Origin of the sequence: Bacteroides sp. Ga6A2 (genome assembly GCF_000702225.1) — a bacterium.
GTDB lineage: Bacteria > Bacteroidota > Bacteroidia > Bacteroidales > Bacteroidaceae > Ga6A1.
Map to the genome: position 1 here is coordinate 57,672 of NZ_JNKX01000012.1, position 57,671 is coordinate 115,342.

The 57,671-nt window shown below is 44.3% G+C and carries 39 protein-coding genes and 2 pseudogenes (2 of these 41 cut by a window edge); 29 read left to right on the forward strand and 12 right to left on the reverse strand.

Annotated elements, in window-relative coordinates:
- From T538_RS0103210 to T538_RS0103235, 6 genes and pseudogenes are all read left to right on the forward strand, one after another.
- On the forward strand, nt 1–371 hold the end of the coding sequence (locus T538_RS0103210; protein ID WP_031532106.1) for a mannose-1-phosphate guanylyltransferase. 697 nt of this gene lie to the left of the window's left edge; the window shows 371 of its 1,068 coding nt (coding positions 698–1,068); its start codon lies beyond the left edge, outside the window; its stop codon occupies nt 369–371.
- Between the two features lie 21 nt (nt 372–392).
- Nucleotides 393–3,239 (forward strand): annotated as a pseudogene (locus tag T538_RS0103215) (bifunctional fucokinase/fucose-1-phosphate guanylyltransferase); the annotation flags it as partial.
- A gap of 7 nt (nt 3,240–3,246) precedes the next feature.
- Nucleotides 3,247–4,509, forward strand: a complete 1,263-nt coding sequence (gene fucP / locus T538_RS0103220; RefSeq protein WP_031532108.1) for an L-fucose:H+ symporter permease — start codon at nt 3,247–3,249, stop codon at nt 4,507–4,509.
- A 95-nt stretch (nt 4,510–4,604) separates the two neighbouring features.
- Nucleotides 4,605–6,335 (forward strand): C10 family peptidase, encoded by a 1,731-nt coding sequence (locus tag T538_RS0103225; RefSeq protein WP_081834840.1) that lies wholly within the window; start codon nt 4,605–4,607, stop codon nt 6,333–6,335.
- 3 nt (nt 6,336–6,338) lie between these two features.
- The gene (locus T538_RS0103230) at nt 6,339–6,704 is read left to right on the forward strand and encodes a DMT family protein (protein ID WP_031532112.1); all 366 of its coding nucleotides are present in this window, start codon (nt 6,339–6,341) and stop codon (nt 6,702–6,704) included.
- A 105-nt stretch (nt 6,705–6,809) separates the two neighbouring features.
- Nucleotides 6,810–7,712, forward strand: coding sequence for a DUF6602 domain-containing protein (locus tag T538_RS0103235; protein ID WP_051655847.1), 903 nt, complete (start codon nt 6,810–6,812; stop codon nt 7,710–7,712).
- Nucleotides 7,713–7,993: 281 nt separating this feature from the next.
- On the opposite strand, the gene T538_RS0103240 is transcribed toward T538_RS0103235, so the two are convergent.
- The 10 genes and pseudogenes from T538_RS0103240 to T538_RS0103285 all read right to left on the reverse strand — a co-directional run bounded on the left by T538_RS0103240 (nt 7,994) and on the right by T538_RS0103285 (nt 21,146).
- The gene (locus tag T538_RS0103240) at nt 7,994–9,220 is read right to left on the reverse strand and encodes a glycosyltransferase (protein WP_197025744.1); all 1,227 of its coding nucleotides are present in this window, start codon (nt 9,218–9,220) and stop codon (nt 7,994–7,996) included.
- A gap of 44 nt (nt 9,221–9,264) precedes the next feature.
- Nucleotides 9,265–10,425: a diaminopimelate decarboxylase gene (gene lysA, locus T538_RS0103245; protein WP_031532115.1), complete on the reverse strand. Its 1,161-nt coding sequence runs from the start codon at nt 10,423–10,425 to the stop codon at nt 9,265–9,267.
- Between the two features lie 25 nt (nt 10,426–10,450).
- Nucleotides 10,451–11,764 carry an aspartate kinase gene (locus tag T538_RS0103250; RefSeq protein ID WP_031532116.1) on the reverse strand — a complete coding sequence of 438 codons (1,314 nt, stop codon included), beginning with the start codon at nt 11,762–11,764 and terminating at the stop codon, nt 10,451–10,453.
- Nucleotides 11,765–12,193: 429 nt separating this feature from the next.
- Nucleotides 12,194–12,865: pseudogene (locus tag T538_RS18765) on the reverse strand (cell division ATP-binding protein FtsE); the annotation flags it as partial.
- Nucleotides 12,866–12,879: 14 nt separating this feature from the next.
- Complete coding sequence (hisIE, locus tag T538_RS0103260) at nt 12,880–13,494, reverse strand: bifunctional phosphoribosyl-AMP cyclohydrolase/phosphoribosyl-ATP diphosphatase HisIE (RefSeq protein WP_031532118.1); 615 nt, start codon at nt 13,492–13,494, stop codon at nt 12,880–12,882.
- A 21-nt stretch (nt 13,495–13,515) separates the two neighbouring features.
- The gene (hisF, locus tag T538_RS0103265; protein ID WP_031532120.1) at nt 13,516–14,271 is read right to left on the reverse strand and encodes an imidazole glycerol phosphate synthase subunit HisF; all 756 of its coding nucleotides are present in this window, start codon (nt 14,269–14,271) and stop codon (nt 13,516–13,518) included.
- Between the two features lie 16 nt (nt 14,272–14,287).
- A complete protein-coding gene (gene hisA, locus T538_RS0103270; protein ID WP_031532121.1) occupies nt 14,288–15,013 on the reverse strand; it encodes a 1-(5-phosphoribosyl)-5-[(5-phosphoribosylamino)methylideneamino]imidazole-4-carboxamide isomerase in 726 nt (241 codons plus the stop codon).
- A complete protein-coding gene (hisH, locus tag T538_RS0103275; RefSeq protein ID WP_031532122.1) occupies nt 15,010–15,621 on the reverse strand; it encodes an imidazole glycerol phosphate synthase subunit HisH in 612 nt (203 codons plus the stop codon). Before hisH ends, hisA begins: the two co-directional genes overlap by 4 nt.
- Nucleotides 15,621–16,478, reverse strand: a complete 858-nt coding sequence (purU, locus tag T538_RS0103280) for a formyltetrahydrofolate deformylase (protein ID WP_031532124.1) — start codon at nt 16,476–16,478, stop codon at nt 15,621–15,623. Before purU ends, hisH begins: the two co-directional genes overlap by 1 nt.
- Nucleotides 16,479–16,682: 204 nt before the next feature.
- A complete protein-coding gene (locus T538_RS0103285) occupies nt 16,683–21,146 on the reverse strand; it encodes a translocation/assembly module TamB domain-containing protein (protein WP_051655849.1) in 4,464 nt (1,487 codons plus the stop codon).
- A gap of 809 nt (nt 21,147–21,955) precedes the next feature.
- Between T538_RS0103285 and T538_RS0103295 the strand changes: the two genes are divergently transcribed.
- The 11 genes from T538_RS0103295 (at nt 21,956) to T538_RS0103345 (ending at nt 33,013) form a co-directional block, all read left to right on the forward strand.
- Nucleotides 21,956–23,308 carry a Na(+)-translocating NADH-quinone reductase subunit A gene (locus T538_RS0103295; protein ID WP_031532127.1) on the forward strand — a complete coding sequence of 451 codons (1,353 nt, stop codon included), beginning with the start codon at nt 21,956–21,958 and terminating at the stop codon, nt 23,306–23,308.
- Nucleotides 23,309–23,334: 26 nt separating this feature from the next.
- The gene (locus T538_RS0103300) at nt 23,335–24,510 is read left to right on the forward strand and encodes an NADH:ubiquinone reductase (Na(+)-transporting) subunit B (protein ID WP_031532129.1); all 1,176 of its coding nucleotides are present in this window, start codon (nt 23,335–23,337) and stop codon (nt 24,508–24,510) included.
- Nucleotides 24,511–24,533: 23 nt separating this feature from the next.
- Entirely contained in the window at nt 24,534–25,238 is a 705-nt protein-coding gene (locus tag T538_RS0103305) for an FMN-binding protein (protein ID WP_031532130.1), read from the forward strand.
- Nucleotides 25,239–25,252: 14 nt separating this feature from the next.
- A complete protein-coding gene (locus tag T538_RS0103310; protein ID WP_031532131.1) occupies nt 25,253–25,879 on the forward strand; it encodes an NADH:ubiquinone reductase (Na(+)-transporting) subunit D in 627 nt (208 codons plus the stop codon).
- 27 nt (nt 25,880–25,906) lie between these two features.
- Nucleotides 25,907–26,551 (forward strand): NADH:ubiquinone reductase (Na(+)-transporting) subunit E, encoded by a 645-nt coding sequence (nqrE, locus tag T538_RS0103315; protein ID WP_031532133.1) that lies wholly within the window; start codon nt 25,907–25,909, stop codon nt 26,549–26,551.
- 20 nt (nt 26,552–26,571) lie between these two features.
- On the forward strand, nt 26,572–27,849 hold the full coding sequence (gene nqrF, locus T538_RS0103320; RefSeq protein WP_031532134.1) for an NADH:ubiquinone reductase (Na(+)-transporting) subunit F: 1,278 nt from the start codon (nt 26,572–26,574) through the stop codon (nt 27,847–27,849).
- 130 nt (nt 27,850–27,979) lie between these two features.
- Complete coding sequence (locus T538_RS0103325; RefSeq protein WP_031532136.1) at nt 27,980–28,861, forward strand: UpxY family transcription antiterminator; 882 nt, start codon at nt 27,980–27,982, stop codon at nt 28,859–28,861.
- Nucleotides 28,858–29,592: an IspD/TarI family cytidylyltransferase gene (locus T538_RS0103330; RefSeq protein WP_031532137.1), complete on the forward strand. Its 735-nt coding sequence runs from the start codon at nt 28,858–28,860 to the stop codon at nt 29,590–29,592. Before T538_RS0103325 ends, T538_RS0103330 begins: the two co-directional genes overlap by 4 nt.
- Nucleotides 29,593–29,605: 13 nt before the next feature.
- Nucleotides 29,606–30,628: an NAD-dependent epimerase/dehydratase family protein gene (locus tag T538_RS0103335; protein WP_034538809.1), complete on the forward strand. Its 1,023-nt coding sequence runs from the start codon at nt 29,606–29,608 to the stop codon at nt 30,626–30,628.
- A gap of 164 nt (nt 30,629–30,792) precedes the next feature.
- Nucleotides 30,793–32,157, forward strand: coding sequence for a UDP binding domain-containing protein (locus T538_RS0103340; protein WP_031532140.1), 1,365 nt, complete (start codon nt 30,793–30,795; stop codon nt 32,155–32,157).
- Nucleotides 32,158–32,296: 139 nt separating this feature from the next.
- Nucleotides 32,297–33,013 (forward strand): WecB/TagA/CpsF family glycosyltransferase, encoded by a 717-nt coding sequence (locus T538_RS0103345; RefSeq protein ID WP_031532141.1) that lies wholly within the window; start codon nt 32,297–32,299, stop codon nt 33,011–33,013.
- A gap of 53 nt (nt 33,014–33,066) precedes the next feature.
- Here the strand turns inward: T538_RS0103345 and T538_RS0103350 are convergent, their stop codons facing one another.
- Nucleotides 33,067–34,029 (reverse strand): glycosyltransferase, encoded by a 963-nt coding sequence (locus T538_RS0103350; protein ID WP_369794969.1) that lies wholly within the window; start codon nt 34,027–34,029, stop codon nt 33,067–33,069.
- A 24-nt stretch (nt 34,030–34,053) separates the two neighbouring features.
- The gene (locus T538_RS0103355; protein WP_031540801.1) at nt 34,054–34,278 is read right to left on the reverse strand and encodes a hypothetical protein; all 225 of its coding nucleotides are present in this window, start codon (nt 34,276–34,278) and stop codon (nt 34,054–34,056) included.
- 864 nt (nt 34,279–35,142) lie between these two features.
- Between T538_RS0103355 and T538_RS0103375 the strand changes: the two genes are divergently transcribed.
- The 12 genes from T538_RS0103375 to T538_RS0103435 form a co-directional block, all read left to right on the forward strand.
- Nucleotides 35,143–45,261, forward strand: coding sequence for a hypothetical protein (locus T538_RS0103375; RefSeq protein ID WP_031540802.1), 10,119 nt, complete (start codon nt 35,143–35,145; stop codon nt 45,259–45,261).
- Nucleotides 45,262–45,265: 4 nt separating this feature from the next.
- The gene (locus T538_RS0103380) at nt 45,266–45,469 is read left to right on the forward strand and encodes a hypothetical protein (protein ID WP_031532149.1); all 204 of its coding nucleotides are present in this window, start codon (nt 45,266–45,268) and stop codon (nt 45,467–45,469) included.
- Nucleotides 45,470–45,667: 198 nt separating this feature from the next.
- Nucleotides 45,668–50,023 (forward strand): hypothetical protein, encoded by a 4,356-nt coding sequence (locus T538_RS0103385; RefSeq protein WP_031540803.1) that lies wholly within the window; start codon nt 45,668–45,670, stop codon nt 50,021–50,023.
- A 7-nt stretch (nt 50,024–50,030) separates the two neighbouring features.
- Nucleotides 50,031–50,240 (forward strand): hypothetical protein, encoded by a 210-nt coding sequence (locus T538_RS0103390; protein ID WP_139185190.1) that lies wholly within the window; start codon nt 50,031–50,033, stop codon nt 50,238–50,240.
- A 197-nt stretch (nt 50,241–50,437) separates the two neighbouring features.
- Nucleotides 50,438–51,202: a lysophospholipid acyltransferase family protein gene (locus T538_RS0103400; RefSeq protein WP_031532153.1), complete on the forward strand. Its 765-nt coding sequence runs from the start codon at nt 50,438–50,440 to the stop codon at nt 51,200–51,202.
- Nucleotides 51,203–51,315: 113 nt separating this feature from the next.
- Complete coding sequence (gene gmd, locus T538_RS0103405) at nt 51,316–52,422, forward strand: GDP-mannose 4,6-dehydratase (RefSeq protein ID WP_051655852.1); 1,107 nt, start codon at nt 51,316–51,318, stop codon at nt 52,420–52,422.
- 4 nt (nt 52,423–52,426) lie between these two features.
- Nucleotides 52,427–53,614: a GDP-L-fucose synthase family protein gene (locus T538_RS0103410; RefSeq protein WP_031532156.1), complete on the forward strand. Its 1,188-nt coding sequence runs from the start codon at nt 52,427–52,429 to the stop codon at nt 53,612–53,614.
- Between the two features lie 11 nt (nt 53,615–53,625).
- Complete coding sequence (gene rfbA / locus T538_RS0103415; RefSeq protein WP_031532157.1) at nt 53,626–54,516, forward strand: glucose-1-phosphate thymidylyltransferase RfbA; 891 nt, start codon at nt 53,626–53,628, stop codon at nt 54,514–54,516.
- Between the two features lie 4 nt (nt 54,517–54,520).
- The gene (gene rfbC / locus T538_RS0103420) at nt 54,521–55,105 is read left to right on the forward strand and encodes a dTDP-4-dehydrorhamnose 3,5-epimerase (protein ID WP_031532159.1); all 585 of its coding nucleotides are present in this window, start codon (nt 54,521–54,523) and stop codon (nt 55,103–55,105) included.
- On the forward strand, nt 55,106–56,239 hold the full coding sequence (locus T538_RS0103425; protein ID WP_031532160.1) for a dTDP-glucose 4,6-dehydratase: 1,134 nt from the start codon (nt 55,106–55,108) through the stop codon (nt 56,237–56,239).
- On the forward strand, nt 56,239–56,922 hold the full coding sequence (gene ispD / locus T538_RS0103430) for a 2-C-methyl-D-erythritol 4-phosphate cytidylyltransferase (RefSeq protein WP_081834843.1): 684 nt from the start codon (nt 56,239–56,241) through the stop codon (nt 56,920–56,922). The genes T538_RS0103425 and ispD overlap by 1 nt, the downstream gene beginning before the upstream one ends.
- 55 nt (nt 56,923–56,977) lie before the next feature.
- Nucleotides 56,978–57,671, forward strand: the start of a protein-coding gene (locus tag T538_RS0103435; protein ID WP_031532163.1) for a sodium:solute symporter family protein. The gene runs 740 nt beyond the window's last position; only the first 694 of its 1,434 coding nucleotides appear in the window; it begins with the start codon at nt 56,978–56,980; the stop codon falls past the right edge of the window.

Below are 57,671 nucleotides of genomic sequence, written 5' to 3' on the forward strand. Positions count from 1 at the left end.
CTTATTATAATACTCCAGAGGAGCAGGCTAAGATTAACGAGCTGTTCCCAACATGCGAGAACATCTCTGTCGACTACGCAATTATGGAGAAGGCTGAGGAAATCTTCGTAATGCCTGCCGACTTTGGCTGGAGCGACTTGGGTACATGGGGCTCTCTTCACGGACAGGTTGAGAAGGATGCCGACAGCAACGTTGCCATTGGAAACAACATCAAACTGTTCGAGTGCAAGAACTGCATCGTTCATACAACAGACGAGAGAAAGGTCGTTGTGCAGGGACTCGACGGATATATCGTTGCCGAGAAAGACGGACAGTTGCTTGTCTGCAAACTTAGCGAAGAGCAGCGTATAAAGAATTTCCAGGAAGATTAACAATACAATAACTATACTGAACAGATGAAAAAATTGCTATCGTTGCCGCCTAACTTGGTGGACTGTTTCCATGAAATTGAAAATGTAAGTAAAGACGAATGGTTCTGCACCTCTGACCCCGTTGGTTCTAAACTCGGCTCAGGAGGCGGTACAACGTGGCTTCTCGATGAATGTTTTAAAGAGTGGGGCGGAGGAGATGATTTTGACTCTTGGCTGGCTAAGGACAAGCGTCTTCTTCTTCATGCCGGCGGACAGAGCCGCAGACTGCCTGCCTATGCTCCAAGCGGAAAGATTCTTACGCCGATTCCGGTGTTCCGCTGGGCTAAGGGGCAGCGTTTGGGGCAGAATCTGCTGTCGCTCCAACTTCCGCTCTACAAAAAGATGATGGACATTGCGCCCGACTGCTATCACACGCTCATAGCGAGCGGCGATGTGTATGTGCGCACGGCAAAGAGCCTGCAGCCAATTCCCGAGGCTGATGTTGTCTGCTACGGAATGTGGGTTGACCCTTCGCTTGCAAAGAATCACGGTGTATTCGTGAGCAAGCGTCAGACTCCCGATGTGCTCGAGTGCATGTTGCAGAAACCGTCTGTCGAGAAACTTGCTGAGATAATGCAGACTCATCTGTTCCTTATGGATATCGGCGTATGGCTGCTGAGCGACAAGGCTGTAAAACTGCTTATGAATCGCTCGCGTACTGCCGACGGACTGAAAAACTACGACTTGTATTCTGAATTCGGATGCGCCCTCGGCTCAAATCCGACTATCGACGATGCCGAACTGAAGGAACTGAAGGTTGCAATTCTTCCGCTCGACGGCGGCGAATTCTATCATTACGGAACAAGTCGCGAGATAATTTCATCTACTCTCAGAATACAGAACTTGGTGAACGACCAGCGCGAGATTATGCATTTGGGCGTGAAGCCAAATCCTGCAATCTTCATCCAAAATTCGGAGATGATGCAGAAACTCGCGCCGGAAAATGAAAATGTATGGATTGAGAATTCCTGCATTTCCGAAGGATGGAAACTCGGTTCAAACCAACTCATAACTGGCGTTCCTGAAAACAACTGGAACTTGACCGTTCCGTCAGGAGTCTGCGTTGATGTCGTTCCGCTGAACGATGACGAGTATGTTCTTCGCCCATATGGCTTCAACGATGCCTTCCGAGGCTCGCTCAACGACGAATCTACGATGTTCATGGGACGTCCGTTCGCCGAGTGGGCTACCGTTCACAACGTGTGCGATATAACCGTTACAGATGAGAAGGACGACCTTCAGGCTGCGCAGATATTCCCTGTATTCAAGGATGTAGAAAGCATGGGCAGGGTTCTGGCTTGGATGATTTCGGACAACGAAGATGCCGAGGCTGAAGCATTTTACAAGGATGCGCAGAAGATGTGCGCCGATGAGATTTCGGCTCAGGCAAACCTCGTACGCCTACAGAAGCAGCGTGAGCAATTCCGCGCAGGCAACTGGAACTCGCTGAGCCGGAATTACGCAAACAGCGTGTTCTATCAGGTAAATCTTGCCGATGCAGCCAAAGAGTTCGTAGACAACGGGTTGGAAATGCCGGCTGCAATTCCGTCCGCAACTCCGCTGATGACTCGTATTCACGACCATATCTTCCGTTCCCAATACCTGCGTCTGAAAGGAGAGGATTACAAGGCGGAGGACGACAAAGCGTTCGAACTTCTGCGCGAGGGACTTACCGAGACGGTGCTTGCAAACAAACAGCAACCAAGGCTTAATGTACAGTCCGACCAGATTGTGTGGAGCCGCTGTCCTGTTCGCATCGATATTGCCGGCGGATGGACTGATACCGCGCCTTACTGCTTGATGGAAGGCGGAAATGTGGTTAATATCGCCATCGACCTTAACGGTCAGCAGCCGCTTCAGGCTTACATAAAGCCATGCCGCGAGTTTAAGATTGTGCTTCGGTCTATTGACCTTGGAGCGATGGAGGAGATTACTACTTATCGCGAACTTCAGGAGTTCTACAAGGTCGGCTCGCCGTTCTCAATTCCTAAGGCGGCACTCGTTTTGGCTGGCTTCTATCCAAACTATTCGTCAGAAAACTTCGAATCTCTTGAGCAGCAGCTTCGCAGTTTCGGCTGCGGAATTGAACTCACAACATTCTCTGCCATTCCGGCAGGCTCAGGCTTGGGAACAAGTTCTATTCTGGCATCTACGGTTCTCGGCGCAATTTCCGATTTCTGCGGATTGGCGTGGGACAAGAACGAAGTGGGGCAGAGAACGCTCGTTCTCGAACAGCTTCTTACAACTGGCGGCGGATGGCAAGACCAGTTTGGAGGCGTTCTGCACGGCGCAAAACTTCTCCAGACAAATGCCGGATTCGACCAATGCCCGTCAGTCAAGTGGTTGCCACAGCAGTTGTACACGAAGCCCGAATATGCGGCGTGCCATCTGCTTTACTACACAGGCATCACTCGCACGGCAAAGCAGATTCTTGCCGAAATCGTTCGCGGAATGTTCCTGAACTCTACCGAACATCTCGAACTTCTTGCCGAGATGAAAGAGCATGCGCTCGACCTCTACGACGCTATCCTGCGCGAGGATTTCGACCGCATGGGACGCCTTATAGCCAAGACTTGGAAGCAGAACCAGCGACTCGACAGCGGAACAAATCCGCCAGAGGTGCAGAAAATCTGCGAGATGGTGAAGGACTACTGCCTTGGCTACAAGCTGCCGGGCGCAGGCGGCGGAGGCTTCTTGTACATGGTGGCAAAGAGTCCAGAGGCAGCACTAAAGATAAGAAATATCCTTACCTCAAATCCGCCTAACGAGCGTGCTCGCTTTGTGGATATGAAACTAAGCGACAGCGGTTTGCAGGTAAGCAGAAGTTAATTTTGATATGCAAGAAAACAAAACATCATTGGTAAGGACACGAGATGGCAAGAATTATCTCGTGCCTTTCTCGCTTATAACATTATTGTTTTTTCTTTGGGGATTTGCAAACAGCACCCACGGAGTTCTGAACAAGTTCTTTCAGGATGCTCTGCAACTGAAGAGTACCGATACGGCATGGATTCAGGCTATGGTCTATGGCGGATATTTCCTTATGGCTATTCCGGCAAGTAAGATTATCAGTAGGTTTGGCTATAAGACAGGCGCACTTACCGGATTGTGTCTCTTTGGCATTGGTGCGTTGCTTTTCTATCCAGCAAGTACAACGCTTAGTTTTACGTTTTTCTTGTTCGCTCTTTTCGTTATGGGCTGCGGAATGACTTGCCTCGAAACGGCGTGCAATCCGTATGCTACGCGACTTGGCGACCCTGAGACTGGCGTTCAGCGACTGAATATGGCGCAGACCTTCAACGGACTCGGCTGTATTGGCGGTCCTGCAATCGGTCTGCTCGTATATAGCGGAGATACAGAAACCGCAGCAACAGAAGACGGAATGTTCAGAGTGGCTCTGCCTTACATCTGCATGGGTTTGACAGCCTTTGCCGTGGCTCTGTTCTTCTCGTTTATCAAGTTGCCTGATATTCGGGACGTTAAGTCGCAGAATGTTGATGAGGCTGACGCTAAAAGCGGACTGATTCACAATAACGGATTTCTGCTCGGTGCGCTGGCATTGTTCATGTATGTCGGCGCTCAGACGGTTCTGAATTCGTATTTTATCGGCTACACAACATCGCTTGAAGGACTTGACATCTCGCCAAAAACGGCATCTCTGTTGCTCGGATTCGGCGCAATGACTCTCTTCCTTCTCGGGCGAATAATCTGCAACTGGGTTATGAAGTTTGTCGAGGCACCTAAGATTCTTGCAGTCTTCAGCATCGGCGGAGTTGTAACGATGTTCCTAATGGCAATTCAGATTCTCGGCTCATCGGCAAATCTGGCAATGTATATGCTGGCGTTCTTCTTCGAGAGTCTGATGTTTCCTGCCGTCTTCGCCCTCTCTATCGAAGGGCTTGGCAAGAAGGACACGCAGACGGCTTCGGCAATCCTGATAATGTGCATCGTCGGTGGTGCTGTCGTGCCAATCGTAATGGCTTGGGTTGAGAATGTTACGAGCATGGCATTCTCGTTCGTCGTACCATCGGTTTGCTTCCTTTTCGTACTCATTTTTGCTTTGTATAAAGTGATTTTCCTAAAAAAAACGAATATTTAGTCAAATAATAAGTCCTTGTGACAAAAAAGTTCGGATTGCATTTTGCATTTCGGACTTTTTCTCTATCTTTGTGTGAGATAAAAGTAATTGTTAAAATGAAGTCATTTAGACATATCGTTTTAGTCGTACTGGTTTTATTTTTGGGGATAACAGATTGCTTCGCGATTAGTACAGATAACAAAGCGGGCAAGAAGTCGGACATTGCCCCAATCCTTGGCGACATTGCATGGCAACAAGAAGAGCCATTCAACATGTTATGTCCTAAAGTGGACGGCGACAGAACTGTGATAGGCTGCGTTTCGGCGGCGCTGTCGCAGATTTTCATGTACTATCAAAAACCCGTGGAGAGAACGGTTCCTATAACCGATGTCTTCGACGGAACTTGTCGCAAGCCTGTCAGATACGAGTGGGGCAAGATGCGTCATTCTTACAATAAGCCTTACAAGACAGAAGGTTATGACGAATCCGACTCGGCTGTGGCAAATCTGTGCTACGACCTTTCGGTTGCTTTGCAGACGGTTTTCGGCACAACGGGCTCTGATATGAAAGCGCCGGTCGACTCTGTGCCTATCTGGCTGAGCCGATATTTCGGATACAATGGTGTTCGAGTGTATCGTCGCAGCGGATATTCGTACGAGAATTTCGTAAATATTATTGATTATGAACTTGAGCACAACCGTCCGGTCGTTCTACTGGGAAAGCGTGTTTTCTTCCAAGATGGAAAGATAGGTCATGCCTTTATCTGCGACGGCAGAAAGGACGGGCTTTATCATTTCAACTGGGGTGACGGCTCGGGCGATGCAGTTTATGCAAGCCTCTACGAACTTGTGCCGCCTTATGATGAGAGTGGAACGCCAATGTGCGGATATACCAACGATTTGTATGTTCTGGCAGGTCTCGACCCAGATGCCGAAATGTCTGATCCTGAACTGTATGCAACATATCGCCAGTCGCCCGACGGTAACGACAGTTATTCGTGCCTTATAACGTCAAAATATCAGCAAAGTGGCGAGTTGGAGCGCGACTATGTCTCTGTTCCGTTCGGCTGTAACGTATTGTTCAACGTGTTTGCGCATCCAAACAGCAATGGTGGCAAGGACTGCGAGTTTGCCGTTGGATATCTGAATGAAGACAATCAGATTGTGTGTGCTTCGAAAAACGTTATCTTGTACGACAGAGAAAGCGTCAACTTCTATTATCTCGATGTTGTCGAAGATTTTAAGATTGGCAAGGTTTACAGAATGATGCCAATCTATCGCCTCGTAGGCTCATCAGACTGGAAGTTAATGGAAGGTTCTGATAACATCTTCTTCGAACTGAAGTTAAAGGATTCAAAAACGCTTGAATATCATGTTTCTACATACGATGTGGATGTCTACATGAAAGGTTTCGATTCTAATGCTGTTTACGAAGTCGATAAGTCCACTCCGGTTTCTATCGAGGTTAAGAACAACGGCGACTTGGAGTACGATTATCGCATCGACATAAAGGCACATAATATTGAGACAGGAAAGAGTGAGGAACTTCTGTCGCTCGATAATGTATGGCTTGGCACCGGTTACGGTTACGAGATTTCATGCGACATTCCTACGCCAAAGATGGAAGGAACGTACGATATTTTTGCCTATACTCAGTCTGAGAAACTAATCAGAAAACTTGCTCGCATTCGTGTAAGCAGCACCAGCGGCATATTATCTCCAATGCTTCCAGAGTGTGAGACAGATGAGAAGAAGGTTATCTACGGCTTCGACGGCAGACTACGTGGCAACAACATTAACGGATTAAAAGGTTTGTATATAATAAACGGTAAAAAGGTTATAAAGTAGCAGATGAAAGGGTTTTACACTGTGTTGCTGCTCATCGGTTCCAACATTTTTATGACATTGGCATGGTATGGGCATTTGAAACTGAGCCAGATGAAAATTTCAACATCTTGGCCGCTTTTCGGGATAATACTTTTTAGTTGGGGACTGGCTTTTTTTGAATATTGCCTTCAGATTCCAAGCAGTCGCATAGGCTTTCGCGACAATGGCGGACCATTCACGTTGATGCAACTTAAGGTTATTCAGGAGGTTCTTTCGCTGATAATCTTCACGGCGATAACATCGTTTCTCTTCCAAGGTTCTGAATTGCATTGGAATCATGTTGCCGCCTTCGTCTGCCTTATTTTAGCAGTTTATTTTGTGTTTATTTAAAGTTTTAGAGTTCAGTCCGCTAAACAGTCGCAAATTTCAAATTTAGATTCGTGTTAGATAAATTCTGGTGTATTTTAGTTGTAATCAATAGTGATTGTATATAATATGGATGGACAAAGAATACGAGACTTCTTTCAACAAGAAGTTTTATCAATGCTTGATACATATGAGAATTTTGAAAAGTTGATTCCTGCCCCTAAAGGTAGCGGAGCTGAACACAAGGGTGAAGATGGCCGATTTGTAGAGAATCTTATACGTAGTTTCCTAATTAAGTACCTTCCTAAAGAACTTGAAGTTTTAACCGGTTTTATTGTACGACCTGCAGTCAAAACAGGGAAAAATGACAGAAGTCGTAAAAAAGATACTGATAAGCATTCTACTCAGTTGGATATTATTGTTTATAATAGTGCCCAGTATCCAGTATACCTTCGTAGTAATGATACTGTTATTGTTCCACCCGAAGGAGTGATAAGTGTTATTTCTGTGAAGAAAACTCTTAATGACAAAGATATAGTTCATGAGCTAAAAGCGCTGAAAGATGTTTCTAAATTGTGTAGGTCAAGTGATATTCGGGCTCCATTTTTTGCTTTAGTGTCAATGGACAATAATATAGAAAAAAAAGACCCTGATACATTTGATTGGATTTTTGACAAAATGAAATCGTTATATGAAAGTGATAGCGCTGACTTAAGTTTTGATGATATGGTAGGATATGTTGGGGCATTCAAACACTGGGGAATATTCAAAGCTAGACCTTTAAAGAAATGTCCTAAAAAAGCTAAGTACGTTATGTTTAAGCATGAAGAAAAAAAGGAATTTCACTTAGGACTACAATTTCTTTTAACTGGTATTCTTAGTGTATTTTATGACAAATCAAGATCTACAATTACTAGACCTGGTTTTACTTCATTTTCAAGTGGGAGAACGCATGACAGAGAACTTGGCGTAATCAAATCTAAGTTCCCTGCATTAATTAACCCAAAACGGTCATTAGAAAAAAATAAGTAGCAAAATGTAAGTTGGTTTAATTATTCAGAGTCAATCATTAGCACTTTTTGCTTATATTTTTATAGGCTCCGGATACTTATCTGAACATTATGTAAGGCAAAATTTCTAATGACCGATTTGGGATTAAGGAATAATGATGTCTGCTAATTGATAATACAAATCACCCATTTGAAGAAAAATGGATTGTAATTAAGAATGTATAGCCTATAATGAGTAATTCTTTAAAAAAGTTGAAAGTCCAGTTTTTATGAATTCTGGACTTTCAACAGATAATCTTTTGTTTAGTTCTTTCTGAAATCCTTCTTTCTTCTGAACATGTGTCTTAGTCTGTGCATCTGGTTGCGCAGAGGTTGGATGTATTCAAGTATCGGGAGAGAGAAGAAATATCGGTTTTCATTAAACAATTTGCACGTCTTCTTCAGCATTATAGATCGGAGCAGCCATGTTGTGAGCATCAGCAGCCACACGAAAGATACTCCGGCAATAAGTTCAATCTGTTGCGGAGCGTTGTCTGCGTAGTCAAACAACTCCTTTAAACCGACTCTCTCGCCATTGGCATTGTGCGTGAACATAAGTAGGCCGGCGGTTTCGGCAACTGCCCATGCCAGAAGCAGATAGTTTATGAGGTAGAAACTTGCCCAGTGAATTCTGAACAGTGTCATATCTTTTAAGTGCTTTGACGTTTCGCGTTCGTACACCTTGTCCTCGTACCAGTCGGCTTTTGAATAAGGCATTTGCTGGCGCACGACGCTGTTAGGGTCGGTCTCAACTCGTGCCGTGTGGGCGCGGTGAATCTGGTTCACAAACATAGCATCCTCGCCGAATTTCAGGTTGAGGCAGTTCTTGAACCCCTCGTGCTTCATAAAAACAGACTTGCGGTAAGCCATGTTGCTGCCAGAGCCTATAAGGGCATTCCCGCTGCCAAATACGGTGCTGAACGAGCAAATCTGTTGCATTAGTCGTTCGAAGACAATTCGGCTGTTGAATGCAGATTTCTTGCGCTCGTAATTGCTGTATCCAAGCACAACGTTCGTGCCATTTGTAAAGTTACGCGCCATCAGCTTTAGCCATTGGTCTGAATCGGGCTTGCAGTTGGCATTGGTAAACACGAGCCATTCGTTCTTACTGGCTCTCACGCCGAGTGTAAGGGCAAGTTTGCGGTGACTTACGTATCGGGCAGATTCGGGTGTAAAAGTGTGGTAAAGGTTTGGATATTTTGCCTCCATATTCTTCAGAACCTCCTCGCTGTCGTCGTTTGACGCATCGTTTATTACAATGACTTCAAAGTCGGGGTAGTCCTGCTCAAGAATGTATGGCAGATTGTTTTTCAGAGCCTCGCCTTGGTTGTGTGCCGCAATAATGACAGACAGAGGTTCCTGACGGTCGGCATAAGTTGTTGTGCCCTTGAGCGTTTTCTTATGCTGATAGTATATCTGACCATAACGGGACAGGAGTCCTGTTGTCAGTGACAACAAGACTCCAGCCGAACCGTTTATAGCCCAATTCATCTCTTCAGTTAATCCGAACAGATTTATCATAAACAAATTCAATATTATATAAAATCTTCTGTAATGTAGCCTTTAGGCAGAGCGCGGCAGTTGTAACCGCTTGCCATAATCTCGCCATAGGCTCCAGCCGAACGCAGTGCTATAAGGTCACCGCGATGCGCTTTGTTAATGTCTATTGCCTTTGCAAACACATCACTGCTTTCACAGATAGGTCCTACAACATCGTATGTTTCGTTTGGCTCGTCGCTCGAGATGTTCTCAATCTTGTGGTATGCCTGATAGAGGGCAGGGCGGATGAGGTCTGTCATGCCGGCATCGACTATGCAGAACTGTTTTACCGAACCTTGCTTTACATACAGAGTCTTTGTTATCAGACTTCCGCACTGACCAACCACTGCTCGACCAAGTTCGAAGTGCAGATGCTGGTTGCTGCGCAGATTGAGATGCTTGTGATAGCACTCGAAATACTCGGCAAATGTTGGTATCGGAGCTTTGTTAGGGTTCTCGTAGTCGATGCCCAAGCCGCCGCCTACATTGATGTGCTCAACTGTTATTCCGTTGTGCTCGAGTCTGGTCTGAAGCTCGTTTATGCGGTTGCACAGAGCCACGAAGTCGGACATATCGAGAATCTGACTTCCGATGTGGAAGTGCAAGCCAATCCACTGAATGTTCTTCATTCCCTTGGCAATCTCGATAACCTTCTCCATGTCTTCCATGGCGATGCCGAACTTGTTCTCGGCAAGACCAGTTGTGATGTTGGCATGTGTATGTGCTCCCACGTTTGGATTTATGCGGAAGGCCACGCGTGCCACCTTGCCTTGCTTCTCAGCCAGTTCGTTGATAATCTCGAGTTCTGGAATGCTTTCTACATTAAAGCAGAATATTCCTTTCTCAAGACCAAGATTTATCTCCCAGTCGCTCTTTCCAACGCCGGCATAAACAATCTTGTCGGCAGGGAAGCCTGCGTTGAGTGCAGCCTTTATCTCGCCGCCGCTAACGCAGTCGGCACCGAAGCCGAACTGGTTGATAATTGACAGAACCTTTCCGTTTGCATTAGCCTTAACGGCGTAGTGCAGGCTGTAGTTCTCGTACTTGCCAATCTCTTTCTTTATTGTGTCGAGCGTCTCGCGTAGAACTTTTGTGTCGTAGTAGTAGAATGGAGTCTGCACGTTGGCAAACTTTTCTACAGGAAAATGACCTTTCATTATGATGTGTTGTGTACTTTAGTTATTATTTGAACAGATGTGCGCTAAGGCTCTGCAATGCACGCTGCTTGTCCTCTTCCTTGATAAGGTAAGAGATGTTGTAGTTAGAGCCTCCGTAAGAAACCATGCGTACAGGGATGTCCTTCATTGCGTTTGTTGCAATAGCCTGAATGCCAACGTTCTCCCACTGAAGGTCGCCGGCAACGCAGATGATACACATGTTCTCGTCTACGGTTACTGTTCCGAACTTCTTAAGGTCGTTCAGGATGTCGGCAAGGTGACTTGTGTTGTCGATTGTAACCGATACCCCAACTTCTGATGTAACTATCATGTCGATGCTTGTCTTGTAGCTCTCGAAGATTTCGAACACCTTGCGGAGGAACCCATAGGCAAGCAACATTCTGCCGCTCTTAATCTTGATGGCTGTTATGTTGTCCTTTGCAGCAACTGCCTTGAACAAGCCCGGAGTAAGCTCGTTGCTGATGGTTGTACCCGGAGCGGTTGGCTCCATTGTGTTAAGCAACTTCACAGGGATGTTTGCAAACTTGGCTGGCTGAACGCATGTAGGGTGAAGAATCTTCGCACCGAAGTAAGCCAGTTCTGCTGCCTCCTCAAACTGAAGATGAGGCACAGGCTTTGTGTTCTCAACAAATCGAGGGTCGTTGTTGTGCATACCGTCGATATCTGTCCAAATCTGAATCTCGTCGGCCATTACAGCTGCGCCGATGAGCGATGCAGTATAGTCAGAACCGCCGCGCTGAAGGTTGTCAACCTCGCCGTAAGCGTTGCGGCAGATGAAACCCTGAGTGATGTAAATCTCCTTACCCTGATTATTCTCGAGTACGGCAGTAATCTTCTCTTTGATGTATGATGAATCTGGCTCTGCGTTCTTGTCTGTACGCATAAAGTCGAGTGCAGACAACAGGGTAGCGTTGTAGCCCTGCTCAAGCAGATAGTTTGTAACCATGTTGGTGCTCATAATCTCGCCCTGAGCAAGGATAATCTTCTCCTCGAACATTGTGAAGATGTCCTTTGTGAATGAGCGCAGATAGTCGAACTCTTCCTTCAGGAAAGCGTTTGTCTTGTCTTTGTACTCCTGAGTGCTGTACAACTCCTCAACATGACCTTTGTATTTAGCCTCGAGTTTGTTGATGATGTCATTGGCGCCCTCTGGGTTCTTCTTGTAGAGATAGTCTGAAATCTCGACCAATGAATTTGTTGTACCAGACATTGCTGATAGAACTACAATTTTCTGCTCACCGTCTGTAATCAGTTTGACAACATCCTTCATGCGCTGGGCTGAGCCAACTGATGTGCCACCAAATTTAAGTACCTTCATTTTATTTAGTTTTATATTTTTCGAATTTGTTTAATAGTCGTCCATGTCGAAACGTATTGTTTCTGATGGCTTTTCTTGTTTGTCTTCAGTCTTTTCTTCGTCGGCCGATGGCGTTTGAGGCTTATCGTCATCTTCCTTCTGAGAGTTTATGACGATTTCTTCGGCAACAGTCTCTTCGCTGCTGTCGGTCTCGGCATTTTCTGCCTCGGTTACGACTTCATTTTCTGTTGATTCGGCTGCGGTCTCGACCTCTGACTTTTCGTTGACATCGTAGGCTGGTTCAATATCTTCCATCTTCATCATTTCCAGTTCCTTGTCAATGTCCTTGGCTGTTCCCGAAGTCTCGTAGACGATAGGCGTTTCTTCTTCTTCCTCAGCTTTAGTCTCGACCTTCTCCTCAACAACAGGCTTCTTGTGAATCAGTTGTGTATATTTGTGCGAAACATCTACAAACTCGCTCTTTTCGCAGCTGTACACTCTGCAATTGTCTACTTCCTGAAGAAAACCGAGGTTGTGCGTGCTCATTATCACGCTTGTGCCCGAGTTCTTTACTATTTCTTGCAGAAGTTTTACGATTGAGAGTCCCGTTGCAGCGTCGAGGTTGCCCGTAGGCTCGTCGGCGATGATTATTTTCGGCTTGTTGAGGATGGCGCGCGCAATGGCTATACGCTGCTGTTCGCCTCCCGAAAGCTCATGCGGACGCATGTTCTGCTTGCCTTCCATGCCTACGCTTTTCAGCACTTCGGAGATTCGTGCGTCGATGTTCTCTTTCTTCCAGTCGGTTGCCTTCAGAACGAACGCCAGATTGTCGTAGACTGTTCTGTCCGTCAGCAGTTTGAAATCCTGAAACACGATGCCGCATTGCCTTCTCAGGTACGGAAGTTTCTTGTGCGACATTTTGCTCATATCATATCCCAAAACCATTGCCTTTCCGTCGGCAATTTCGAGTTCGTTGTAGATGCTTTTCAGGAATGAAGTCTTTCCTGTGCCAACAGAACCGATAATGAACACGAACTCGCCTTCGTCCATCTTGAAGTCGATATTCTTTAGAATCGGGTTGTTTCCGTGGTTTAGCGAAACCTTGTTATATTCTATGAGCATGATGAAGCGTTTTTTTAATGTTTATGCCAGTTTGGATCGTGTCTTACCTGAAGTTCCTTGGCAAGATCCTCGATGCGCAAGCCCTTGGCTGTGAGGAGTACGATGAGGTGGTAAAGGAAGTCGGAGCCTTCGTAAACCAGACGCTCGTTTGTTCCGTTTGTAGCCTCGATAACAGCCTCGAGAGCCTCTTCGCCAACCTTCTGTGCCATACGGTTTATGCCGTCCTTGAACAGGCTTGTTGTGTATGAGCCTTCCGGCATCTCCTCGTGTCTCTTTTCGATGAAGTCCTGAAGGAATGAAAGGAAGAGCAGCGGGTTTGCGTCGTTCTTCTCGTTCCAGCAGGTGTCAGCACCGGTGTGGCATACAGGACCTACAGGATTGACTTTGATAAGCAGAGTGTCGTTGTCGCAGTCTTCGGCAATGCTCACTACGTTGAGGAAGTTTCCGCTTGTCTCACCCTTTGTCCACAGACAATTACGGGTTCTGCTCCAGAAAGTAACCTTTCCGGTCTCAACAGTCTTGTTGTATGCCTCTTCGTTCATGAATCCGAGCATAAGTACCGTCTTTGTCTTGTCGTCTTGGATGATGGCTGGAATAAGGCCATTCATCTTATTGAAATCTAATGCCATTTTTCTTATTTATGTTTTATGTTAAATTCTTACGTTAATTCCTTCGCTGTGAAGATATTGCTTCAGTTCGGGAATGCTAATCTCACCGAAGTGGAAAACACTTGCTGCGAGTGCAGCGTCGCTTTTTCCGTTGATGAATGTGTCGCGGAAATGCTCCTTCTTTCCTGCGCCTCCCGATGCTATGACCGGGATGCTGAGTTCGTCGCTTAGTTGAGCCAGAGCCTCGTCGGCAAATCCGGCTTTCACACCGTCGTGGTTCATGCTGGTGAAGAGAATTTCGCCTGCACCGCGGTCGCACGCTTCTTTAGCCCACTCAAACAAGCCTCTTTCGGTTTCCAGTCGTCCGCCGTTGAGGTAGCATTTCCAGCCATTCTCTGTTAGTTTGGCGTCGATAGCCACAACGCAAACCTGCGAGCCGAAACTGTTGGCTATCTCGTCAATCAGTTCAGGACGGCGGATTGCTGCCGAGTTGATGCTAATCTTGTCGGCTCCGGCGTTGAGCATTCGGTCTACGTCGCACAATTCGTTAATTCCGCCGCCAACGGTAAACGGAATGTTGATGTTGGCTGCCACGCGCTGAACCAAGTCTGTAAAGGTCTTTCTGCCTTCGTGACTTGCTGTTATGTCGAGATACACAAGTTCGTCGGCTCCCTGCTCGCTGTATGCTCTGCCCAGTTCAACCGGGTCGCCTGCGCTGCGAAGATTCACGAAGTTTGTGCCTTTTACTGTTTCGCCGTTCTTTATGTCGAGGCAAGGTATGATTCTTTTTGCTAACATAATTCTGATTTTTGTGTTAAGCGTTGACCCATTTTGTGAGTTCGTTCATGTCAATCTTGCCTTCGTATATGGCTTTACCGAATACGACGCTTGGGATACCCGCCTCGTTCAGTCTCTTGATGTCGTCCAAGCAACTTACTCCGCCGCTTGCGATGAGGTTGAGGGTAGGGCAGAAGCGCATCACCTCGCTGTATAGTTCGATTGACGGACCTGCAAGCATTCCATCCTTCGATATGTCGGTACACAGAACGTTGTTGATGCCTTTCTTGATGTGAGTGTCAAGAAAGCTGAACAAATCCTGCTTGCTTGTCTCCAGCCATCCGTTTACGGCAATCATCTTGTCTTTTACGTCGGCTCCGAGGATTATCTTCTCTGCGCCGTATTTGTCGCACCATCCCCACATACGTTCAGGCTCTTTTACGGCGATGCTGCCGAGTGTAACGAGCGATGCTCCGTTGTCGAAGGCGATGTCAAGGTCTTCGTCGGTCTTTATTCCTCCGCCGAAATCAACGGTGAGCGATGTGTGTGTGGCAACTCTTTCGAGCACCTTATGGTTTACAACGTGCTTTGAGCGTGCTCCGTCAAGGTCAACCATGTGAAGGCGAGTTATTCCGTAGCCTTCGAACTCCTTGGCAACCTCCAGAGGGTCTTCGTTGTACACTTTCTTCTGGTTGTAGTCGCCTTGCGACAGACGGACGCATTTTCCGTCAATTATGTCTATGGCAGGTATAATCTGTATCATAGTCCTTTCTCTATGTCGTTGTTGTTAAGAAAGTTCTTCAAGATTCTCTCGCCCACGCTTCCGCTCTTTTCCGGGTGAAACTGGGTGGCGTAGAAGTTGTCTTTGTGCAGGGCCGCGCTGTATGGCTGAATGTAGTTTGACTCGGCTATCGTCCACTGGCATGTTGGAACATAGTAACTGTGCACGAAATAGACGAATTCGGGCTTGTCGAAGCCGCTGAACAGGGCGGTCTTTGTGTTTCTGATGTCGTTCCAGCCCATGCACGGAACTTTTTCATCGTGTCGGGTAGGGCAGAATCGTTTAACGTCAACATCGAAGATTCCGACGCAGTCAACATCGCCCTCTTCCGAATGCCGGCACATAAGTTGCTGCCCGACGCATATGCCCAGCACAGGCTGCTTCAAACCCTTTATTATCTCGTCGAGACGATGTTCCTTTAGGCTTGTCATCGTTGTTCTGGCGTGTCCTTGTCCGGGAAAAATCACCCTGTCTGCCTTGCTCAGTTCTTCTGCGCTGTTTGTCAGAACCGGGTCGATGCCCAATCGTTTCAGGGCATGTACTACCGAATAGATGTTTCCGGCGTTATAGTCGACAATTGCTACTTTCATTAACTGAATATAACTGTTCTGTTCTTGTATGTTAGTATTTTGTGTTCGATGTGAAGACGAACGGCGCGGCTGAGTACGATTTTCTCGAGGTCCTTGCCTTTGTTTACGAGGCTCTCAGGAGTGTCCTTGTGTGTGATTCGCACGATGTCCTGCTCGATAATCGGACCGGCGTCGAGGTCTTTTGTAACGTAGTGGCTTGTCGCGCCAATCTGCTTAACGCCTCGCTCGTATGCCTGATGATATGGTCGTGCGCCGATGAAGGCTGGCAGGAACGAGTGATGGATGTTGATGATTCGGTTTGGAAACTGCTCAATCATCTTGTCGCTGATAATCTGCATGTATCGGGCAAGAACGATGAAATCGACCTTCTCCTTTGCAAGAATCTCCAACTCTTCCTTCTCCAGTTCCTCGCGGTTGTTCTTGTTGAGCGGAATAACATAGTAAGGAATTCCGAATCTTTCGCCAACGCTCTTGAGGTCGGGATGATTGCTTATGATACATGGAATTTCAACGTCCCATTCGCCGGCGGTGTATCGTGCCAGCATGTCGTACAGACAATGTGATAGTTTAGATACAAAGATTGCCATTCGCGGCTTCTGGTCGCTGAAGTAGATATGATACTTCATGTTGTAGCGCTGTCCGTAAAGCGTGCCGAAATAGTCAGAAATCTTTTCGCGCGGAATGCTGAAACTGTCGAGTTCCCATTCAATACGCATAAAGAATACGTTCTCAACATGGTCTACGTACTGGTCGAGGTAGACAATATTACCTTTGTTAAAAGTGATGAAGTTTGTTACATCAGCCAAAATGCCCTGTTGGTCAGGACAGTACAACAGCAACTTTGCGGTATTGTTCATATCTAAAATCTTCGAAAAAATATATTTGGTTGGCAAAGTTAGTTATTTTTTTTGTTTTTTTATATGAAACGGTAATTATTTCTTATAACTTGCTGTTTTTTTAATCGAAAATGCTGAATATTTGTAATTATATAGGCTTGCTTGCTCACAGTTTAACACCGATTGCGTAAATTTTATGATAATATGCGCAATCGGTGCTGAACTTTATTTTTTTGTTGTCGAATCGTTGTGTACGATAATGCGTCGGCGGCCTGTACGTATTCTGAAGAAATTGCGCCAGTTGTTGAATTCTTTCGTAAAGATGATGCCCACGCCCTGAGTGGTGAGCGTCGCCTTAGTAAAGTAGCGGTCGTTGGTCTGGCTGTAGCCTTTCAGACTGATTTCGCCGTTTGGTGTAAGCAGCCACTGAAGGTCGAAGTCGCCCACAAAGTTTGTATTTGCAAGCGGATTGTCGCGGTAGCCGAAGTTTCCGTTAACTAGAAGTCGGTTGTTTAGCAGTCGTCCGCTCAGTATGCCTTCGACTTCCATGTCAGACCATCCGTTGTTTCCTGTGCTGAGGTTGGTTCCTACGCTCCAGTTATTGTTGTTCAGAACCGAACTGAGCATCTGGTTAAGCTGGCCGCTGATGGTTGATGACAGAAGCGAGTTTACCGCCGATGATGAGCGGTTTGTGTTGGCATCGGCATTTGCATAGTCGTATGTGTAGAATCTGCCCACGCCAAGTAGATAGATAATCTGCATGTTCATCTGCTCGTCGGTGCTGATAAGGCTGCGCACAAGTTGCCGTTCTTCCTCGCTGATGGTTGGCAGTTCGAGGTCGAACTTGATGTCTGGCTTCATCATCTTTCCCGTAAGATTCATCAGACAGTTTACCTTTACGGTGCTCTGTCGATTGTTTCCTGCGCTTGCCTCCAGTTCGCTTAGCGATGCAGAATTTACGGTGTAGACGCATTGGATGTTGAGGTCGGCATTGTAAGGATTTCCACCAAAGACAACTGTTCCGCCCTTGCGAATGTTGAAGTCCTTTCGGATAACCTCCTGCATACTCAGCTTGTAAACTCCGTGGTCGAGCGTGAGCGTTCCGAACATGTTGAATCCTCCCTTGTTGTAGTAGTTTGCTTTCAGCGAGCCCGAGCCGTTGCAGGTTATGTAGTCGCCCGAAACGGGGTCCATTATCAGCTTTATCGTTGCATTCTGGTTGATGTCGAGAAGCATGTTTATTCTCAAGTCCATCGGAATGTCGTCATCGTCGTTGTCAGGAACGACTTTCGTCTGTTTCTGCTCGCCCGATGGCATTGCCGGAATCCATGGAATCTCCTTTGGTGTCTTGTCGACGAACGTGATGAACTGATTGCTCGTGATGTCGTCGGCGCGTCCGGCATTGTAAACGAAGGTTGAGTTTGGTGCAGGCGACATGTTCACCTCTGTCGTGAGCGTGTTGTTTCCGCCGCTGATTGTTGCTGTTCCGTTTCCGAAGATTGTTCCGTAGAACGGCATCTCGCCAAATTTGCGCTCGTCGTAGGCCAGCAGTCCGTTAGCCTGAACCTTGAACATATAGTTCATGTTCTTCAGATTCTCGTGCTTCACATATCCGTTCACAAAACCCATGTGCCCGTAGCGGTCGTAAATCGTTATTCCGTTGAAATCCATGTAGTTGTGGCGCAGGTGAACGGTGTCATTTTTAATCTCGTACTCCGTATTCAGAATCTTGACTTTTGCTTTGACATTGGCGCAAACATCGCCTTCGAGATTCAGTTCCTTGAACGGACCGTGAAGATGTATCTCGCCCACACCGCGTCCTCTGATGTTGCTGAATACTCCGCCCACAAAGCGGTTCAGCATGGCGAGGTCGGTCTGGTCGGCATTTATCCAAAGGTCGAGCGCGTTCTTGGTAGGGTAGATGTAGCCGTTAACGTTGGTGCGGCTCACGCCGAGTTCCTGCATTCTTCCTTCGAGCATGATGCCTTTCTCCTCGTTGTTCCACTTGGCGTAGAGGCTCATGTCGCCCATTTCCGAAGTGTTGAAGATGAATCGCTTAACGAACAGTTGTGCATCGGCTTTCGGCTGTTTCTTCAGGTTGCTGGCATAGACCTTTCCTGTTGCCTTTCCTGAAAAATCTACGGCTGTGAAGTTTACGATGTCGAGGATATACTCGATGTTGATGTCCTTCAAATCGGCAACGAGCGAGTCTGACGGATTGTCCGAAACAATACCGTTGATGCCAAGATGCTGCTCGGCGTGCGATAGCATGAAGTTTTTTACGTCTATGCCTTTGCCCGAAATCACAATGTCCGATTTCTTGATATCCCAAATAGAGTCGGCAATTATGATTTCCGATGGATTTATCTGAACGTCGGTCAGAATCCTGTCATTTTCGTGTCCGAATGATGTAGTAACGTCGAGCAGACCGCTGTAACTAACCTCAAGGTTGTTACACCAGTCCAGCTTTGTATTGATTTTGTCGTTTCCAGCCTCGGCGTTCAGGCCGATGTTCACAATCGATGATTTGCCTATTTTTGCGATATTCAGTTTAAGGTCGATGGCATCTTCGCTGTTCTTGCATCTGATAATCGCCTTGCCAAATTTGTTGCTTCCGTACTCGAACGAAGGTAGAAAACCGCGCATGGAGAAGTATTCCTCCTTCTCGTCGAACTCGCCGTCGATAACGCCTTGCTTGTTCACTTTCAGCGGAATGCCGAGCAGTTTTTCGAGTGGCGAAGCGTTCTTAATCTTCATCGAGAAGACGAACGAATTCTGAATCTTCGGCTGTGCCTTGTACTTGAATATTGTCGGCAAATATTTGTGCATCAGATTGTTGATACTCTGCGGAAGCGACGCGTAGTTGATGTTTCCGTTTAGATGAGCGTCGAAGAAATCGCTCTTTACGTCGATAACATTCTCGCTGTTGTCGCTCTGTCCTGTGCTCACGCTGAAGTTTCTGAGGTCGTAGCTGTCGTTCTCGCTCTTCATGTGGAAGTCGGTGATGCTGGCAGAGCCTTGCATATTGCTGATTTTGCCCTTCGTGTGGGCATCCATCTCGAACGAGAATTCTGTATTCTTGTAATCTTTCGTCAGATTTAGGTCGTACGGGCGGATTTTGTCTACCTGTAGCGAAGCCTTTATTTCTGGGTTCGAAGAAATATTGTGCACGAATCCGTCGGCATAGAGCGTAACGTTCTTGTCGTCGATATTCAGCTTTCCGCTAATCTGCTGATTTTCAATTGTACTGTTTAGCGAAATATTCTCGTAGCGATAATTGTTGTAGTCGAAGAAATCGACGTTTCCCACAACGTCTGCCTTTACATTGTTGTCGGCTTGCAGAAGTCCGTTTACGTTTATTTCGAAGCCTGTCTTGTCAAATTTCTCGTTGCCCAGCAGTTTTCCAAGGGCGAGTTCATCGCTCGAAAGCGATGCCAGAAAATCCTTCTGGTTCTTCATCTCGGCTTCGGCAATCACGCTTCCTGCGCCCGAGTCGATTTTGCCGTCTATTCTGATGTCGTCCTTCTCGTATTGCAGCGTTCCGGCATATTTTACAAAGTCCAGACGACTGATGATTTCGGGCGCTTGCGCTTCTTTTCCTTTAATGTTATAGAATATGGTAGATGCGCCGCTGCTTGTCACGTTCAGATTGTCTACTTTTGCAAAGACCTGCATCGGCTCGCCGTCCGAAAGGTGACTGATTGTGGCGTTTGCGTTCAGCTGAATGTCCTTGCTCTTGTTTCTCAGATTGATTCCGTTGATGCTCACATAGTTTGCCGTTCCTTCGAATGTTCCGTCGAGATACATTCTCTCATCGGCATATTGGAGCGCAGGTACGAATGCCGCAAAATCCTTTGCGGTAACGTACATATCTTTTATTGCTCCGTCGAATTTTAGCGATTGTTTGTCGAGCTTTCCGTCTTTAAATTCGAAAGTCGAGTTGATATTGTCTATTTTCAGATTTGAGCCGTTCGTCTTCAGCATGAAATCCGAAATCTTCGCACCCTTGCTGTTGGCAAGAATGCGCGCTGTGAGTTTCTTCAACTCAAATCCGCTCTGTTCCTTGAACTCCATATCGCGAATGAAGACGTTGAGCGAATCCTTGTTCAGAGCCTTCAGCGAGATGTACGAACTGAAATCCTTCACGTTGATGTGATGTGTGCTGAATCTGCCCTCGGTAATAGGCTGATAAAGTTCGTTGTAACTGATGTTTCCACGTCTGATAATCAAAGAGTTGATACGCAGATTTAACTTGCTGTCCTCTTTCTTCTCTTTCGAAGAAAAGGCATCAATCACAAACTGGAAATTTGTAGGCGACGTGGCAGTCTGCTTGTACAGATTAGCGTTGAAATCGAACAACTGAGCCGTTGCAATCGAAACCTTTCCAATCTTGAACAAGTCCTCAATATGAATCTTTGCCGAAACCTTCTTCACCGAAAGCATCTTCTTGCCGTTCTGATCCCACGCCTCGAGGTCTGTTATTATAATACGGTTAAGCAATCCTATGTCGATGTGCCCGATTGTAACCTTCGAATCGAGTTTGCTTGACAGGGACGAGGCGATGATTTGCGACGACCACGTCTGAATCACCGGTATGTTTAGCAGCACAATTAGCACAATGTATATGCCCACAATAGCCGTGGCGATATATCTTATGGCTTGGCTGATGAATTTCAGAATTTTCTTCATTTTCGATATCGTGGTGCAAAGTTAATCATTAAAAGCGAAAGTGTAAAATTAAATGCGCCGATTTTTTAAGAGCGAGCTGTCCCGGTTATGGAAACTTGAGAGTTGAAAATTGAAAAAACTTTAGCAATTCACAGTTGATAATAGACATTAAAAACTTGAAAGTAGAGAGTTGAAAATTGAAAATAGTGATAAGGTAGATGCAAACATGGGGGTGCTAAAGGAGTGGTAAGGGAGTTGTAAGGGGATGACAAGGGAATAGCAAGCCGATGGCAAGCCGGATGGTACGGGCAAGGTTCGGGGAAGTAAGCCGATAGCAAGGGAGTAGCTACGGGGTAGGAACGGGGTAGCTACGGGGAAGGAACGTTCATGGTTCGGGATGCCTTCGGGATTCGTTCGGGACGAGCACCTTACCCGAGGGTGCTTTTTTATTGTAATGATCAAGACGTGAATCGGGGCATTTTCCCCGTAGTCATACCAATTTGTTGTTGCAGAACGAAGGGGGTACAGACCGCAGGCAATAAATGATGCAAAGTGTCAAAAAAACAACAGACAGTCGGGGCGCTGTGGCGGGTTGTGAATATGTCCTTAACAGACGAAAGGGTGACGGAAAACTCACACATCTGCAAAATAAAAATGTAAACTCCGTTTTGCAAATGTTTACAAATGCCGAGTGATATTAAGCGAAAACTCCATTTTGTACAAAATACAATAAGAAATCACAAACTAAAAAATATGCTTGTTTAACATATTTTGTGTAATTTTGTAGCGTTTTAATGAATAAATATTAAAAACCATTATCAAAATTATATATGGCAAATGTGATCAAATTATCTAAGGGCTTAGACTTGAACCTGAAAGGTAAGGCTTCACAACAGGTTATCAACGTAAAGGCAGCTGGCAAGTTCGCGCTTGTTCCAGACGACTTTCACGGTATGAAACCGAAAGTGGTAGTCAAGGAAGGTGACAAGGTTAAGGCCGGGGATGCCTTGTTTGTTGACAAGAATCATCCTTCAGTGAAGTTTGTCTCTCCAGTTAGCGGTACTGTATCGCTTGTGGAGCGTGGCGAACGTCGAAAGGTGCTGAGCGTGCAGGTAGAGGCCGACGCTGAGCAGGAGTACACAGACTTCGGCAAGAAGAATGTAGCCGAGATGGACGGCGAGGCTGTAAAGGCTTTGCTTCTTGAGTCTGGTTTATTCGCATTCTTCAAAAAACGTCCTTACGACATTGTTGCTAACCCAGACGATGCTCCTAAGGGCATTTTTGTTTCTGCGTTCAGCTCTATGCCTTTGGCAGCCGACTTTACTTATGTTCTTCAGGGACAGGAGGCTGATTTCCAGACTGGTCTGACAGCCCTCTCTAAGATGGCAAAGACTTATCTCGGCATCAGCAAGGCTCAGCAGAGCGTTCAGGCTCTGAATTCAGCAAAAGATGTTGAAGTGAACGTGTTCGACGGTCCAAACCCTGCCGGAAACGTTGGTGTGCAGATTAACCATGTGTCACCTATAAATAAAGGTGAAGTTGTGTGGACTTTGGGTGCTGAGGAGGTTATCTTCATCGGTCGCCTGCTCAACACTGGCAAGGTTGACCTTACTCGTAAGGTTGCATTCTGCGGTTCTGAGACAAAGCAGACTGGCTATGTAAGCCTTAAGGTTGGCGAGCAGTTGTCAAACCTCATCGCTACAAACACAGCCGTTCACAACAGCACACGCATCATTAGCGGTAACGTGTTTACTGGTAAGAAGGTGGTTGCCGACGGATTCCTCGGTGCACGTTCAACAGAAGTAACAATCATTCCTGAAGGTGACGATGTAGCCGAACTTCTCGGCTGGATTATGCCACGCTTTAACGAGTTCTCAGCAAACCGCTCTTATTGCAGCTGGTTGTTCGGTAAGAAGGAATATACTCTCGATGCCCGCGTGAAGGGTGGCGAGCGTCACATGATTATGAGTGGCGAGTACGACAAGGTGTTCCCTATGGATATCTTCCCTGAGCAGCTTGTCAAGGCTATCATCGCTGGCGACATCGACCGTATGGAGGCTCTCGGTATCTACGAAGTTGCTCCAGAGGATTTTGCCGTATGCGAGTTCGTATGCTCATCTAAGCTTGAGGTGCAGCGTATTGTCCGTGAGGGACTGGATATGCTTCGTGCTGAGATGGAGTAAATTATAAATTCTAATAAGTTTAATAAATGAACGCGTTAAGAAATTATCTCGACAAGATAAAGCCTAACTTCGAGGAGGGAGGCAAACTCCACGCATTCCGTTCTGTGTTCGACGGCTTCGAAACATTCCTGTTCGTGCCTAACACTACAGCGAAGAGTGGAGTTCATGTTCATGATGCCATCGACAGCAAGCGTATCATGAGTTTTGTGGTAATCGCGCTTATTCCGGCTCTTTTGTTCGGTATGTATAACGTGGGTTATCAGAATGCATTGGCAGGAGGTGGTGACATGACCGACCATGTTGGCATGTTCCTTTTCGGATTCCTTGCCGTGCTGCCAAAGATCTTGGTTTCATACATCGTAGGTCTTGGCATTGAGTTCGTTGTGGCTCAATGGAAGAACGAGGAGATTCAGGAGGGCTACCTCGTATCTGGTATCATTATACCTCTTATTATACCTGTCACTACTCCGTTGTGGATTTTGGCGTTGGCTGTTGCCTTCTCTGTAATCTTTGCAAAGGAGATTTTCGGTGGTACTGGTATGAATATCTTCAATGTGGCACTTGTTGCTCGTGCATTCTTGTTCTTCTCATATCCGGGTTGCCTTACAGGCGATTCTGTATGGGTTGAGAACAGTTCAATCTTCGGTCTAGGCTACGACCTTGCCGATGGTGCAACATGTGCTACTCCTCTTGGCATTGCTGCTGCAAACGGTGCACAGTCGGCTTCGCTTACAATCGATTCTATCACAGGTCTTATTCCTGGATGTATCGGTGAGACAAGCGTTATCGCCATTGCGCTTGGCGGTCTGCTTCTGTTGTGGACTGGCGTTGCAAGTTGGAAGACTATGTTCTCTGTATTTGTAGGCGGTGCTCTTACAGCAATCCTGTTCAACAACTTCGGTGCTGCCGATAATGCAGTTGCTCAGTTGCCTTGGTATCAGCATATTACACTTGGCGGTTTCTGCTTCGGTGCTGTGTTTATGGCAACAGACCCTGTTACTTCAGCTCGTACAGAGACAGGTAAGTATTTCTACGGATTCTTCATCGGCGTTATTGCTATCGTTGTTCGTGTGCTCAATCCGGGTTATCCAGAGGGCATGATGCTTGCAATCCTGTTCATGAACGTATTCGCTGCACTTATCGACTACTATGTTGTTCAGAGCAACATCAATAAGCGTGCTAACAGAGCAAAACTAAAATAATAACAACTAAATGACTGAAAGATATGAATACAAGTAGTAATACATATACTGTTGTCTATGCTTCGGTAATGGTTGTTATCGTTGCTTTCCTTTTGGCTTTCACATCAACAGTACTGAAGCCAAAATCTGACAAAAACGAAGAGATTGACAAGAAGAAGCAGATTCTTGCTTCGCTTAACATCCGCGACATTCAGAACGAGAATATCGAGGCTAAATATGCCGAGGTTGTATTGTCTGATATGATTATCGACACACTCGGCAACGTAAAGGCTGAGAAGGGCGGTTTCGATGTTAAGAAAAAGGATATCAACCCAGAGAACCTTCCTGTTTATATGTGTAAGGTTGACGGTGTTGACAAGATTGTTGTTCCTGTGGTTGGTAAAGGACTCTGGGGCGGTATCTGGGGCTATGTTGCCGTAGATACAGACAAGATGGGTACTGTTTACGGCGCATACTTCTCTCACGAGAGCGAGACTGCCGGACTTGGTGCCATCATCGCTGAGTACGAGGGCTTCCAGAAGCAGTTTGCCGGCAAGACCATCTACAACGAGAGCGGCGATGCCATTGCTCTTAGCGTGCTTAAGGCAGGCAAGAAGGTCGATGGCGTTGGTGTTAACAACAGATGCGATGCCATTACAGGTGCTACTCTTACTTCAAATGGTGTGAACGACATGCTTCACGACAGTTTGAAGAAGTACATGAAGTTCTTGAAGAATAACGCTAAATAATCGGAGGAAAGAATATGGGTAAATTATTTTCTAAGGAGAATCAGGAAGTATTCTCAAATCCGCTAAACCTGAATAATCCTGTCGTAGTGCAGGTGTTGGGTATCTGTTCGGCTCTTGCCGTAACATCACAGTTGAAGCCAGCCATCGTAATGGGCTTGTCTGTAACTGTCATCACAGCCTTCTCAAACTTGATTATCTCGCTTCTTCGCAAGACTATTCCTAACCGTATCCGAATCATCGTTCAGTTGGTAGTAGTTGCAGCGTTGGTAACAATCGTGAGTATGATTCTGAAGGCTTATGTGTATGACGTTAGTGTTATGTTGTCAGTTTATGTAGGTCTTATCATTACAAACTGTATCCTGATGGGACGTCTTGAGGCTTTTGCTATGCAGAATGGTCCTTGGGAAAGTTTCCTTGATGGAATCGGTAATGGTATCGGCTATGCAATCATCCTTGTCGTAGTTGGTTTCGTTCGCGAACTTCTTGGCGCAGGCTCAATCCTCGGATTCAAGGTTCTGCCACAGGCTGTTTACGATGCTGGCTACATGAACAACGGTATGATGACGATGCCAGCCATGGCTCTTATTCTGCTTGGCTGCGTTATCTGGGCACACCGTGCATATAATGACGAGAAAAAATAATACATACTTTAAAAAGACAGAAACATTATGGAACATTTCTTTAGTTTGTTCGTCCGCTCAATCTTTGTGGACAATATGATTTTCTCTTTCTTCTTGGGTATGTGTTCATACTTGGCAGTATCTAAGACTGTAAAGACAGCAATGGGACTTGGTATTGCGGTAACATTCGTGTTGCTCATCACCGTTCCTGTTGACTATTTGTTGCAAACTCAGGTTCTTGATGAGAACGGTGCATTCAATCAGGCTGTTCTTGGCGGTCAGGACCTTACATTCCTTGCATTTATTTTGTTCATCGCTGTAATTGCAGGTATCGTGCAGCTTGTTGAGATGGTTGTTGAGCGTTTCTCTCCATCACTCTACGCTTCGCTCGGCATCTTCCTTCCGCTGATTGCCGTAAACTGTGCAATCATGGGTGCAAGCCTTTTCATGCAGCAGAGAATACTTATGGACCCAGCAACAGAGACTAAGGCTATCGGCTGCATTGGTGATACTTTTGCCTATGCTTTGGGTTCTGGTATTGGCTGGCTGCTTGCTATCGTGGGCTTGGCTGCAATTCGCGAGAAAATGGCATATACAAACGTTCCAAAGCCACTTCAGGGACTGGGTATCACCTTTATCACTGTAGGTTTGATGGCTATGGCGTTCATGTGCTTGTCAGGTTTGGATCTATAATAATTAAAGGAATATAAACGATGGGTAATTTTATATTTGCAAGCATTGGAGTATTCCTTGTGATTATTCTTCTGCTGGTTGTAATTCTGCTTGTTGCAAAGACTTATCTTTCTCCAAGCGGTAATGTGAACATAACAATAAACGGTAAGGACAAGTTTGAGGTTGGTCAGGGCGCAAGCCTTCTGAGCACTCTTGCCGAGAAGGGCGTTTATCTTCCATCAGCATGTGGTGGTAAGGGTTCTTGCGGTCAGTGTAAGTGTCAGGTTGTTTCTGGTGGCGGCGAGATTCTCGATTCAGAGAAGGGACATTTCTCTCGTAAGCAGATTAAGGAGGGATATCGTCTTGGCTGCCAGTGCAAGGTTAAGGGCGACCTCGAAATCAAGGTTCCAGACTCAGTAATGGGTGTTAAGGAATGGGAGTGCGAGGTTATCAGTAACCGCAACGTTGCTACATTCATCAAGGAGTACAAGGTTAAGCTTCCTGCTGGTGAGCACATGGACTTCGAGCCAGGTTCTTATGCACAGATTAAGATTCCTGCATTCGAAATCGACTATAAGGATTTCGATCGCGATCTTATCGGCGACTTGTACGTTCCTGCATGGGAGAAGTTTGGTTTGTTCAAGCTTCACTGTTCAAACCCTACTCCAACAATCCGTGCTTACTCTATGGCTAACTATCCAGACGAGGGTGATATCATCACACTTACTGTGCGTATCGCTACACCTCCGTTCAAGCCAAAAGACCAGTGTCCAAACGGTCCTGAGTTCATGGATGTAAATCCAGGTATCGCTTCATCATACATCTTCTCTCTGAAACCGGGCGACAAGGTGATTATGAGTGGTCCTTACGGAGAGTTCCGTCCTCAGTACGGTACAGGCCGTGAGATGATTTGGGTTGGTGGTGGTGCCGGTATGGCTCCTCTCCGTGCTCAGATTATGCACATGCTCAAGACTCTGAAGACTACAGACCGCGAGATGCACTACTTCTACGGTGCGCGTGCAATCGACGAGGTATTCTTCCTCGACGACTTCCTTGAACTTGAGAAGGAATTCCCTAACTTCCACATGCACTTGGCTCTCGACCGTCCTGATCCAAAGGCAGACAGCCTTGGCATCAAGTACACTCCGGGATTCATTGCTCCAGTTATGGGCGATACTTACCTCAAGCAGCATGAAGCTCCAGAGGATGTTGAGTACTACCTCTGCGGACCTCCAATGATGGCTAAGACTGTGCTCGATCTTCTTCACAGCCTTGGCGTAGAGGACAACATGATTCGCTTCGATAACTTCGGCGGATAAAATCCGAAACGTAACGATAATAAAGAACCATCCTTCATCTTTTCAGAGGGGTGGTTCTTTTTTTTGTGTATGTCCATATTTTGTCCGAACTCTGATTGCATATCGCAGAAATTGTTTAATTTTGCGACCAATGGAAAAAAAAGACGGCTGTTCGGACAGCACAAAAGTATGGTATGTGCTTAAATCACCGTATCTGAGCATATCCATACGAAAGGAGTTGGACGAAAAAGGTTTTGAATATTTTCTTCCGACAACCTTCACTATGGTTGGCAGGGAAGGGCATAAGGTGCGTGTTGAGCGTTCGCTTGTGCTCAACATGGTATTTGTTGCCACCGACAATTACGACGACCTCAGAAACTGGGTTATGGCAAACACAGCCTACCGACTGATGATTATGCATCAGCGTCGGTCGGCTCTCGATTCTTTGTCGAATCCAATTCCGGTTCGTATTCGCGATGCCGAGATGCAGATGTTCCGCAAAGCGATAAGTTTCTATCGCGATGGTGAGATTCCATACGTCAAGCCCGAAGAAGTTAACCTTGAGGCAGGTGACGAGGTCAGAATCATCGGCGGAGCGTTTGATGGGGTAGAGGGAATCCTTCTTTCTCAGCAGGGAAAGGAAGGAGGCAAGGTCATCGTCTCGCTTAGCAAGATTCTCGCCGTCCAGACTCTGAATATTCAGCCCGAATATCTTCAGATTATACGTTTCGGCAACAACAGACATCTTTACAAGGTTGTCGAACTCTACACTCCGCGCCTCAGAAATGCCGTTAAGGAAAAATCGGAAGGCACGCTGAAGAACGATTCCTTCGCGCGAGTGTTCGTAAAACGATATTCGATGCTTGAGTGCGGCACTCCAAATTCGCAGATTAAGATTGATGCGCTGATGTATGCCAGTTACAAACTCATAGGTGAGGATGAAAAGGCAGCAGAAGTGCTCGGAAAGATAAACTCAATCAAACAAAACATAAAATCAAAAAGTACGTTCGACTTTCTAAATGAATGGTTATGAAGAATGTGGCGGTAATTTTCGCAGGTGGCTCGGGTAAGAGAATGAATACCGTGAGCCGGCCAAAACAATTCCTTGAACTGAACGGCAAGCCTGTCATCATATATACTCTCGAATTGTTCGACAATCATCCCGAAATAGATGCGATATGTGTGTCGTGCATCGAGTCGTGGATTCCTTTCCTCGAGAAGATGCTTCGCAAATTCGAGATAAACAAGGTCGTGGAGATTGTTCCGGGCGGCGAAAGCGGTCAGGACTCAATCTACAACGGATTGTGTGCAGCCGAGAGATGGGCGCAGAAGAATGGCTCGCCCGAAGAGACAGCCGTGCTGATTCACGACGGGGTACGACCTCTCATCACCGAGCAGACAATAACCGACAATATAAACATGGTTCGCGAGCGCGGAAACTGCATAACCTGCGTTCCTGCAACCGAAACGTTCGTGGTTACAAAATCCGACGGCGGTATGGAAATTCCCGAGCGTGCAAACTCGCTGGTGGCGCGCGCTCCGCAGAGTTTTATGCTTACGGATATCCTTGCTGCTCATCGCGAAGCAATACAGGAAAACAGACATGATTATATCGATTCTTGCACCTTGATGAGTCATGCCGGCTACAAGATGAATACAATCATCGGTCCGATGGAGAACATAAAAATCACAACGCCAACCGATTTCTTCATCTTCAGAGCGATGGTTCAGGTTCATGAGAATCAGCAGATTTTTGGTTTTTAAAGCGATGAATTCTATGGGAAAATCAAGCGTTTTGCTTCGTGATATTGAAGATTTCTGCAAGACATTCGCTTTGCAGAAGGAATTGCACGGCTCGTCATTCCTGATAACCGGTGCAACAGGATTGATAGGCTCAATCCTCGTCAGATGTCTGTTGGCTCTCGACGAAGGTGTGAAAATTATCGCACCTGTAAGAAATGTTGAAAAAGCAAAATCTCTGTTCGGAGACGACATCCGTTTGCAAATCGTAGAATGTGAACTTTCATCGTTCTGTTATTCATCTTTAGGCAAGGTCGATTATGTGGTTCATTGTGCCGCGCCTACATCAAGCAGATTCTTTGTCGAAAAGCCTGTAGATACATTCAATATTATAATAAACGGAACGCAGCGACTTCTCGAATATGCAAAAACGGAGGGTGTCAAGGGCTTTGTCTTCCTTTCGTCGCTCGAAGTCTACGGAACGATTACAGACGATAGTGTTAGCGTAACAGAAGATATTCAAGGCTATCTCGACCCGATGAGTGTGCGCAGTTCTTATCCAATGGCTAAGCGTGCAGCCGAGAATCTGTGTGCTTTGTATGCTTCGCAGTATGGCGTCCCGGCGAAGATTGTCAGACTAACACAGACCACTGGAGCAGGCATTTCAAAGGATGATAACAGGGTAATTGCGCAGTTTGCCCGTTGCGCTGCCAATGGCGAGGATATTGTTCTTCACACCACAGGCGAGGCGGCACGTCCATATTGTTACACAATCGACAGCGTTTCAGCCATTCTTTACGTCTTGTTAAAAGGTAAAGCCGGCGAGGCATATAATGTAGCAAACGAGGAGACTTATATCTCCGCCCGCGGCATGGCTGAATATCTGCGCGACAATTTCAACCATGATATAAATGTCAGAATCGAACTTTCCGACAATATGGGCTATGCTCCTGTAACAAAACTTCGTTTGTCGGTAGGCAAGCTGAAGGCATTGGGTTGGAAACCATCTTACGGTTTGGATAGAATTTTTAGAAATTTGATAGATTATATTGCGGAGTAGCCCTTTTCTTGAAATTGTTTTCTGCCGTAAATTTGTATAAATTAATATAATTAATTACATTTGCATCGCTTAAATTTGACAGAAACTCTACATTTTGCTAGTTTTGTCAAGTAAATATTTGTTGTTCCGCATGTTTTGTCATGTTGGCAAATTTTAATATACAAATGAGAAACTTTGAAAGTCTTGAAGTGGCAGTTGCTGGTACAGGTTATGTTGGCTTGAGTATAGCTACATTGCTGTCGCAGCATCACAAGGTTACAGCTGTAGACGTAATTCCTGAGAAAGTAGAGAAGATAAACAGTAGAATTTCTCCTATTCAGGACGAATATATTGAAAAATACTTTGCAGAGAAAGAACTTAATTTGGTTGCTACGCTCGATGGCAGACAGGCATACAAGGATGCTGATTTCGTTGTCATCGCAGCTCCTACAAACTACGATTCTGCAAAGAATTACTTCGACACATCGCATGTCGAGGAGGTTATCGATTTGGTGCTCGAGGTCAATCCTGATGCGGTTATGGTCATTAAAAGTACCATTCCAGTGGGATACACCCGAAATCTGTATATAAAATATGCAAGCATGTTCGAGTCTGACCCGTCTCTGAAGGGAAAGAAATTTAACCTCTTGTTCTCTCCCGAGTTCCTTCGCGAGAGCAAGGCTTTGTACGATAATCTCTACCCAAGCAGAATAATCGTTGGCTATCCGAAACTGCTAAACAAAGCATCAAACGATGACAGAATTTCAGCAGAAAACGAGGCTATCAGCAAGATTGCAGACATTCCATTCCTTGAAGGTGCAGCCAAGCAGTTCGCCGCATTGTTGCAGGAAGGTGCTCTGAAGCCCGATATTGACACGCTGTTTATGGGAATGAAGGAGGCAGAAGCCGTTAAGTTGTTTGCAAACACATATCTTGCGTTGCGCGTAAGCTATTTCAACGAGCTTGACACTTATGCCGAGATAAAAGGCCTCGACAGTCAGGCTATAATTCAGGGTGTCGGCCTCGATCCGCGTATTGGTTCGCACTACAATAATCCAAGCTTCGGATATGGCGGCTATTGTCTTCCAAAAGATACTAAGCAACTTCTGGCAAATTATGCCGATGTTCCGCAGAATATGATGACTGCCATTGTCGAGAGTAACCGTACAAGAAAGGATTTCATTGCCGATGCCGTATTGCAGAAGGCTGGCTGGTACGCTTATTCAACAAACAACCAGTATTCTGCCAACCCGTCGTATAACGAATCTTGCGTAGTTGGAGTGTTCCGCCTGACAATGAAGAGCAATTCCGACAATTTCCGCCAGTCTGCCATTCAGGGCGTGATGAAGCGAATAAAGGCTAAGGGAGCCGACATCATAATCTACGAGCCAACGCTCGAGGACGGCTCAACGTTCTTCGGAAGCAAGGTGGTGAACAACCTGGAGAAATTCAAGCAGAGTTCGCAGGCTATAATCGCCAACCGCTACGATTCGTGTCTTGATGACGTAAAGGACAAGGTTTATACAAGAGACATTTTCCGACGCGACTGATGCACTTTTGGTGCGTTGCTATTGTCTTTTGCCGTTACGACAGATTTCATTCTCGCCGCCCTTGTTTTGAGCAACATTGTCATCTTGTTTTTATAATACTAATTGATTGTGTGCGGCTGAGAAGTTGCCCGTTTCATTTATGATAGACCTTAGAAAATTACATATTTTGACAAAACGCAGTGATTTGGCCGAACTGCCGGAAGGGAAATTACTGATAAACACCGTCAATGCCAATTCTTACAACATAGCTCTTGAGGATGAAGTCTTTGCAGAGTCGCTGAAGAATTGCGATGTAGTGTTGCCCGACGGAGTAAGCATTATTTTTGCGTTTAAGGTAAACAGATGGATGCCGCGTCCTTGCGAACGCGTCACTGGCTATGATTTGTTCGAATACGAGATGGCCCGACTTAATGAGCGCGGAGGCAAGTGCTTTTTTCTGGGAAGCAGCGAAGATGTTCTCGCAAGGATAAGGCAGAGAGCGGCAATTCTTCATCCCAATATTGAGATTGAAACATATTCGCCGCCTTTTAAGCCGGAGTTTTCCGACGAGGACAGCAGGGCTATGGTCGATGCCATTAACAGAGCCAAGCCCGATTTGCTGTGGATTGGCATGACTGCGCCGAAGCAGGAAAAGTGGGCGTATGCCCATTGGAACGAGCTTGATATAAATTGCCATTGCGGAACTATCGGTGCCGTGTTCGATTTCTATGCCGGCACATTCAAGAGGGCCCCGTTGTGGTGTCAGAAGTATAACATAGAGTGGCTTTATCGCCTTGTCCATGAGCCGAGACGCATGTGGAGAAGATATGTTTTAGGCAATTTGCTATATATTAAGAACGTCATAATATGCAGATAGAAATAAGTCTCCTTATCCCTGAATACAAATCGCGATAAGGAGATTTATTTCGTTTATTTCAAGCCGAACAGCTTAAGTTTCTGCTTCACCTTCATGGCTATTATGTATAGTGCCGGCTTTATTGTGCCTTTAAGCGTTTCAGCCTTGATGCCAAACGCTTGATATAGTCTGTTGCTGTCAATTATTCGTGTGTGCAGGCTTGTGCGCACATCGTTTATTACATTGGTCGAGTGTATTACTTCAAGCCACATGTCGCGCTTCGTAATCTTGATTTCTTTCACTCCACTCTGCTTTTTCAGATAGTAGTGGCTGCCGTAGCCGAAAACTGTCTTTACACTGTTTGTCGGTTCTATTAGCGATATAAAGTGATTGCGCTTGTAGCATGCCGTGCTTGCAGTCTTGTACTCCGTAAAATATTGGCAGCCGTATATAAAGTTTATGAATGTAGGCTTTGCCGTATCTCCTTTTTTTTGCAAGTCTGCCGCAATGTCTCCAATACTCTTCATGTAGTTAGCCGACAGAGCATCGTCGTTGTCGAGATATGTTGTCGATACCATGCCCTCGGGCATTCCGTCCAAGTCCGACTCAACGACTTCTCTGAATATCTGGCTGAAATTGGTCGATTGTTCGGGCGCAACGCCTATCGCTCTGAATTGCTGACATCTTGAACGTATTTCCTCAATACGGCACTTGTATTTAGTGGGGGTGTCGCTGCTGAATAGCACAATCCACCTGAAATCCTTGTCAGTCTGATTCAATACCGATGGGAGAGTGAATTGCTCAAACAGCCGGAATCGTTGTTCAAGCCATTCGTCTGTTTGAGTGTCGCGGCTGTTTTTGTCGGTCTGCCACAGCTTCAGGTTAAAGCGCGTGAGTATATATTTGTAAATCTTCATTCTGCAAATATATGTAAAAAAACATAACCAGCAATGCCATTTTTCATTTTGGTTTTTGCGCTTCTGTCTTTGCCTTGCCAGCGTAGTTTTTGAATATTGCCGAGGCTTGGTTATTAACAGAAGTGCGCATGCCGTTGTTAATAATTATGGCAAGTTATTAACAATATCCGCTAATATCATACAGAGTGTTTCAACGCGGTTGTTTATGCCCATTCTTGCGCCGTTTTGCTTACCGTAGATGTCATTAAACCAATGTAAAACAAGCGTTTTGGACTCTAAAATATGTTGTACGTCAAGTTTTTGAGCATGTAAAATTAAAAAGAAAAGAAATCTTACGGCTTTTAACATTTTTTTAATATCTTTGCCCACGGAATAGAATTTTATTATTGAAATTAAAAATGTAGAGCTATGGACTACGTTAATATGATAAAAAAGAGAACTTTATTGGGGAAGCCGAAGGCATTGACTGCTTTCTGCTCCATTTTTATGCTGTTGTGTCTGGCGACGGAGGCAACGGCACAGAGTACGTTTAGGACACCAACAAGTGTACCCATTGTTAGCAAAGAAAATGGTAAGTATAACAATACTGCCATTACGTCGATTACTTTTGTTCCTACAAAAGTGGGTAATGATGCAAGTAAACAAACACAAACAATTTCGGTGAGTAATCCGCAGAAGGTCACTTTTGTTGATGAAACATCGAAGCATTTTTATATAAATGCTGGTGAGAAGTTTGGCACAAACTTTACTTTGGAAAGTGGAAGCACACCCGGTTATAAACATGGTTATGTTTATATCAATACCAATGGTGATGATGAGTTTACTGTGAAGGTTGATAATCCATATATCTCTACTGTAAGAGATGCTGGTATTAGGCAGATGTTTAGAGAATTTTATCAGAATATGCAAGGGGCTACTAATGAGTTGTATGCCTTTACTTGTATGGCTGGTTATAATTCTCTTTCTACTGATAATGGTGGAAATTATAAAAGCTGGACGGAAGGTGAAGATCTTGGTACGTGGGGATACTGGGATGGCACTAAGATGGTTTTCAATGATAATGTGATAACATATAAAAATGGTGCAAGTGAAAATTCTACTGCGAATTTCGGAAAAAATGATGTGTCATATACTGGAAAATCCAATTCAAAGTGTAAAGAAAATTGGAGTGATAAATTTAAAAATGTAATTAAAAATAATATTGCGGCTCCATCTGTTGCTGGTATATATAGAATGAGGTATAAGTTGGATTGCAATAATCTCGATCCAAATCCAGATGATGCTTCATTAATTTACTCTAGAAGAGGACAAAATATAGCCAATTCTATTTATCAACAAGAATGGAACGTTAATGGTGCTACCTATTCTTCAAAGTTCGATACATATAAGGCAGCTGGCGGTAATGCCGTCGACATAATGCTTTATGTATTGCGCGAGTACACTCTTAATATTGTACTTCCAAAGAATTCAGCTGGTTTTACACCAAACATTACAATTGCCAATTCTTTGGAGGCTTCATATTCTAAGAACGGTAGTAAGGTTTATGTTCCAACCGAGAACTTAAAGTACGACGAAATTACAACAAACAATGTTGGCGGTCGCCGTCCTAACATTATTATAGATAACGAAAATCACGCTATCACAATATCTTACGACTTCAGCTCTATACCAGTAAATGCAAATGCTGCATCTCCATTCTGGACAGACCATACAGAGCAGCCTGCTCTTGTAGACGGCTACTACCAGATTGAGAAACCTGAGCATCTTGCATGGTTTGCAAGTCATGTAGGCCATTATAGCGATTTGATAAATGGCAAACCTGTAATTAACAGTAATAACAAGACTCAGATAAACACATATCATCCAAATGCAAATGCAATATTGCTTGCAGACCTTGATATGAGTGATTACTATTTTGAGCCTATGGGTTATTTCTCTTTCTATAGTGTAAAGGCTGAGACTTGTAATCAGCTATGCTATAGAGGTCACTTTAACGGTAACAATCATAAAATCAAGGGCTTGTTTATTTCTCGTTTGAGAGAGTGGGATAAAAGCACTAATTATACAACTTTCACAAACCGTATTCCAAGTTATGGTAACGGATTGTTCGCATGCTTGGGTGGTGGTGCTGTTGTAGAGAATCTGTTTGTCGAGTCTGGATATATTGCCAACGGTACAGATTATTCAGGTGCTATTGCTTCGTCTGTGTTTGGTACTGGAGAGGTTATAATTAGAAATGTAGGTTCTGCTGCCGATGTTGTAGTGTCAGGATGGCAGGCTCCAAAGATGTGTTCTGGTGGTTTCATCGGTCAGACTGGTGCAAATGTTAGTGACGACTACACCAATCTGCATATCACTTTCGAGAACTGTTTCAACATGGGTAGCGTAAATGGTGGTGCCCAGTCAAGTGGTAGTACGGCATTCTTGGGTAAGGTAACAGGTGGTTCTGTTGTTGATTTCAAGAATTGTTACTCTCAGTTGGCTGTAGTTACTCCAAACCCTGCGCCAAAATTTTTCGTAGACGCATCTGCAAATGTAACATTCAGCAACTGTTATATTAACGGCAATATCGAGTCGCTCCCAGAGGGAATGACAGTTGTAAATAATGAATTCTATTCAAACGGCAAGCTTGCTTATCTGTTGAATACTAACGGTTTGTGTAATATAGAGGCTGCTGATGATAACATCAACTATTATCAGAAGCTTTCAGGCGAGGGTGTTAACCCTTATCCAATGTGTATCACTTCGGATCCTGTCAACAAAACCGATCAGGTTTTCAGATTTGGTGTGATTATGGAGAACGGTACTGATTTGGATAACGAATTCGCCGTTAATACTACAGAATATTACAATAAAACAGCGGGAAGCTACTCTTTGAGTGATTTCAAGAATAATTCTGCTGAATATAAGAATCAGTCTCTTCGTTATAGTGTCAATACAGAGACTGGTGACGGCTTGTATGGATACGGTCCGTTGAAGTTCTCACGCGATGGCGTTATTACAGATGCTAATACGCTTGATAAGAACGATGATGTAAGTTTGACTTATTCAGAGTTCAAGACATTGAAGCGTTCATCTACTAATACATATCATATTAGTAACCAACTCGAAATGCGTTGGTTGAGTTGGTATGTCAATAATGCGGAGTCATATACTGCATCTAAGGATGTCGGTGTAAGTATTCCAAACAAGGTTACTGCCGAATTGACAGCCAACATCGATATGGGCAAGAATGAGGAACTTGGTATTGTTGATGATACAGAAGAGTTGTTTATTCCAATAGGTAACTCAACTTCTCGTCCGTTTGCAGGTTCGTTTGATGGTAGAAAGCATTATCTTACAAATCTTAAGATTGACGATAACAAGACCGACAACATGTCTGGTGTGTTCGGTGTGGTAAGTCCAAGTGATGCTTACAACACAATCGTCAGAATTACCAACTTCGGTATTGAGAGCGGTTCTGTTCAGGGTAAGGGTTATGCTGTAGGTGGTATCGTCGGCGGTATCGTCGAGGGCGCCCATGCAGGTACTCTCCTTATGGATCACTGTTACAACAAGGCAGAGGTTAAGGCATCTGTTGCAAACTCAAATGCCGGTGGTCTTCTTGGTATGAACGGTTGGAACAGTGTTGCAACTGTAACTATAGCAAACAGTTATAATCACGGTAACATCACATCGCTTCTTGCTGATGCTCACGGTTCTGTAGGTTATAGCTCTCCTTCTGCAACTGAGTCTACAATCAGCAACTTCTATAATGTAGGTAGCATTGTGCATGGTGCGTCAAACAGTTCTTCGAATAGAAACTATCCTGTTTTGACAAACTGCTATACACTTGATGGAGTTGAAGACTATCCTTTCGGTAAGGAAGTACATTCTTCTTTCAAGCCTGTCGAAGAATTTAGAAACGGTAGTGTTGCTTACTATCTGAACGACGACCAGCAGGATATTGTATTCGGACAGAAGCTTGCAGGTAATACAAATATTGATGAATATCCTGTGTTGTTGAGTCTTGCTGCCGAGACAATGTATAACGAGGAGCACGAAAAGCGTGTATTCCCATTGCAGTATTATTATCCGGAAAATGGTGTATATGCATACGAGAATGTTAAGGTAACAACAAGAGATACATACATCCCTAACGGTACTTATTCATTCTTCAACTACTTTGACAAGGAGCGTGTTACTGAAAACAAACTTGTAACAGATTTGGCAAAGCCTGCCGATTTGTATAAGTATCCGTCTAACAACTTCTTTGATGTAGATAAGATTTTCTATGCTGCCGACAATGCAATGTTGGAGCTTGAAAAGAAAGAAACTGAGGCTTCTGATGTTCTTCCGGGCGGAGTATATTATGAGGCTACTCCAACATACGTTGTGATGGAAAGAAAGGAAGGTGATATCCTTGAAGATTTCCGTGACGTAGTTAAGGAGGCAACTGGTGTAACTCCAAACAAGGCTACATCAAACTATTATGAGATTTCTGATGAACTCCAGTTACGCTGGTTCAGCTACTATGTGAACTATGTGTATAATTATGCAAACGGACTTCTTACTGCCGACATCAATTTGGATTCTGAACACTCGTTCAACCCAATAGGCGATGGTTACACAAGATGCTGGCTGAAGACTGTTGCTGAGGAGGATAGAACTGAAAGCAATACGACAACTGCCAAGTTCCGCGGTGCATTCAACGGTAATGGCTTCAAGATTTCTGGTTTGAATATTGACTTTGACGAGGAGCATGAGGTTGCTGATCAGAAGAAGGCTGGCATTGGCTTGTTTGGTCAGGTTGCAACAGGTGCAGACCCTGAAGAGTTGTCTGTATTATATAAGGTGAACATTGCTGGCGGTTCGGTTAAGGCATACACCAACAAGGGTGTTGCTGGATTGCTTGGTTACATCAATGGTGATACCAACAATGAGACTCGTTCGTACATCGTTAACTGCTGTAACAAGGCAAATGTTCAGAACTTGAATGCAGAAGGTTGCGTGGCTGGTCTTGTTGGACAGATAAATTATGCAACCAACTGTAATATAATAAATTGTTATAACCAGGGTACATTTACAGGCTCTGAGCAGAAGGGTGGTATAACACCTTATCTGGAGTCATGTAATGTAACCAAGGAAACTAATGGAACAACAAATTACAACAACCGCCAGTATGTACAGAAGATGTACAACTGCTATACACTGAATGGCGATGTTGTATATTATGGTAATGCTTTCCAGACAGTAAAGACTGACCCTGAGGCTGACTCTAAGGGCGTTAAGGTTTACGTTCATAGCGTAGAGTTGGCAGAACTTGAGAATACATATAAGTATGCTGAAACTGTTTCTGACGGAGAAGGCAGAGACGCGGTTGAAGCTGGAACGACTTATTATGTAGCATCAAAGCAGGTGTTCAATAATGGTACTGTTGCCATCTGGTTGAATGGTGGTACAACAGACATCTATACTAACGGTGAGTTTGATGCAAGCAAGGCTGCGCTTCGCGATGTATATGGTCAGGCTTTGGAGTATGACCCTATCGATGCATATCCTGAATTCAAGGATAATCAGAATGGTTTGTATGCAATTATATTCACATCTCCTTCTGATGATGCATACGAGGCATGGAGCTTTGTGCCTGCAAAGGATTATATAAAGGAATATAACAAGAAGCATGAAGGACGCTATCCTAATAGTATTCTGACATGTAACAACAACCTCGATGCAAACCTGAGCGTTAATGAAGAGACTGGTTTGCTTGAGATTAAGGCTGAAGGAAAGACTATTAAATATCCGAACATTGCATTCGTTGAGCCTAAGTTCAAGAATGACAATGGCGTGGAGGAAGTGAGAATCTTCCATGGTGGCTTGCCTGTAATCGACCGCAAGACAAACTTTGCATTCGTTCATCCAAGCTATACTGTATTCTCTACACAGAGTGGCGACTGCGAGCTTTCCGACTCACTCGACTTGCATGTGTATGCAAAGCTTGTAAATGATGGTGCTTTCGGTGGTAATTTGAGTGCTCATCTTGCTAACGACATCGTACTCGACAATACTATTACAGATGATGTATTGAAGGGCATCTCGGGAGCTGATGAAAAATCGCATTTGTTCCAGCCGATAGGAAACAATACACATCCGTTTACCAATACATTCGACGGTAGAGGCTTTAAGATTACAGGTCTGACTGATGTCAAGAAATCTGTAGCAAGCTGCGGTCTGTTTGGTGAGACAGGTGTAGGTGCAGCAATCATGAATGTTGGTATCGAAGGTGAATATACCGCTCCTTCAAATGCTAAGTATGCAGCTGGTTTGGTAGGTATTGCCAACGGTACAACAGTTTCTAAGTGCTACTCTAAGGTAAATGTAAACAACACTAAGGGTGCTGCTGCCGGTATTATTGCCAAGGCCGACGGTGCTCGAGTTGAATACTGCTATAACCATGGTAATGCAACAGCATCAACTAACAATGGTGCCATCATTGCCGAGGGTGGCGATAATGAAAATAATGTATATGCTTCATACGACATCTCTGATGCTCCAATGTATAAGACTGGTGTTGCGTCATTCACAAGATGTTATGCTTTGAACGAGAACGGTACAGGTGTTACAAGTGCTACACAGCAGCAGTTCAACAAGGGTGAGGTAACATTTAACCTGAATGCTGGCATACATTCTGATTATGCTGCAATGACAGAACCTATTTATGGTCAGAATGTAACAATAGAGGAGTTTGACGACTATCCGGTATTCTTTACAGGTAGTATGGCTGATAACGATTATGCAAACTGTGTGTACAAGACTGAATATTCAGCACCTTCTGGTGCGGTTGTTGTGCCAAACTGGCCGGTAAAGGCATCTGACAACTCATATTTTACAAATACGGTTGTTGGTGAGGATGGTGTGGCAACCTTCGATTTGACTGCTCTTATCAACAATGAGGGTAATGTGCCTGTTGTGCCATACTTCAAGGATAAGAACATCTATTCTGGTCAGATTTTGAACCCAACTTCATCTGCCAATTTGAAGGAATATTACAATGAGATAAATGCAGCGCCAAGTCTTACAAAGACTATGGCTACGGTTCATGACGATGTTGACAACATCGATTATTACGAGATTGCCGACAGCCTTGAACTCCGTTGGGCAAGTTACTATCAGAACAAGAAGCAGACGACAAAAAACACATTTAACTTCAGACTTCTGAATGATATTGACCTTAGCGTTACAACTGGTGGTGTAACATATAATGAGGTACAGTGGGTTCCATTTGGTGCTACTATGTCAAGGGATGAGTATGGGAACATTAAAGAGATTGAGTCCCCAGGTAATGGTAATGACCATTATAGAGGTACAATTGATGGAAATAACAAGACTATTACCAATCTGTTTATTGACCACACAAAGGCATATGATAATAGCTATTATAAGCTAGGTAAAGCACGTGCCGGCTTGGTTGCTCAGATGAATAATGGTACAATAAAGGACCTTGTGCTGAGAGGCTCTATCAATAATATTTGGCAGACAGGCGGTTTGATTGGTCGTGCTATTGGTGCTATTACCATTAAGAATTGTGGTGTTGAAATGGACATTACAAATTCAAGCAACACTGGTGCTGGAGGTTTGATGGGATATGCAGTATCTAAGGTTTTGGTGGACAACTGCTATAGCAAGTCTGATATACATGGCAATTATTTGTGGCATTATGCGCTCATTGGAAATAATCGTAGTAAGCAGGAAACAACAATTACAAATTGTTACAGTGCCGGTACTACTGAGGGTAAGTTCCAGAACCACAACAATCATCTTGTAGGTAATACAGATAATACCCTTATTGCCCAGTTCGTGAACTGCTATGTGCTTGAAACAGAAGATGACAAGGCAACAATCAACACTCCAAGCGAGATTCATTATGAGACTTTGGAGAACTTCAACAACGGTAAGGTTTGCTATTTGCTGAATGTTGGTGGTTATGGACGTAACATGACTGCCGACGATGTGGCTAATCTGAAGTATCGTCAGACATTGGGCGGCGATGCTGCTTACGATGCAGATGTAACAGAAGAGCAGGTTGATGAATTCCCCGCATTGGCTGGTACAAGATGCGAAAGAGCCGATGTACACAAGGCTGGTTTGTTTAAGCCTGAGGTTGAGCCTGTTACAAACAACGGTACAGTAGTGTACGACGGTGGTGTTGATTTTGCATACTCTCTTGACGAGAAACTTGACAAGGGCTGGTATTTCAACGGTACAAGAAGTCTGACACAGATTACTGATGCTGGTCACTATGATGATTGTGTACCTGCATATAGTGTTCCGTTCTTCTATATGAACAGAATTTATACAGGTGATAATCTGAATTGCCATATCAACAAGGATACAAAGGATGTAATGTTTACAAGTTCTTCTGTTGAGACGGTTGAGCCTGTTAATGGAGTGTTTGAAATTGGTGACAAATTGCGTCTGTTCTGGTTCTCTTACTATACCAACAAGGGTGTTTGGTTACATAGGGATAAAATGACACCGGATATGTGTTATTTTGATTTGGATAGTAAGCAGGATGGCAAAGACGTTGAAAATGGAGTATGTGAAGAAGTCACAGTAGGTGATAAAACAAAGTATCGCTACGCTGCTCAAGATGTAGTAAAGAATACTTATGGTCCTTATTATACGACAAATGTTAAGTTGGTTGACAATATCGACCTTAACCCTGGCTTTGCATTCAGTTCTAAGGGCTATCACTACAAGCTTGATGAGAACGGCCATGCAGTAGACTCTATTGCTCCTGTATTCAAGACAGATGCCGAGCTTATTGAGTACTACAATAAGAACAATGTTCCATATTATGGCTCTGACGAGTTTATGGAGGCATGGGCTAAGTATATGAGCTACAGCGCATATAAGGTTGTTGACAACTCGCTGCTTCGTGGTGGTATGATTACCGCACAGAATCTTGAGCCTATTGGTAAGTCAACATCTCAGAAGCGAAATGGTTCTTCATGGTATTACAAGGTTAAATCAACCAATGCGTATAAGGGAGATTTTAACGGTAACAACCATTATATCAAGAACCTGTATGTAACAACATCTACTTCGGTTGCCGGTTTGATTGGTGTCGGAGCTGGTGGTACAAAGATTCATAATCTTGGAATTGAGAGTGGATATGTTCATTCTTCAAACTCATACGCTGGTGTATTTGCTGGTGTTAAGTATTATGGACCTGCAGGTGCTGGACAGTTCGTTATCCGAAACTGTTATAACAAGGCATTCTGTATGTCAGAGGACGTAAACTGTGGTGCATTCGTTTCTGCTTCTCATAGCGGTGCTGGTCCTATTCAAATCTTCAATTGTATCAACTATGCAGATATCTATACGATTTGCGACCCAGGTGCATTCTGTAGTAATATAGCATCAGGAGGTAGTGGTTCTACAGGAGCGAAGATTTACAACAATATCAACTTCGGTCGTCTGATGAGTAGATCTGGCTTGCAGGAGATATATAATGTAGGACATAGTATGACAAATAATACTGAGGAACTGAAGCCATTCTATGTTAAGTCAATGGGTGATGCAGGTAAGGAGTCTGTCGATTACTATTACAGACGTGCTCCATACAATTACCGTCAGAATTTGATTGCCCGTTATGCTGATGGTACGCCTCATGGCATGGACAATACTATTGTCAAAGAGTATGGAGAAGTGCTTTCTCCTGAAGATTTAGAAGAGGCAAAAAAAGCTAGTGGATTTGACAACAATGGTGATTTCAGAAACAACATCTATGTTGAGTATGTTGGCGACTACAATTTAATGTTGGGTGATTTCAAAGATGATTATTATAGTCCTCGCTATAACTTCAGCGCAAAAGAGGTAACAGATGATCAGCGTAAGTTCCAGAGCGGTGAGATTGCATACAACGCAAATCTGTACTATTCAGGCGATGATACAAACAACTATAAGGCGGATGCTAACAAGATTTTGTATGTTCAGTGTATGAACGACATTAAGGATAAGGAGAAACCGGGTGATTTGTATCCTGTATTGCTTGATTTCAGTGATATCAACAACCTCGTGTACAAGGGTATGTTGTTCGACAGCTCTGCCGACAACTTTGATCCTTCAAAATACGAGCCGGAAGACTTCTATATGAACTATACAGGTGCTAACCGCCATCCACACTCTGGTTATCATACAGGTAATGCCGTATCAACCAAACTTGGCTCTGGTAACGACAACTGGATTGTATTCTTCAATCACGACAATGATGCTTACAATCCACACTCAGACAACACCGTGATGAATGGTGGTAGAAAGGACAACTATGGTGTGAACTGTGTATGGGGTAAGCTTGCCAAAGGCTCAGATGGTTCTTATGCTCCTATCTCAGGAACTACAATTCAGGCAGACGAAATCCTGTTGTCTGATCCGGGTTCTAAGATATACACTTCTGAGTACAACTCAACAAGCCAGAAGACTCTGTATAGAGAGGATATGCGTATGCAGCACAAGGACTTCAACTTCTATGTTCCATGTCCTGTTCCTGCCAAGAAGATTTCGTACAAGCGTACTATCAAGAATGTTAAGGATTATGCTACAATAAGTACTCCTTACAAGGTTTACGGTGTTGTAGTAAACAATCAGGATGTGCTTGGCTCAGACATCAAGTTCTACAAGTTTAAGAGCTACAAGACTGAGAACAGTAGAACAACTGTTACATTCGAGGAAGTGTCTCTGAAGAAGGAATCTGTTGATGGCAATGAGTACAATGTATTGCCAGTTGGCTCTTACTTGATGAAGTACACGCCAAGTGAAACTGTTGGTGAAGGCGGTTCGGCTGTATTGTCATTCCGCTCAAAGACCGACCTTTACTCAGACTTGTCTGCTGTTCAGGTTAAGGATTACGAAACAGTATCGTCTGTTGAGCAGACAGACCGCGTGCCTGGTGAGGTTAATGGTTCTTATGCTCAGGGATTGTTCCGTCAGAAGTACTTCGACAATGATATACTTCCTGTCGGAGAGTCTACCGACTACGTTGCATATCAGGGCGGCTATCTGGTAAGAATGGACAATAAGTCGTTTATCGACCCATTCAGAATGTATATGTACATGCCAAAGCAGGCTACTTCGTCAGACGCTAAGGTTCGTATTCAGTTCACATCTCTGTTTGGCGACGATGAGGTTGTAACCGACGTAATCGATACCGTAATGACAGAAGACGGAAATATCGAGGAAGATGTTCCGGTTGACGTATTCGACCTTAACGGTAGAAAGTTGAAGCATCAGATTATGAGAAGCGAGGCTCTCGATGGACTTGACGCTGGTGTATATATTATTAATGGAAATAAAGTTTATAAGAAGAATTGATAATATGGGTAAGATGATATATGTTGCTCCAAAGCTCAGCAGAATAGAGCTGGACAAGAAATATTGCGAAAGTGTAGATGTTGATACTCTTATTAAGGAGTCGGTTGAGTATGTTGGCGGTGGTGATGCCAAGCCAAGAATAAACTATGGCGACGAAGGAGGCAGACGCGGTAAGTGGGGTGACCTCTGGGCAGAAGACGAAAAATAATCTGATTTCGTTATAAAAAGAAAGAGTTGTACGCTATTTGTACAACTCTTTTTTTGTTTTGTGTAATATTAAAAGCCAAAGTATGCCTAAATATGAGAAAAATATGTAATTTTGCAGAATAATATGTTTCATTTAAGTTATTAATTCAAAAGATAGGGATTTTACATTTATTGTTGTATAGGTAAGAGATTATTTATTATGAAGATAGATATGCTTTTTAAAAAATGTTTACTTGCACACATACTTATGCTTGTATGTGCAGTTGGTGCTTTTGCCCAGCCAAGATATAATGATGATTGGGGAAAACATGCACGTCAAGGTGGTGTGATATGTGACCAAAAAGAGAGGAATGCAGAAATGGCAGATGGGGTAACTATGGTTCGTTATCACCATTATTATAACGTAAAAACAGCGGAAGAACTTGCATGGATATTCAGTAATGCCGATCGACACGTAGATGACGACAAAGTAGATAAAGATAAAAATGAATACGAGGGAATATTTATCCAGCTTGCTGCCGATATTGATATGGGTAATTATTATTGGGTTGGAAAAGGCTCTCAAAATCGTATCTATTATATAGATGGTTCAATCCATGAACATGCAGTTGGAGGATATACCATAAGGAATATACATCTGCGAGGCTCTGGAGTTACTACCAATAATAGATACTATGGCTTCTTCAGCGATGCCAAAGATATCGTTTTCTATAATGTAAATTTTGAGTTCAGTAGTGTTAACAATGATAAAATCGTTGGTGACAAAAACGGCTTGCTCATAGGTAATTGTGTTGGTAATGCGAGATTCAGAAGAGTAAACGTAACATTAAATTCTGATTTTGCTACGTCTTATAATTATACAGGAGGTTTGGCGGGCTATGTTGCAAAAAAACTGACCGTAGATTATACAACGCTAACGGTAAACGGAGTTATATCTGGAAAGAATTATGTAGGCGGTTGTGCAGGCTTTGCGCAGAATATCAGCTCTACTGAAACTTCTGTCATAGCTAATAAAACAATAAATGACAAGGAAAGTGGTTTTTCTGCCTCTAACACGTATGTTGCCGGGTTTGTTGGCAGACTTAATGGTAACTATACTTCAAGTCTTAAAGATTGTAAATCCGAGGTGTTGTCATTGAGTGGTAAAGCTCGTGTTGCCGGCTTTTTTGGAGAGGTTATTTCAGCGAATGTTACATTTACTGGATGTTCGTTTAAAGGTGGAATTAATTCAAATTTTGCAGTAGGAGGCTATGTCGCCATTACAGAAAATGCAAGCATTACGGTTAAGGATTGTAGTGTAACGTTGAATGAAAAGTCTGGTACGTGGCCAAGTTTTGTCGGCGGAATTGTTGGTAATTTGGGCCCGAAAGAGGGTGTTGTGTATAGTGATAAGCTTATTGTAGATAATTTCACAATGGGCGATGCACAAAAAAGATATTCATATAAGATTGAAAATAATATTTACGCTGCTGCTGGTTGCGTGGCCTTCATGGCTAAGGGTACAGAGTTGCAGGTGAATCGTCTGTCGCTTAAAAACATTGAGCTTAACGGTGAATGTTTGGGAGCAGTCGTTGGTAAGTGTACTTCGGATAATACGATAACTATATCAAATTCTGAAGTCTCTAATGTCGTAATGGTAGGTTCTAATCATGTTGGTGGATATGTTGGATATTCGAAAGGCGACTTGGACGTTACTAATATAACTCTTAAGAATGTTTCTGTTTACACAGCAAGTAATTCTGCTGGCGGAATAGTTGGATATACTGAAGGCAAACTTATTGTTGACGGCGTAAACGGCTCGGCTGATGCTTATTGTAACGTATCATGTAAGAGTAGTTTGAGCAAGGCTTATACAGGTGGCGTTGTTGGCTATGCAAATGCTGGTGCAGATATAAAGAACGCCAACTTGTATGTTAATGTTTCTGGATGTACAGAGACTGGCGACAAGATTGGTGTTGGCGGTATAACATGTACTATTCGTAAAGGAACGGAATTCAATATTAATAGTTCGAACATCTATGGTTCGATGGTTGATTTGGACAAGAGTTCTGGTAAGTTCGTCAGCGGTCTTGTTGGCTATAACGACGGAACTTTGCATATAGACAAGTGCTCATTCAACGGAAAGGTTATGGCTAAGGGCTATGCCGGTGGATTTGTTGCGATAAATCAGGGCGTCTTGCGAATTCTGAATTCAGAAAACAATGGTGAGATTACTATTGATACTAAATTCTCTGGCGATTATGAGAATTATTACGGCGGTTTCGTTGGCGTGACAGGCAGCAACGACAGCGGTTCGAGAAAGAGTGGTAAGCTTGATATCTTGAATTGTACGAACAATGGTACTATTGCTCCGGGAAGAATGTATGCAGCAGGCTTCGTAGCAATGGTAAATACGACAGATGCAGTACGCTTGTATGATTTGACGAACAAGGGTGTTATCGAGGCAGTTTCTGAGGCTGGAATGAAGCAGTATTACGGTGGTATCGTAGGTAGATTGAAGTATGCCAAGGATGCAGATGGCGACAATTACAATATGGTGATTAAGTATTGTCATAATGAGGCAGACATCACGGCTAATGCAAGTTGCGGCGGTATCGTTGGAACAAACGAAGGCTCATTTGCATCGCTGATTTCAGACTGCTACAACGAGGGCTCAATCAAGATATATGATGAAAATAGCGATTGTGGCGGTATCATTGGAACAACAGGCGATGATGCAGACAAGATGATTGTACAGTATTGCTACAACAAGGGAAATGTTCAGTTTGTTGATGCAAACGGCAACTTCGTAAAGCAGGCGTACGGAATTGGCTGCGTTGATGGCGCAAACTCTCTGGTTAAGAATTGCTATAATATTTCGGCTGTTGATGGAGAGATTCCATGCTTTGCAAAGACTAGTAACGCAAAGGTTGACAACTGCTATCAGCTTATACCTGATGCCGTTTCGGCCGTTAAGGACAAATATGGCAAGCAGATGGCTGATACTCGTCAGCTTAACTGGTACGACAGCAACCAGGCTGAGAACATTACGTTGCTCGACCGTGAGTGCTTCAACGCCGGAAAAGTTGCCTATCTGCTGAGCGCTGATGCCAAGTCGGACATTGAGGAAGTTCACTATGTTCAGAATCTTAACGGATACGAAAACAAGGCTACAGACGGTTCGTACGATGATATGCCAGTTATGACTTACTACTATCGTGCGCTTGATAGTGATCTTTACAATGAGGATGACGGATGGGAAATCAACTATCCAATTGTATCACGTAACGATGTTACAAGCAGAATAGTTTATCAAGGAGAGGTATATAGAGACAATCATGACACCTCTTATAAGGAGGAAGAAATGAACGGCCAGCCTGTGGCACATCAGCAGAAACAGGGCTATACAAACAGCAGCAATTCTGTTCTGGCTGTGCCTCACGATTACATCAGTTATATTGATGCGATTGGAAACGGCAAGAATAATTATATAAAGATGGTTAGCGGTGCGCTTCTTGACGAGGTAAATATCGATATGTGGAAAATGTGCGACGAACGTACATCTCAGACTGATATAAACTGTGCTTGGGATAGCGATGCAACCATAGTGAACGGTGTAACTCACTATAATAATCTGGAGGCGAATGAAATTCGTCTTACAGACCCTTCTGTAAATGGTGCAACCAAGAAGGAACTTGTTGTACCATATAACTTCTATGCACCTTCGGATATTAGAGTTGTAGGCGATATTGAGTACAGACGTGTGATGAGGAATGGAAAGTTGGCGTCGTTAGATTTACCATTTGATGTTGAAGAAATATCATACTATAATAATGGTGTAAAACAGCAGCTTCGTTTCAATCCTAATGACAATGGTTTCAAAAATAATCCTTATATATTGTTTGAGGAACTCTCTGATTTTGAGCAGAAGGATGGTTCTAATAAGGTTTATATCAACTTCCAAACTGTAAGTGGTAATATAATTCCTGCAGGTAAATATATGGTGACATACAGTGGACCAGACGGATCGGTAGTAAGCTTCAGAGGCTCAGGTAAGATAAATAAGACCAACTGCCCATATACAGATACAGAGGCAAAACCATTCAACCAGCCAACAGCCAACAGTGCAGCAAACGGCATGGAACTTCGTGGCTTCACACAGAGATACATAGCAAATGCAACCGAAGGTGAGAACTATTGGAAGAATTATTTGTATCTTGACTACGACAAGAACGGAAATCCGATTATGCGCCGTGGTGCAACTTGCGGAGGCGTTTGGTCAACTCCATTCCGCGCAATGTTGTATGCTTCGTCTGAACTAATCGGCGACAAGGGCGATGTTGCATCTGCTAGTGCAAAGGCAATTTACATCCGTAGCATGTGGAGGAACTATGAGGTTGACGAGGCTACAGACATCGAGACAATAGAGTCTGCGAATATCGATGCAGAAACAGAGGTTGATGTTTACAGCGTAGACGGTTTGAAGGTTAGAAGTGCTGTTAAGTACGGCGAGGCTCTCGATGGTTTGCAGAAGGGTATTTATATAATAAATGGAATTAAGGTATTCAAGAAATAAAGAAACTATGAAAAAAAATCAATATGTAAAACCGACCTTGCATAAGGTTATGGTTAACGGAATGGAAGATTTCCTCACAGATGTTGTGGTTGGCTCGGACATGGATGGTTCGGCTAATGCAAAGCCACGCGGTTCATTTGTGGTGAGTGAATCGAAAGAATCGAGATGGGGTGACCTATGGGGGACAGGCGAGGATCCTCATAACACCGCAAGATAACAAATTGGAGGTATGTTGTTCTTCGGCATACCTCTTTTGTTTTTCTTAATTTGATGGCGAATCAGAGTAAAAAAGCAGAATATGTTGCTAAAATCCTTATGGTTTATATAAAAGATGCATATTTTTCGATAATTATCAACTTTACAATTTTTGTGAATTGATTTTTTTAGTATCTTCGCAACCATAAAATTAGATTTATGCATAAACTATATAAAATATATCAGGTTCTGATTGCCCTACCAATCATAGTGGCACAGACAATGATAACCTCCTTGTTTATGGTAATCGGTGCTTTGATTCACAATGATTATCTGTGCTTTCAGCCGGCGGTTTGGTGGGGAAAGGTAATCATTGGCTCTCTTGGCATGAAGGTTAAGGTGAATATGGATGAAGGCGTAGAACTCGATCCTAAACAGTCGTATCTCTTTGTCGCAAACCATCAGGGTGCGTTCGATATTTATATAATTTATGCGGCGATAAACCGACATTTTAAATGGATGCTGAAGAAGGAACTACTGAAGATTCCTTTCGTTGGTTGGGCTTGCTCGGCTACGAATCAGATTGCCGTAGACAAAAGCAATCCGAGAAAGATTGCCGAGACAATCAGACAGGCGCGTGAAACTCTGCAGGGAGGAACATCGGTAGTTGTATTTCCTGAAGGCGCGAGATCATTCTGCGGACACATGGGTGAGTTTAAAAGAGGCGCATTCTTGTTGTCTGACAAATTGCAGTTGCCTGTCGTACCGATTACGATAAACGGCAGTTTTGATTGTCAGCCTCGCACTCAAGGATATGTCAGCTTTGTTAATCGTGTTCCGCTGAGTGTAACGATACATAAACCGATTAGTCCCAAGGGCAAAGGCGCAGAATCTATGGCGGAACTGCTCAACGAGAGCTGGAATGTGATAAACAACGGCTTGGTGAAGGAGTATCAGGGCTTTGTTGAAAATCCTGATCAGTAATATTTTGGTCGGACTACGAAATTTATTGAATAAAATTGTAAATTATATATAATTGTTATACTTTTGCAAGTATGTTTAAAATAATTAAAAGATAATTAGACTTTAAATTGGATATGAGAAAAGTTGCTTTGATTACTGGCGTTACCGGTCAGGATGGTTCATACCTATCAGAATTTTTGTTGGGAAAAGGTTATGAGGTTCACGGAATTATTCGTAGATCTTCTGTTGATTACCGAGAAAGAATTGCCCATCTTGAAGGAAAGCCAAACTTCCACTTGCATTATGCTGATTTAGGTGATTCTATGTCGTTGGTGAAGGTCGTTGGTACCGTTCAGCCAACAGAAATATATAATTTGGCTGCTCAGAGCCATGTTCAGGTTAGTTTCGATGCTCCAGAATTTACAGCCGATGTTGATGCAACAGGTGTATTGAGAGTCTTGGAGGCTGTTCGCGCTTGCCACCTTGAAAAATCATGCCGCATCTATCAGGCTTCAACATCAGAACTTTATGGAAAGGTTGAGGAAGTTCCCCAGAACGAAAAGACTCCGTTCCATCCTTACTCGCCATACGCAGTTGCAAAATTGTATGGTTTCTGGATTGTGAAAGAATACCGTGAAGCATACAACATGTTCTGTTGCTCAGGTATTTTGTTCAACCATGAGAGTGAGCGTCGTGGTGAGACATTCGTAACACGAAAGATTACTCTTGCTGCGGCTCGTATTGCTCAGGGTAAGCAGGATAAGTTGTACCTTGGAAACCTGAGTTCGCTTCGCGACTGGGGATATGCAAAGGATTATGTTGAGTGTATGTGGCTTATTCTTCAGCATGATAAACCTGAGGATTTCGTTATTGCTACAGGCGTTCAGCACTCAGTTCGTGAGTTTACATATGCTGCGTTCAAGGCTGCTGGCATCGAACTGAAGTTCGAGGGCGAGGGCATGGACGAGAAGGGTATTTGTGTTGCAGGTCCTGAGAATCTTGTTGGCAAAACTTTAGTTGAGGTAAGCGAGGATTTCTATCGTCCGACAGACGTTGTGAACTTGTGGGGCGACCCTACAAAGGCAAAGAAGGAACTTGGCTGGAATCCACAGACAACAACGTTCGAACAGCTTGTTCAGATAATGGTAAAGCACGATATGGAAAAGGTTGCCGCAGAGCACGTTGCAAGCGTAATGCGCACAAACCTTGCCGAATATTTGGAAAAGGGTATTATCAAATAGTAAAATGTTAGATAAGAATTCGAAAATATATGTAGCAGGGCATCACGGATTAGTGGGCTCTGCTATTTGGAATAATTTGAAGGCTCGCGGCTACAACAATCTTGTAGGCAAGAGCCACAAGGAACTCGATTTGCTTGATGGCGTGGCAGTGAAGAAATTCTTTGATGAAGAAAAGCCTGATGCTGTAGTCCTTGCGGCTGCCCACGTTGGCGGAATCATGGCAAATCTTCAGTACCGTGCCGATTTCATCTATCAGAATCTGCAAATTCAGCAGAACGTGATAGGCGAAGCTTGGAAGCATGGCGTTAAGAAACTTCTGTTCCTTGGCTCAACATGTATCTATCCGCGCGAAGCTCCTCAGCCAATGCCAGAGGATTGCTTGCTTACAAGCGCTCTTGAGTATACAAACGAACCATACGCGATTGCAAAGATTGCAGGTCTGAAGATGTGCGAGAGTTTCAATCTTCAGTACGGCACAAACTACATTGCTGTTATGCCGACAAATCTGTATGGTCCGAACGATAATTTCCATTTGGAAAACAGTCATGTTCTGCCAGCGATGATTCGTAAGATTCATCTTGCTAAGTGTCTGAACGAGAATGATTGGGATGCTGTGAGAAAAGATATCAAACTGCGTCCTGTTACAATAAAGAATGCCGACGGAGTGCCAGCAAATGTCTTGTCTGGTGCAGAAGTCTTGGCAGATGGCAGAGTGAAGGTTGATGAAAACAGCAGCAAGGAAGCAATTTTGTTCGTGTTGTCTCGTTATGGCATCACTCCAGAGGCAGTAACACTTTGGGGAACAGGAGCTCCGCTTCGCGAGTTCTTGTGGAGCGAGGAGATGGCTGATGCCTCTGTTCATGTGTTGCTTAACGTCGATTTTAAAGATACATACAAGAATAGCGTTAAGAACAGCGACGGCATAACTGAAATTCGCAACTGTCACATAAATGTAGGAACAGGAAAGGAACTTACAATTAAGGAGTGTGCCGAGAAGATTGTTGCTGAAATCGGTTTCAAGGGCGCGCTCAAGTGGGATAGTTCTAAGCCAGACGGCACGATGAAGAAACTTACGGATGTAAGCAAGCTACATAGCCTTGGATGGCATCATAAGATTGAAATTGATGAGGGTATCCACAAATTGTACCAGTGGTACATGCAGGGAATCTGTATAAATCATCAGACCATATAAATACATATTCAATGAAAGGAATTGTTTTAGCAGGAGGATCTGGAACGAGACTGTATCCAATCACCAAGGGAGTCAGTAAACAGCTTATACCTATTTACGACAAACCTATGATTTATTATCCTATTTCGGTACTTATGCTTGCCGGAATCAGAGAGATTCTTATTATCTCAACTCCTTACGATTTGCCTTCGTTCAAGCGTCTGCTAGGCGACGGCAGTGACTACGGTGTGAAGTTCGAGTATGCAGAGCAGCCTTCTCCAGACGGTTTGGCTCAGGCATTCATCATTGGCGAGAAGTTTATTGGCAATGATTCTGTCTGCCTTGTTTTGGGTGATAACATCTTCCAAGGCCCGGGATTCTCAAAGATGCTTCACGAGGCAGTAGAGACTGCGGAGAAAGAAAGTAAGGCAACGGTCTTCGGATATTGGGTTAACGATCCTGAGCGTTACGGCGTTGCTGAGTTTGACAAGGAAGGCAATTGTCTCAGCATAGAGGAGAAGCCAGCCCAGCCAAAGAGCAACTATGCCGTTGTTGGATTGTATTTTTATCCGAACAAGGTTGTTGAGGTTGCTAAAAATATCAAGCCTTCGCCTCGCGGTGAACTTGAGATTACGACTGTTAATCAGCAATTCCTTGATGACAAGCAGCTTAAAGTACAGACTTTGGGACGCGGATTCGCATGGCTCGACACCGGAACTCACGATTCGCTTAGCGAGGCTTCGACATACATCGAGGTGCTTGAGAAGCGTCAGGGCTTGAAGGTGGCATGTCTTGAGGGCATCGCTTTCCGCAAGGGATGGATTGATGCCGACAAGATGCGTGAGCTTGCCAAGCCTATGTTGAAAAATCAGTATGGACAGTATTTGTTGAAGGTTATAGACGAAATTGAAGGAGGTAAATAAAAAGATGGAAGTAATAAAGACTGCTATAGAAGGCGTATTGATTATTGAACCGCGAGTTTTTAAGGATTCGCGTGGTTATTTTTTTGAGAGCTTCTCAAAGCGTGAGTTCGACGAGAAGGTGGGTGCAATTCTTGGACATACAATTGATTTTGTTCAGGACAACGAGAGCATGAGCAGCTACGGCGTTATGCGCGGATTGCATTTTCAGAAGATGCCTTACTCTCAGAGTAAGCTTGTGCGTTGTGTGAAGGGCGCTGTGCTCGATGTTGCCGTTGATATCCGCAAGGGCTCGCCAACATTCGGACAGCACGTTGCTGTTGAACTTACAGAAGATAATCATCGCCAGTTCTTCATTCCAAGAGGATTTGCACACGGATTTGCCGTATTGAGCGAGACTGCCGTGTTCCAGTATAAGTGCGATGAGTTCTATCATCCTGAAGCCGATGGCGGCATTTGCATAAAGGACGAGAGCCTTGGCATTGACTGGAAGATTCCTGTTGAGAAGGCAATCTTGAGCGAGAAAGATATGAAGCATCCTTGTTTGAAAGATGCTGAACTGTTTTTTGATATAAACGACAAGCTATACTAAATGAAGAATATTGTAATTACTGGTGGAGCCGGATTTATTGGCTCGCACGTTGTTCGCCTGTTCGTAAACAAGTATCCTGAATACAACATCATCAATCTTGACAAGCTTACATACGCTGGTAATCTTGCCAACCTAAAGGATGTTGAGAACAAGCCAAACTATAAGTTTGTGAAGATGGACATTTGCGATTTCGATGCTTTCTACAAGCTTATGCAGGACGAGAAGATTGACGGCATTATCCATCTTGCAGCAGAGTCTCATGTAGACCGCTCAATCAAAGACCCATTCACTTTTGCCCGTACAAACGTGATGGGAACATTGAGTTTGCTTCAGGCTGCCAAGTTGTATTGGGAGTCGTTGCCAGAGAAGTACGAGGGCAAGCGCTTCTATCACATCTCAACAGATGAGGTTTACGGTGCTTTGAGCATGACTCACCCTGAGGGAATAGAGCCTCCTTTCACTACAAAGGCTTCTTCTTCAAAGCATCACGAGGCTTACGGCGAGGATTTCTTCTACGAAACTACGAAGTACAATCCTCATTCTCCATATTCGGCTTCTAAGGCAAGTTCTGACCACTTTGTCAGAGCGTTCCACGATACTTACGGAATGCCGACTATCGTTACAAACTGTTCGAACAACTATGGTCCTTATCAGTTCCCAGAAAAGCTGATTCCGCTTTTCATCAACAACATTCGCAACCGCAAGGCTCTTCCTGTTTACGGCAAGGGCGAAAACGTTCGCGACTGGTTGTTTGTTGAGGATCATGCACGTGCCATCGACGTTATTTTCCACAACGGAAAGATTGCTGAAACTTACAATATCGGTGGCTTTAACGAGTGGAAGAATATCGACATCATCAAGGTCGTAATAAATACAGTTGACCGTCTGCTCGGTCGTAAGGAGGGCGAGGACATGGATCTCATCACTTACGTTACCGACCGTCTCGGACATGATGCTCGATATGCAATCGACTCAACAAAACTTCAGAAGGAATTGGGCTGGGAGCCATCCCTTCAGTTCGAGGAAGGAATTGAGAAGACAGTGAAGTGGTACTTGGAAAATCAGGAATGGATGGACAACATCACAAGTGGAGATTACGAAAAGTACTATGAATCAATGTACGCAGGAAGATAATGAATATTGCTATATTATTGGCTGCTGGCAGTGGTACTCGTTTGGGAGCATCACTGCCAAAGCAGTTTTTGGAGGTATGTGGAAAGACGATTCTCGAACACACCGTCGAGGCTTTCGAATCGTCGGACGATATTGACGAGATTGCCATCGTTACACGCGAGGATTACGTTGAGAAGGTGAGCGAACTGATTGGCGAGCATCATCCAAAACTGAAACGCGTTTTGAAGGGTGGAAAGGAACGCTATCACAGCAGCATTGCTGCAATTGAGGCTTATACCAACGACGATGACAACATAATGATTCACGATGCCGTCCGTCCGATGGTAAGCAAGCGGATTATTCGCGAGTGCGTGGAGGCTCTTGGGAAGTACGATGCCGTTGATGTTGCCGTTCCTGCCACCGATACTATTTTGCAGGTAGATGAAAACGGACTTATATGCAACATTCCGCCGCGCAAGATGCTAAGAAACGTGCAGACACCGCAGTGCTTCAAGCGCAGGGTTATTGCCGAGGCTTACCGACGAGGACTTGCCGACCCTGAGTTTGTTACGACCGACGACTGCGGAGTTGTGCACCGTTACATGCCCGAAGTTCCGATATTCATCGTGGACGGCGAGAGCACGAATATCAAGATTACGTTCAAAGAGGACATAAAGACATTCGAAAGTTATCTGAACCGTTGATATGCGGTTCTTTTTTTTGCAGACTGTCGGAAATGTATTATATTTGCAGTCTATTATGCATCTGATTGATTTTATAATATTTTTCCTTTTCACAGGAGGCATAGTGCTCTTTGGCTGTTCTTTTTTCAAGAAGAAGATTTCTTCGGAAGAGTTTGTGTCGGGTGGTCGCAACCTGCCTGGGTGGGTTGTCGGAATGTCAATATTTTCGACTTATGTAAGCAGCATAAGCTATTTGGGATATCCGGGCATGGCATATGCCGGAAACTGGAACGCGTTTGTTTTCAGTCTGTCGATACCGGTTGCCGCCCTTTTTGCCGTTATGTATTTCGTTCCGTTCTATCGCAATATGGGCTGTGTGTCGGCATACAGTTATCTCGAAGAGCGATTCGGACTGTGGGCAAGACTATACGCTTCGGCTTGCTATCTGCTTACTCAAATGGCACGCATTGGCACAATCTTGTTTCTGATGGCTTTGCCTATGAATATTCTGCTGGGATGGGATTTGCAACTCGTCATCGTGCTGTCGTCTGTAGCAATAATAATGTATTCGATGTTCGGCGGAATAAAGGCGGTTATCTGGACCGAGGCTCTTCAAGGCATCGTTCTTATTGGTGGAACGATTGTTTGTATGCTTGTGCTGCTGTTTCAGACTCCGGGAGGACCGTCGAATGTTGTTGAGACGGCTTTGGCTGACGGCAAGTTCTCGCTTGGCAGTTTTTCGTTAGAACTTGGCACTTCTACGTTTTGGG

Excerpts from the sequence above, each read along its gene's own strand:
- fucP (WP_031532108.1), top strand. The coding sequence starts at position 3,247 with ATGCAAGAAAACAAAACATCATTGGTAAGGACACGAGATGGCAAGAAT.
- T538_RS0103225 (WP_081834840.1), top strand. The coding sequence starts at position 4,605 with ATGAAGTCATTTAGACATATCGTTTTAGTCGTACTGGTTTTATTTTTG.
- T538_RS0103230 (WP_031532112.1), top strand. The coding sequence starts at position 6,339 with ATGAAAGGGTTTTACACTGTGTTGCTGCTCATCGGTTCCAACATTTTT.
- T538_RS0103235 (WP_051655847.1), top strand. The coding sequence starts at position 6,810 with ATGGATGGACAAAGAATACGAGACTTCTTTCAACAAGAAGTTTTATCA.
- T538_RS0103240 (WP_197025744.1), bottom strand. The coding sequence starts at position 9,220 with ATGAATTGGGCTATAAACGGTTCGGCTGGAGTCTTGTTGTCACTGACA.
- lysA (WP_031532115.1), bottom strand. The coding sequence starts at position 10,425 with ATGAAAGGTCATTTTCCTGTAGAAAAGTTTGCCAACGTGCAGACTCCA.
- T538_RS0103250 (WP_031532116.1), bottom strand. The coding sequence starts at position 11,764 with ATGAAGGTACTTAAATTTGGTGGCACATCAGTTGGCTCAGCCCAGCGC.
- hisIE (WP_031532118.1), bottom strand. The coding sequence starts at position 13,494 with ATGGCATTAGATTTCAATAAGATGAATGGCCTTATTCCAGCCATCATC.
- hisF (WP_031532120.1), bottom strand. The coding sequence starts at position 14,271 with ATGTTAGCAAAAAGAATCATACCTTGCCTCGACATAAAGAACGGCGAA.
- hisA (WP_031532121.1), bottom strand. The coding sequence starts at position 15,013 with ATGATACAGATTATACCTGCCATAGACATAATTGACGGAAAATGCGTC.
- hisH (WP_031532122.1), bottom strand. The coding sequence starts at position 15,621 with ATGAAAGTAGCAATTGTCGACTATAACGCCGGAAACATCTATTCGGTA.
- purU (WP_031532124.1), bottom strand. The coding sequence starts at position 16,478 with ATGAACAATACCGCAAAGTTGCTGTTGTACTGTCCTGACCAACAGGGC.
- T538_RS0103285 (WP_051655849.1), bottom strand. The coding sequence starts at position 21,146 with ATGAAGAAAATTCTGAAATTCATCAGCCAAGCCATAAGATATATCGCC.
- T538_RS0103295 (WP_031532127.1), top strand. The coding sequence starts at position 21,956 with ATGGCAAATGTGATCAAATTATCTAAGGGCTTAGACTTGAACCTGAAA.
- T538_RS0103300 (WP_031532129.1), top strand. The coding sequence starts at position 23,335 with ATGAACGCGTTAAGAAATTATCTCGACAAGATAAAGCCTAACTTCGAG.
- T538_RS0103305 (WP_031532130.1), top strand. The coding sequence starts at position 24,534 with ATGAATACAAGTAGTAATACATATACTGTTGTCTATGCTTCGGTAATG.
- T538_RS0103310 (WP_031532131.1), top strand. The coding sequence starts at position 25,253 with ATGGGTAAATTATTTTCTAAGGAGAATCAGGAAGTATTCTCAAATCCG.
- nqrE (WP_031532133.1), top strand. The coding sequence starts at position 25,907 with ATGGAACATTTCTTTAGTTTGTTCGTCCGCTCAATCTTTGTGGACAAT.
- nqrF (WP_031532134.1), top strand. The coding sequence starts at position 26,572 with ATGGGTAATTTTATATTTGCAAGCATTGGAGTATTCCTTGTGATTATT.
- T538_RS0103325 (WP_031532136.1), top strand. The coding sequence starts at position 27,980 with ATGGAAAAAAAAGACGGCTGTTCGGACAGCACAAAAGTATGGTATGTG.
- T538_RS0103330 (WP_031532137.1), top strand. The coding sequence starts at position 28,858 with ATGAAGAATGTGGCGGTAATTTTCGCAGGTGGCTCGGGTAAGAGAATG.
- T538_RS0103335 (WP_034538809.1), top strand. The coding sequence starts at position 29,606 with ATGGGAAAATCAAGCGTTTTGCTTCGTGATATTGAAGATTTCTGCAAG.
- T538_RS0103340 (WP_031532140.1), top strand. The coding sequence starts at position 30,793 with ATGAGAAACTTTGAAAGTCTTGAAGTGGCAGTTGCTGGTACAGGTTAT.
- T538_RS0103345 (WP_031532141.1), top strand. The coding sequence starts at position 32,297 with ATGATAGACCTTAGAAAATTACATATTTTGACAAAACGCAGTGATTTG.
- T538_RS0103375 (WP_031540802.1), top strand. The coding sequence starts at position 35,143 with ATGAGGTATAAGTTGGATTGCAATAATCTCGATCCAAATCCAGATGAT.
- T538_RS0103380 (WP_031532149.1), top strand. The coding sequence starts at position 45,266 with ATGGGTAAGATGATATATGTTGCTCCAAAGCTCAGCAGAATAGAGCTG.
- T538_RS0103385 (WP_031540803.1), top strand. The coding sequence starts at position 45,668 with ATGAAGATAGATATGCTTTTTAAAAAATGTTTACTTGCACACATACTT.
- T538_RS0103390 (WP_139185190.1), top strand. The coding sequence starts at position 50,031 with ATGAAAAAAAATCAATATGTAAAACCGACCTTGCATAAGGTTATGGTT.
- T538_RS0103400 (WP_031532153.1), top strand. The coding sequence starts at position 50,438 with ATGCATAAACTATATAAAATATATCAGGTTCTGATTGCCCTACCAATC.
- gmd (WP_051655852.1), top strand. The coding sequence starts at position 51,316 with ATGAGAAAAGTTGCTTTGATTACTGGCGTTACCGGTCAGGATGGTTCA.
- T538_RS0103410 (WP_031532156.1), top strand. The coding sequence starts at position 52,427 with ATGTTAGATAAGAATTCGAAAATATATGTAGCAGGGCATCACGGATTA.
- rfbA (WP_031532157.1), top strand. The coding sequence starts at position 53,626 with ATGAAAGGAATTGTTTTAGCAGGAGGATCTGGAACGAGACTGTATCCA.
- rfbC (WP_031532159.1), top strand. The coding sequence starts at position 54,521 with ATGGAAGTAATAAAGACTGCTATAGAAGGCGTATTGATTATTGAACCG.
- T538_RS0103425 (WP_031532160.1), top strand. The coding sequence starts at position 55,106 with ATGAAGAATATTGTAATTACTGGTGGAGCCGGATTTATTGGCTCGCAC.
- ispD (WP_081834843.1), top strand. The coding sequence starts at position 56,239 with ATGAATATTGCTATATTATTGGCTGCTGGCAGTGGTACTCGTTTGGGA.